This is a genomic window from Exiguobacterium sp. s21 (genome assembly GCF_018617975.1).
GTDB classification, from domain to species: Bacteria; Bacillota; Bacilli; order Exiguobacteriales; family Exiguobacteriaceae; genus Exiguobacterium; species Exiguobacterium mexicanum_A.
Genome location: NZ_JACSLF010000007.1, coordinates 1 through 53,306 on the forward strand (window position 1 = coordinate 1; position 53,306 = coordinate 53,306).

69 protein-coding genes and 1 tRNA gene (1 of these 70 running past the window's edge) are annotated in these 53,306 nt (G+C 52.8%); 20 read left to right on the forward strand and 50 right to left on the reverse strand.

Going from position 1 to position 53,306, the window contains the following annotated elements; genetic code table 11:
- The 3 genes from KNP06_RS09210 to KNP06_RS09220 form a co-directional block, all read left to right on the forward strand.
- On the forward strand, window positions 1–399 hold a 399-nt coding region (locus KNP06_RS09210), incomplete at its 5' end, for an IS3 family transposase (protein WP_214788505.1).
- Between the two features lie 184 nt (window positions 400–583).
- Complete coding sequence (locus KNP06_RS15325; protein ID WP_214720043.1) at window positions 584–751, forward strand: hypothetical protein; 168 nt, start codon at window positions 584–586, stop codon at window positions 749–751.
- A gap of 236 nt (window positions 752–987) precedes the next feature.
- Window positions 988–1,314, forward strand: a complete 327-nt coding sequence (locus tag KNP06_RS09220; RefSeq protein ID WP_214788512.1) for a hypothetical protein — start codon at window positions 988–990, stop codon at window positions 1,312–1,314.
- Here KNP06_RS09220 and KNP06_RS09225 read toward each other — a convergent pair.
- Together KNP06_RS09225 and KNP06_RS09230 are read right to left on the reverse strand one after the other, a co-directional pair.
- Window positions 1,311–1,937, reverse strand: coding sequence for a hypothetical protein (locus KNP06_RS09225; RefSeq protein ID WP_214788515.1), 627 nt, complete (start codon window positions 1,935–1,937; stop codon window positions 1,311–1,313). The two genes, KNP06_RS09220 and KNP06_RS09225, sit on opposite strands and share 4 nt — an antisense overlap.
- A 105-nt stretch (window positions 1,938–2,042) precedes the next feature.
- On the reverse strand, window positions 2,043–2,252 hold the full coding sequence (locus tag KNP06_RS09230) for a hypothetical protein (protein WP_034777570.1): 210 nt from the start codon (window positions 2,250–2,252) through the stop codon (window positions 2,043–2,045).
- A 125-nt stretch (window positions 2,253–2,377) separates the two neighbouring features.
- Here KNP06_RS09230 and KNP06_RS09235 point away from each other — a divergent pair, with 125 nt between their 5' ends.
- The 4 genes from KNP06_RS09235 to KNP06_RS09250 all read left to right on the forward strand — a co-directional run bounded on the left by KNP06_RS09235 (window position 2,378) and on the right by KNP06_RS09250 (window position 6,001).
- Window positions 2,378–2,827: a hypothetical protein gene (locus tag KNP06_RS09235; protein WP_214788517.1), complete on the forward strand. Its 450-nt coding sequence runs from the start codon at window positions 2,378–2,380 to the stop codon at window positions 2,825–2,827.
- A gap of 322 nt (window positions 2,828–3,149) precedes the next feature.
- The gene (locus tag KNP06_RS09240) at window positions 3,150–3,551 is read left to right on the forward strand and encodes a group-specific protein (protein ID WP_214788520.1); all 402 of its coding nucleotides are present in this window, start codon (window positions 3,150–3,152) and stop codon (window positions 3,549–3,551) included.
- Between the two features lie 205 nt (window positions 3,552–3,756).
- Window positions 3,757–4,980 (forward strand): MFS transporter, encoded by a 1,224-nt coding sequence (locus tag KNP06_RS09245; protein WP_214788523.1) that lies wholly within the window; start codon window positions 3,757–3,759, stop codon window positions 4,978–4,980.
- Window positions 4,981–5,293: 313 nt separating this feature from the next.
- On the forward strand, window positions 5,294–6,001 hold the full coding sequence (locus KNP06_RS09250; RefSeq protein ID WP_214788526.1) for a class I SAM-dependent methyltransferase: 708 nt from the start codon (window positions 5,294–5,296) through the stop codon (window positions 5,999–6,001).
- A gap of 82 nt (window positions 6,002–6,083) precedes the next feature.
- Here the strand turns inward: KNP06_RS09250 and KNP06_RS09255 are convergent, their stop codons facing one another.
- Window positions 6,084–6,995 carry an alpha/beta fold hydrolase gene (locus KNP06_RS09255; protein ID WP_214788529.1) on the reverse strand — a complete coding sequence of 304 codons (912 nt, stop codon included), beginning with the start codon at window positions 6,993–6,995 and terminating at the stop codon, window positions 6,084–6,086.
- A 134-nt stretch (window positions 6,996–7,129) separates the two neighbouring features.
- Here KNP06_RS09255 and pyrH point away from each other — a divergent pair, with 134 nt between their 5' ends.
- A complete protein-coding gene (pyrH, locus tag KNP06_RS09260; protein WP_138859445.1) occupies window positions 7,130–7,867 on the forward strand; it encodes a UMP kinase in 738 nt (245 codons plus the stop codon).
- 211 nt (window positions 7,868–8,078) lie between these two features.
- Entirely contained in the window at window positions 8,079–8,915 is an 837-nt protein-coding gene (locus KNP06_RS09265; RefSeq protein WP_214788532.1) for a GGDEF domain-containing protein, read from the forward strand.
- A 324-nt stretch (window positions 8,916–9,239) separates the two neighbouring features.
- On the opposite strand, the gene KNP06_RS09270 is transcribed toward KNP06_RS09265, so the two are convergent.
- Entirely contained in the window at window positions 9,240–9,758 is a 519-nt protein-coding gene (locus KNP06_RS09270) for a Rossmann-fold NAD(P)-binding domain-containing protein (RefSeq protein WP_214788535.1), read from the reverse strand.
- A 93-nt stretch (window positions 9,759–9,851) separates the two neighbouring features.
- Between KNP06_RS09270 and KNP06_RS09275 the strand changes: the two genes are divergently transcribed.
- Both KNP06_RS09275 and arr read left to right on the forward strand, forming a co-directional pair.
- Window positions 9,852–10,298: a GNAT family N-acetyltransferase gene (locus tag KNP06_RS09275; RefSeq protein WP_029595529.1), complete on the forward strand. Its 447-nt coding sequence runs from the start codon at window positions 9,852–9,854 to the stop codon at window positions 10,296–10,298.
- 140 nt (window positions 10,299–10,438) lie between these two features.
- The gene (gene arr / locus KNP06_RS09280) at window positions 10,439–10,855 is read left to right on the forward strand and encodes an NAD(+)--rifampin ADP-ribosyltransferase (RefSeq protein WP_029595530.1); all 417 of its coding nucleotides are present in this window, start codon (window positions 10,439–10,441) and stop codon (window positions 10,853–10,855) included.
- Between the two features lie 149 nt (window positions 10,856–11,004).
- Here arr and KNP06_RS09285 read toward each other — a convergent pair whose 3' ends face one another.
- From KNP06_RS09285 to KNP06_RS09300, 4 genes are all read right to left on the reverse strand, one after another.
- Window positions 11,005–11,247, reverse strand: coding sequence for a hypothetical protein (locus KNP06_RS09285; RefSeq protein WP_214788539.1), 243 nt, complete (start codon window positions 11,245–11,247; stop codon window positions 11,005–11,007).
- Window positions 11,248–11,302: 55 nt separating this feature from the next.
- Window positions 11,303–12,358 carry an ABC transporter permease gene (locus KNP06_RS09290; RefSeq protein WP_214788541.1) on the reverse strand — a complete coding sequence of 352 codons (1,056 nt, stop codon included), beginning with the start codon at window positions 12,356–12,358 and terminating at the stop codon, window positions 11,303–11,305.
- Window positions 12,358–13,218, reverse strand: a complete 861-nt coding sequence (locus tag KNP06_RS09295; protein ID WP_214788544.1) for an ABC transporter permease subunit — start codon at window positions 13,216–13,218, stop codon at window positions 12,358–12,360. The genes KNP06_RS09290 and KNP06_RS09295 overlap by 1 nt, the downstream gene beginning before the upstream one ends.
- 307 nt (window positions 13,219–13,525) lie before the next feature.
- Window positions 13,526–13,939 (reverse strand): hypothetical protein, encoded by a 414-nt coding sequence (locus KNP06_RS09300; RefSeq protein WP_214788548.1) that lies wholly within the window; start codon window positions 13,937–13,939, stop codon window positions 13,526–13,528.
- A gap of 75 nt (window positions 13,940–14,014) precedes the next feature.
- Between KNP06_RS09300 and KNP06_RS09305 the strand changes: the two genes are divergently transcribed.
- The gene (locus KNP06_RS09305) at window positions 14,015–14,422 is read left to right on the forward strand and encodes a hypothetical protein (RefSeq protein ID WP_214788551.1); all 408 of its coding nucleotides are present in this window, start codon (window positions 14,015–14,017) and stop codon (window positions 14,420–14,422) included.
- A gap of 41 nt (window positions 14,423–14,463) precedes the next feature.
- Here KNP06_RS09305 and KNP06_RS09310 read toward each other — a convergent pair whose 3' ends face one another.
- From KNP06_RS09310 to KNP06_RS09320, 3 genes are all read right to left on the reverse strand, one after another.
- Window positions 14,464–15,222: a DUF817 domain-containing protein gene (locus tag KNP06_RS09310; protein ID WP_214788553.1), complete on the reverse strand. Its 759-nt coding sequence runs from the start codon at window positions 15,220–15,222 to the stop codon at window positions 14,464–14,466.
- 9 nt (window positions 15,223–15,231) lie between these two features.
- Window positions 15,232–16,092, reverse strand: coding sequence for a metal-dependent hydrolase (locus KNP06_RS09315; RefSeq protein WP_214711048.1), 861 nt, complete (start codon window positions 16,090–16,092; stop codon window positions 15,232–15,234).
- A 219-nt stretch (window positions 16,093–16,311) separates the two neighbouring features.
- A complete protein-coding gene (locus KNP06_RS09320) occupies window positions 16,312–17,307 on the reverse strand; it encodes a helix-turn-helix transcriptional regulator (RefSeq protein ID WP_034777546.1) in 996 nt (331 codons plus the stop codon).
- Between the two features lie 115 nt (window positions 17,308–17,422).
- Here KNP06_RS09320 and KNP06_RS09325 point away from each other — a divergent pair, with 115 nt between their 5' ends.
- Window positions 17,423–18,268, forward strand: a complete 846-nt coding sequence (locus tag KNP06_RS09325) for an alpha/beta fold hydrolase (RefSeq protein WP_138859452.1) — start codon at window positions 17,423–17,425, stop codon at window positions 18,266–18,268.
- 22 nt (window positions 18,269–18,290) lie between these two features.
- Here KNP06_RS09325 and KNP06_RS09330 read toward each other — a convergent pair whose 3' ends face one another.
- The 9 genes from KNP06_RS09330 to KNP06_RS09370 all read right to left on the reverse strand — a co-directional run bounded on the left by KNP06_RS09330 (window position 18,291) and on the right by KNP06_RS09370 (window position 26,059).
- Window positions 18,291–18,710: a YhfM domain-containing protein gene (locus KNP06_RS09330; protein ID WP_138859453.1), complete on the reverse strand. Its 420-nt coding sequence runs from the start codon at window positions 18,708–18,710 to the stop codon at window positions 18,291–18,293.
- A gap of 73 nt (window positions 18,711–18,783) precedes the next feature.
- Window positions 18,784–19,200: a YhfM domain-containing protein gene (locus KNP06_RS09335; RefSeq protein WP_138859454.1), complete on the reverse strand. Its 417-nt coding sequence runs from the start codon at window positions 19,198–19,200 to the stop codon at window positions 18,784–18,786.
- A gap of 81 nt (window positions 19,201–19,281) precedes the next feature.
- Complete coding sequence (locus tag KNP06_RS09340) at window positions 19,282–19,569, reverse strand: hypothetical protein (protein ID WP_214711047.1); 288 nt, start codon at window positions 19,567–19,569, stop codon at window positions 19,282–19,284.
- A gap of 107 nt (window positions 19,570–19,676) precedes the next feature.
- Window positions 19,677–21,095 (reverse strand): sucrose-6-phosphate hydrolase, encoded by a 1,419-nt coding sequence (locus tag KNP06_RS09345; RefSeq protein WP_214711046.1) that lies wholly within the window; start codon window positions 21,093–21,095, stop codon window positions 19,677–19,679.
- Between the two features lie 18 nt (window positions 21,096–21,113).
- Window positions 21,114–22,544, reverse strand: coding sequence for a sucrose-specific PTS transporter subunit IIBC (locus tag KNP06_RS09350; protein ID WP_214788555.1), 1,431 nt, complete (start codon window positions 22,542–22,544; stop codon window positions 21,114–21,116).
- Entirely contained in the window at window positions 22,541–23,485 is a 945-nt protein-coding gene (locus KNP06_RS09355; protein WP_138859458.1) for a carbohydrate kinase family protein, read from the reverse strand. Before KNP06_RS09355 ends, KNP06_RS09350 begins: the two co-directional genes overlap by 4 nt.
- A 110-nt stretch (window positions 23,486–23,595) precedes the next feature.
- On the reverse strand, window positions 23,596–24,585 hold the full coding sequence (locus KNP06_RS09360) for a LacI family DNA-binding transcriptional regulator (RefSeq protein WP_214711045.1): 990 nt from the start codon (window positions 24,583–24,585) through the stop codon (window positions 23,596–23,598).
- A gap of 47 nt (window positions 24,586–24,632) precedes the next feature.
- The gene (locus KNP06_RS09365) at window positions 24,633–25,109 is read right to left on the reverse strand and encodes a GNAT family N-acetyltransferase (RefSeq protein ID WP_138859460.1); all 477 of its coding nucleotides are present in this window, start codon (window positions 25,107–25,109) and stop codon (window positions 24,633–24,635) included.
- 86 nt (window positions 25,110–25,195) lie between these two features.
- On the reverse strand, window positions 25,196–26,059 hold the full coding sequence (locus KNP06_RS09370) for a cation diffusion facilitator family transporter (RefSeq protein ID WP_214788558.1): 864 nt from the start codon (window positions 26,057–26,059) through the stop codon (window positions 25,196–25,198).
- Window positions 26,060–26,240: 181 nt separating this feature from the next.
- Here KNP06_RS09370 and KNP06_RS09375 point away from each other — a divergent pair, with 181 nt between their 5' ends.
- From KNP06_RS09375 to KNP06_RS09390, 4 genes are all read left to right on the forward strand, one after another.
- Complete coding sequence (locus KNP06_RS09375; protein ID WP_021067357.1) at window positions 26,241–26,552, forward strand: hypothetical protein; 312 nt, start codon at window positions 26,241–26,243, stop codon at window positions 26,550–26,552.
- Between the two features lie 38 nt (window positions 26,553–26,590).
- A complete protein-coding gene (locus KNP06_RS09380) occupies window positions 26,591–27,376 on the forward strand; it encodes a class I SAM-dependent methyltransferase (RefSeq protein ID WP_214711043.1) in 786 nt (261 codons plus the stop codon).
- 144 nt (window positions 27,377–27,520) lie between these two features.
- Complete coding sequence (locus KNP06_RS09385; RefSeq protein WP_214711042.1) at window positions 27,521–29,899, forward strand: immune inhibitor A domain-containing protein; 2,379 nt, start codon at window positions 27,521–27,523, stop codon at window positions 29,897–29,899.
- A gap of 110 nt (window positions 29,900–30,009) precedes the next feature.
- A tRNA-Thr gene (locus KNP06_RS09390) sits at window positions 30,010–30,080 on the forward strand.
- A 128-nt stretch (window positions 30,081–30,208) separates the two neighbouring features.
- On the opposite strand, the gene KNP06_RS09395 is transcribed toward KNP06_RS09390, so the two are convergent.
- The gene (locus KNP06_RS09395) at window positions 30,209–31,378 is read right to left on the reverse strand and encodes a tyrosine-type recombinase/integrase (protein WP_214788561.1); all 1,170 of its coding nucleotides are present in this window, start codon (window positions 31,376–31,378) and stop codon (window positions 30,209–30,211) included.
- Window positions 31,379–31,573: 195 nt separating this feature from the next.
- Here KNP06_RS09395 and KNP06_RS09400 point away from each other — a divergent pair, with 195 nt between their 5' ends.
- From KNP06_RS09400 to KNP06_RS09410, 3 genes are read left to right on the forward strand one after another with little or no spacing between them, the layout of a single operon-like run.
- Window positions 31,574–31,732 (forward strand): hypothetical protein, encoded by a 159-nt coding sequence (locus tag KNP06_RS09400; protein WP_214788564.1) that lies wholly within the window; start codon window positions 31,574–31,576, stop codon window positions 31,730–31,732.
- 44 nt (window positions 31,733–31,776) lie between these two features.
- The gene (locus tag KNP06_RS09405; protein ID WP_214788567.1) at window positions 31,777–32,052 is read left to right on the forward strand and encodes a hypothetical protein; all 276 of its coding nucleotides are present in this window, start codon (window positions 31,777–31,779) and stop codon (window positions 32,050–32,052) included.
- On the forward strand, window positions 32,049–32,273 hold the full coding sequence (locus KNP06_RS09410; RefSeq protein WP_214788570.1) for a hypothetical protein: 225 nt from the start codon (window positions 32,049–32,051) through the stop codon (window positions 32,271–32,273). The genes KNP06_RS09405 and KNP06_RS09410 overlap by 4 nt, the downstream gene beginning before the upstream one ends.
- A 37-nt stretch (window positions 32,274–32,310) precedes the next feature.
- Here KNP06_RS09410 and KNP06_RS09415 read toward each other — a convergent pair whose 3' ends face one another.
- The 29 genes from KNP06_RS09415 to KNP06_RS09555 all read right to left on the reverse strand — a co-directional run.
- Window positions 32,311–32,943: a M23 family metallopeptidase gene (locus KNP06_RS09415; protein ID WP_214788573.1), complete on the reverse strand. Its 633-nt coding sequence runs from the start codon at window positions 32,941–32,943 to the stop codon at window positions 32,311–32,313.
- Window positions 32,940–33,470 carry a phage holin family protein gene (locus KNP06_RS09420; RefSeq protein ID WP_214788575.1) on the reverse strand — a complete coding sequence of 177 codons (531 nt, stop codon included), beginning with the start codon at window positions 33,468–33,470 and terminating at the stop codon, window positions 32,940–32,942. Before KNP06_RS09420 ends, KNP06_RS09415 begins: the two co-directional genes overlap by 4 nt.
- A gap of 332 nt (window positions 33,471–33,802) precedes the next feature.
- Window positions 33,803–35,497, reverse strand: coding sequence for a glycoside hydrolase family 55 protein (locus KNP06_RS09425; RefSeq protein ID WP_214788578.1), 1,695 nt, complete (start codon window positions 35,495–35,497; stop codon window positions 33,803–33,805).
- Entirely contained in the window at window positions 35,494–35,799 is a 306-nt protein-coding gene (locus KNP06_RS09430) for a hypothetical protein (RefSeq protein WP_214788581.1), read from the reverse strand. Before KNP06_RS09430 ends, KNP06_RS09425 begins: the two co-directional genes overlap by 4 nt.
- A 1-nt stretch (window position 35,800) precedes the next feature.
- Entirely contained in the window at window positions 35,801–36,382 is a 582-nt protein-coding gene (locus KNP06_RS09435; protein ID WP_214788585.1) for a putative phage tail protein, read from the reverse strand.
- Window positions 36,379–37,494, reverse strand: coding sequence for a baseplate J/gp47 family protein (locus KNP06_RS09440; RefSeq protein WP_214788588.1), 1,116 nt, complete (start codon window positions 37,492–37,494; stop codon window positions 36,379–36,381). The genes KNP06_RS09435 and KNP06_RS09440 overlap by 4 nt, the downstream gene beginning before the upstream one ends.
- On the reverse strand, window positions 37,472–37,936 hold the full coding sequence (locus tag KNP06_RS09445; protein ID WP_214788591.1) for a hypothetical protein: 465 nt from the start codon (window positions 37,934–37,936) through the stop codon (window positions 37,472–37,474). The genes KNP06_RS09440 and KNP06_RS09445 overlap by 23 nt, the downstream gene beginning before the upstream one ends.
- Before the next feature lie 11 nt (window positions 37,937–37,947).
- Entirely contained in the window at window positions 37,948–39,969 is a 2,022-nt protein-coding gene (locus KNP06_RS09450) for a M23 family metallopeptidase (RefSeq protein WP_214788593.1), read from the reverse strand.
- Entirely contained in the window at window positions 39,966–40,220 is a 255-nt protein-coding gene (locus KNP06_RS09455) for a hypothetical protein (protein ID WP_214788596.1), read from the reverse strand. Before KNP06_RS09455 ends, KNP06_RS09450 begins: the two co-directional genes overlap by 4 nt.
- An 11-nt stretch (window positions 40,221–40,231) precedes the next feature.
- The gene (locus KNP06_RS09460; protein ID WP_214788599.1) at window positions 40,232–40,780 is read right to left on the reverse strand and encodes a hypothetical protein; all 549 of its coding nucleotides are present in this window, start codon (window positions 40,778–40,780) and stop codon (window positions 40,232–40,234) included.
- 4 nt (window positions 40,781–40,784) lie between these two features.
- Window positions 40,785–42,377: a hypothetical protein gene (locus KNP06_RS09465; RefSeq protein WP_214788602.1), complete on the reverse strand. Its 1,593-nt coding sequence runs from the start codon at window positions 42,375–42,377 to the stop codon at window positions 40,785–40,787.
- Window positions 42,378–42,587 (reverse strand): hypothetical protein, encoded by a 210-nt coding sequence (locus KNP06_RS09470; RefSeq protein ID WP_214788605.1) that lies wholly within the window; start codon window positions 42,585–42,587, stop codon window positions 42,378–42,380.
- Window positions 42,587–42,967, reverse strand: a complete 381-nt coding sequence (locus tag KNP06_RS09475; RefSeq protein ID WP_214788608.1) for a phage tail assembly chaperone — start codon at window positions 42,965–42,967, stop codon at window positions 42,587–42,589. The genes KNP06_RS09470 and KNP06_RS09475 overlap by 1 nt, the downstream gene beginning before the upstream one ends.
- 46 nt (window positions 42,968–43,013) lie before the next feature.
- Complete coding sequence (locus KNP06_RS09480) at window positions 43,014–43,442, reverse strand: phage tail tube protein (protein ID WP_214788611.1); 429 nt, start codon at window positions 43,440–43,442, stop codon at window positions 43,014–43,016.
- Entirely contained in the window at window positions 43,442–44,506 is a 1,065-nt protein-coding gene (locus KNP06_RS09485) for a phage tail sheath subtilisin-like domain-containing protein (RefSeq protein WP_214788627.1), read from the reverse strand. Before KNP06_RS09485 ends, KNP06_RS09480 begins: the two co-directional genes overlap by 1 nt.
- A gap of 13 nt (window positions 44,507–44,519) precedes the next feature.
- Complete coding sequence (locus tag KNP06_RS09490; RefSeq protein ID WP_214788630.1) at window positions 44,520–44,993, reverse strand: hypothetical protein; 474 nt, start codon at window positions 44,991–44,993, stop codon at window positions 44,520–44,522.
- Window positions 44,993–45,397 carry an HK97 gp10 family phage protein gene (locus KNP06_RS09495; protein ID WP_214788633.1) on the reverse strand — a complete coding sequence of 135 codons (405 nt, stop codon included), beginning with the start codon at window positions 45,395–45,397 and terminating at the stop codon, window positions 44,993–44,995. Before KNP06_RS09495 ends, KNP06_RS09490 begins: the two co-directional genes overlap by 1 nt.
- The gene (locus tag KNP06_RS09500) at window positions 45,394–45,732 is read right to left on the reverse strand and encodes a DUF3599 family protein (protein ID WP_214788636.1); all 339 of its coding nucleotides are present in this window, start codon (window positions 45,730–45,732) and stop codon (window positions 45,394–45,396) included. Before KNP06_RS09500 ends, KNP06_RS09495 begins: the two co-directional genes overlap by 4 nt.
- Window positions 45,732–46,112 (reverse strand): protein YqbG, encoded by a 381-nt coding sequence (yqbG, locus tag KNP06_RS09505; RefSeq protein WP_214788639.1) that lies wholly within the window; start codon window positions 46,110–46,112, stop codon window positions 45,732–45,734. The genes KNP06_RS09500 and yqbG overlap by 1 nt, the downstream gene beginning before the upstream one ends.
- 1 nt (window position 46,113) lies before the next feature.
- Complete coding sequence (locus KNP06_RS09510) at window positions 46,114–46,227, reverse strand: Rho termination factor N-terminal domain-containing protein (RefSeq protein WP_214788642.1); 114 nt, start codon at window positions 46,225–46,227, stop codon at window positions 46,114–46,116.
- A gap of 64 nt (window positions 46,228–46,291) precedes the next feature.
- Window positions 46,292–47,203, reverse strand: a complete 912-nt coding sequence (locus KNP06_RS09515; RefSeq protein ID WP_214788645.1) for a phage major capsid family protein — start codon at window positions 47,201–47,203, stop codon at window positions 46,292–46,294.
- Window positions 47,204–47,222: 19 nt separating this feature from the next.
- Window positions 47,223–48,125, reverse strand: coding sequence for an XkdF-like putative serine protease domain-containing protein (locus tag KNP06_RS09520; RefSeq protein WP_214788648.1), 903 nt, complete (start codon window positions 48,123–48,125; stop codon window positions 47,223–47,225).
- Window positions 48,126–48,136: 11 nt separating this feature from the next.
- Complete coding sequence (locus KNP06_RS09525) at window positions 48,137–49,018, reverse strand: phage minor head protein (RefSeq protein WP_214788651.1); 882 nt, start codon at window positions 49,016–49,018, stop codon at window positions 48,137–48,139.
- Window positions 49,005–50,474, reverse strand: coding sequence for a phage portal protein (locus tag KNP06_RS09530; protein ID WP_214788653.1), 1,470 nt, complete (start codon window positions 50,472–50,474; stop codon window positions 49,005–49,007). The genes KNP06_RS09525 and KNP06_RS09530 overlap by 14 nt, the downstream gene beginning before the upstream one ends.
- Window positions 50,475–50,486: 12 nt before the next feature.
- Window positions 50,487–51,761 carry a PBSX family phage terminase large subunit gene (locus KNP06_RS09535; protein WP_214788656.1) on the reverse strand — a complete coding sequence of 425 codons (1,275 nt, stop codon included), beginning with the start codon at window positions 51,759–51,761 and terminating at the stop codon, window positions 50,487–50,489.
- Entirely contained in the window at window positions 51,745–52,110 is a 366-nt protein-coding gene (locus KNP06_RS09540; protein WP_214788659.1) for a terminase small subunit, read from the reverse strand. The genes KNP06_RS09535 and KNP06_RS09540 overlap by 17 nt, the downstream gene beginning before the upstream one ends.
- 611 nt (window positions 52,111–52,721) lie before the next feature.
- On the reverse strand, window positions 52,722–52,892 hold the full coding sequence (locus tag KNP06_RS09545; RefSeq protein ID WP_214788662.1) for a hypothetical protein: 171 nt from the start codon (window positions 52,890–52,892) through the stop codon (window positions 52,722–52,724).
- Complete coding sequence (locus tag KNP06_RS09550; protein ID WP_214788665.1) at window positions 52,889–53,095, reverse strand: hypothetical protein; 207 nt, start codon at window positions 53,093–53,095, stop codon at window positions 52,889–52,891. Before KNP06_RS09550 ends, KNP06_RS09545 begins: the two co-directional genes overlap by 4 nt.
- Before the next feature lie 2 nt (window positions 53,096–53,097).
- A protein-coding gene (locus KNP06_RS09555) for a dUTP diphosphatase (protein WP_214788668.1) crosses the window boundary here: on the reverse strand, window positions 53,098–53,306 show its 3' end. The gene runs 328 nt beyond the window's last position; only the last 209 of its 537 coding nucleotides appear in the window; its start codon lies beyond the right edge, outside the window — the gene reads right to left on this strand; its stop codon occupies window positions 53,098–53,100.

The window sequence follows — 53,306 nt, forward strand, 5'->3', positions numbered from 1 at the left end:
CGGGAAATCATCGGACATAGCGTCGGCGAACGCAAGGATGCGGACCTGGTGGCCCGGGCGATCGCAACAATTCCAGCTGACCTCCGTCGGGTGGGCATGTTTCACACCGACCGTGGGAGCGAGTTCAACAACAAACTCGTGAGCGACACGTTGCGTAGCTTCGGGATCCGTCGTTCGCTCAGTGACAAGGGGTGTCCTTACGACAACGCAGTGTCAGAGGCGACGTACAAGGTTCTCAAAATCGAGTTCGTCAAGAAGCAGACTTTCCCGAATCTGACGGTTCTCGACCGTGAATTACGTGATTACATACATTGGTTCAATAACATCAGAATCCATAGGACATTAGGTTACCTGACACCGAAAGAATACAAAAAAAGAGACCTCTTAAAAAATGTCTAGTTAAGTGTTGACAATCCAACCATCGTTCCACCGTCGTGTAAAGTAATCCGTATTCACGCGCTACATCTGAGATCGTCCTACCGTGGCAACGTTCTGCGATGCCTTTCCGGAAAACCTCGGTGGAAGTGCGGACGAGCCCGAGACCGTAGTCATACACGAACGTCAAATCACAAGAGGTGCATCTTTGACGTGGGACATCCAGTTCGATCCAGAGTACACCGACGTTCCACGCATGACCGTGTCGAAAGCGACGCCGCTTTTTCGAATGCAGGATGGTCTTTCTCTGGCACAGCGGACAAGGGATGTCATGTCGACCCGGGATGACCGGAAAAACGTTTGGTTCTTCGTCTGACGACATTTGGATCTGAAAAAGGTCTGGAAGTGGAAGAAGTAATTTGATAAACTGTTGGGACAAAGCGAAAACTCCAATCGTGGTTTGTCTAAGCAACAATTACGATACCGGGGTTTTCGCTTTTTTTCTATGTTCAATTCAAAATCTGATGGATTTTATGCGTCAACCACACCTTATGGTGATGAGCCTAATCATTTCAATCAATATCCAATTTATAACAAGAAGGAGAATGTAATTTGCGCATTCATCTGCTAGGCATTTTATCGTTTGTGGCATGGATTTATATCCTCATTCGTCAGTATTTGTATATAGAGACTGTCCTGATCGATCAAGACCATTTCATCGTTGCGCTCATCGACCTCGAGACTTTCATGTATTTGCCCTTCCTCATGATGTTCTCCGTGATTCCACTCACTAGCGTAATCATTTCAGAATACACGATTCGCTATTTCAAGAATCGTGACAACCCGCGCCTATTCGGTTTACTCGCTGTCCTTTATACACTTGCGACGATTCATATGATGTGTGTGGTTTGGACGTTTTTTACGACTCCAACTTACTAAAGCTCATCAATCTTCCTTTCAAGTTGCAAGACCCATTCATCCAGATCCGATTCATCATGTAAGTAACCGCTGTCTACGTCGGGTAAATCGATCCCGTTTAACCAGACAAGTGAATCAGTCGTCATGCCCACAATGAGGTCGTCATCTGACTGCTGAAGCACACGTCCGGCCCAATCGGATACGTCTTCCCGCGTCACTAAGCCCTCCTTCACATACAAAACCCATTTGATCATCTCTTCGAACGTCGGGGTATAACGTTTTCGAGGAAGTTCTTGTTCAGACAACTCTCCGCGCTTTAAACGTTGCGTCAAGAGCAATAGTCGCTCTGTCGTCGGGGCCCAGTTCATAACCGTTTCAATCGGTGTGCGAATCACATCACTCGGTCTGTATTCGTCGTTACAAAAAAATAGCTCCCCGTTGCCTAAATCGATAGTTAGCCAATTCCCATCGCTATCGTAACCAACGCGGATGAACCGCAAATCGGTTTCTTGTAAAGCACGAAGTTGTGCAGCGTCGGCCCTCGTTAACAGCGTTGCTTTTTTTGAAGCACCGACTATCGTGAACATCTGAAGTTCCATTTCCTCCTCACCTAAGGATGAAATGATGACTTGTTGCTCAAACAATGGCTCGCCCACCTTACCGTAACCAATCCTTGACGGAAGTCGACAACATCTCATCCACTTCGAACGTCTCATGACTGACGATGATGACGTAATTCGACTCGATGTTCACACAAATGGGGTCCCTAAAAAGTCCCCATACCCGATGATATAAAGCCCGTCCGGCCATGGCTCCTCGTCGTCCTGATACTCCTCCTGTACTTCCTCGAAACGTTCACGCTCGTTAACGAATGCGAAGCGCGGCAATCCTTCCACATCTTCGAGTTTGATTTCGACCTCTTCTATCGGCAATAGTGCTTTCAATTCCTCTTTTGTCATTGTTGTTCCACCTTTCTTTTTTTAGTCTAACTCCACCTGTTCATCTTGACACACTCTCCCTTTAGTGTAAAATTACACTTGTAAGTAAATGTAAATATAACCCTCATCAAGAAAGGGGTTCAGAAATGGCTAATTCAAAGAAATGCCTCGTCGTCTTGTCATCGGTCTATATACTCGCGTTCATCGTGAACCTAATTCCATCCTTCATGTTTCCTGATGCAGAGATTCACCCAATTCATGCTTTCGCATCCGGCTTACTGCTCGTTTGCATGCTTGGGACGTGTTTACTTCGAAACCGTGCCGCAAAACTGTTCATCATGGCTATTTTGTTCGCAAGTGTCACTGTCTTCACATTAAATAGCTTCGAAACATATATGTATGACATCGTGGTGTTGGACGCCTTGTTTGCGATTCAGTATCCGCTCTATATCATATTCGTGACGCCACTGTTCGGGCTCAATTACTTCCTGAACGTCAATCCGGAATACGTCGCATTGCTCATCTTTTTCATCGCGATTTTGTTGCTTATCGTTCATGAAGTAGCGGTGACACGATTCGATCGAGTCAAACAATGAACGGAAGTCATGTGACGCGTCGTTTTCAAGCGGTGATGATTAGCGGCAGGAGCCTTTTCATATCCATCGTTTACGTTTTGTTCTCCCCAAATTGGATTGGGCCAGGATTCGTGTGGATACTTGGAACGATGAAATTGTTGATAACCTCTTCAATCGGATTAACAGTGCATCTTTCCAAATATCGAGGATGGCATCGATCCAAGTCCATTTTCGTAGGCGTCGGCATACTCTTGATGCTTGGACTCATTTCCCTGTATATCTTGTGGTAAGTTATTGCCATCAACATGAATCACTCGACATGACATATGCTAGGAGGACTCATATGAACTTCTATATCGGCTCACGCTTCGCAAACATCGAACGAGTAAGGGAGCTGCGTGATACTCTTCTCTCGCAAGGTCACACGCATACATACGACTGGACGACGAACGATCGCGCCACGACACTTGAAAACTTGCGAGCCATCGGCACGAGTGAGTTCGAGACCATCAAGGCTTCGGACTTCGTCATCATTTTACTGCCGGCCGGCAACAGCAGCCATATCGAGCTCGGGATTGCCCTCGGTGCTGGTGTTCCCGTGTTCGTCCATGACGCCACGAATCGCTTCGACGATGTCGAGACGACGAGCACGTTCTATCATCTAAATCATGTCGTCCAATTGACAGGACCGCTCGAGGATGTGCCTAAGGCCATCACAGTCTACTTCGCTGGTACAGCGCGTTAAGTCACCTGCTCGGCTTGCAACAATCATTTCGAGAGCCATCTGGCTCTGTCAAAAAGTATATCGCAGCCTCTTTGTCCAATCTATGGAAAGCGAGCAAGCCGGATAATCAAATTCATAAAAAATTGAAGTGGATTGGATTTATCTGGTATATCAATCATTTTTGTGACATACTGTTCAAAATCTACTTTGAACGGGGACGATTGCGATGAATACTTGGAAACACACTTTACTCTTACTAACTGGCGTCGGCATCTCGAACCTCGGCGCCTGGGTGTATTTCATCGCCCTCAACTTGATTGTTCTCGAGATGACGCAATCGCCGTTCACCGTCTCGGTCCTCTACATTCTGGTCCCGCTCGCGGCCCTATGCGCGAACGTTTGGTCAGGCTCGGTCATCGACCGTACCGATACACGCCGCTTGATGATGTGGCTTGATGCGCTCCGCGCCGTCGTCGTCTTCAGTCTCGCTTTCATCGACTCACTCGCGCTCATCTACTTGCTCGTGTTTCTATTGAACATCGCGAGTTCCGTCTTCGAATCGGCCTCCCTCGTCTACATGACCAAGCTCGTCCCAAGCGGTGACCGTCAACGGTTCAACGCCATGAAAAATTTCGTCCAATCGGCCGGATTCATCTTAGGCCCGGCCATCGCGGGATTGTTGTTCATGATCGGTACACCCGCGCTCGCGATACAATTGAACGCGCTGGCGTTGCTCGTGTCTGTCGGAATCCTCTCCCTACTACCGAAGTTGTTCACGGCCCGCGACGAAGTCGAAGTGTTCAACCTGCGCATGATTCTCGATGATTGGAAAACGGTCGTCCGATTCGCATCGACCATGCGTTACGTGACACTCGTCTATGGCCTATTCTGCGTCATGACGATTTTCATGTCGGGGCTCGACTCGCTCGAGGCGTCGTTCGCGACGCAAGTGCTCAACTTCTCTGAGAGTCGCTACGGTTTTCTCGTCAGTGTTGCCGGAGCCGGGATTATCGCTGGTTCCATCATCAACGCGACGTTCAGTGCCCGGCTGACGTTACCGTTCCTAATCAGTTTCGGTGCCATCCTAACACCTGTCGGCTATCTCGTCTTCGCCTTCTCCGAGTCATTCGTGGTCGCAGCGGTCGGATTCTTCCTGCTCACGTTCGCCTTGTCGTTCGCGAACACCGGCTTCTTGTCGTTCTATCAAAACAATGTCCCGACCGACCTGATGGGCCGCTTCTCCGGGGTGATCAACGTAGCGGAGTCCGTCTTGATTATCGGGTTGACGTTCGGCATCGGTCTCCTCGCTGAATATGTCGGGATTCGCTCGACGTATGTCGCCTTCTCACTCGCTTTCTTGCTCGTCGGCTTGGTCACGGTTCGGATTGTGCTCGAACGTTCAAAACGAGGGATGTATGAGGCGGTCGTCGTTGAAGAGAATGTCTCGTAATTCTAAACTGCCTCATTTGTAACATAATTATAATAGTTGTAATAAATAGGAATTATTGCTATCGGATCATTCACCTCACACTCTCAAAAACCTTTATTTAATCGATTGTGAATAAACTGCAATGGAGGACATGGAAATTGAGTTCACGAGCTATACTCCCTTCGCTGAGGCCTTTACACACTATTTTCCGGTCCATCTACTACCTTCAAATCCGAGATGAATTAACCTGAATGTCATGTACCTGACATCCTCACATTTGGAAAAAATCGTATAATTAAGGAGTGTTCAAGAAACTATAAAAGCGGGGGATACCATGAAAGAGACGATTCGAACTGAAGAAGATTTATTGAATATGTTGGACTCTCTGTTGAGGGAACCGAGTGAGTTTTGGGACTCGTTTTACGCAGATCGAGACAAGCGCATCCCCTTCTTTGTGAACAAGCCTGATGAAAACTTGGTCAGCTATTTTGAGCGGGATATCCTAGCACCGTGTCACGTGTTGGAGTTAGGGAGCGGTCCTGGACGCAACGCCATCTATTTTGCGGAGAACGGATGTACGGTCGATGCCATCGATTTGTCCATCACATCGATTGAATGGGCCAAAGAACGCGCCATTGAGAATCAAGTGGAAGTGAACTTCATGCATGACAATCTGTATGATGTGAAACTAGAAGAGTCCGCATACGACGTCATCTATGATTCAGGTTGTTTTCACCATATCGCGCCGCATCGAAGAAAACAGTATATCGATTTAGTCTGGAAAACGCTAAAACCAGACGGTCACTTTGCAATCACATGCTTCGTGGAAGGTGGCGAGCTCGGCGGCTCGGACATCACGGACTGGGAAGTGTATCGCCGAAGAAACCTGAACGGCGGGCTCGGCTTCACGCCTGAAAAACTTCGGTCCATCTTCCATTCGTTCGAGGAAGTCGAGATTCGCAAGATGCGACAGGCCGACCGTTCTGAAGACGTCTTTGGGGTCTCGGCACTCTGGACGGCGCTGTTCAAAAAAACGGACTGAATTCTTATGCTCGACACAGAAAGAGCCGATTGAGACCATTCTCTCAATCGGCTCTTTCTTAGTTGTTGTGGCGACATTCGGCTTATTGTATCGCTTGAGTCATCTGATCAATGTGTTCTTCTACCACAGCAATAATAACATCCGGACGATCTAAATGAATGGCATGCGATGCCTGTTCCGCAATCACCAGCTTGCTAGTCGTTGAGAGCATCGTTTGTTCACGAATGAGTTGATGCCACGTTGCTTCTAATAACCTTAACTCAGATTCAGGAAAACCGTTTAACATGCCTTGTTCGACTTCATGGTCGGCGTCGCGTCCAATCACATATAACGGCATCACACCGAGGTTTCCTAACTGTTTTATGAACCGGGCATCCGCATACCAGTTCTTGACTTCATCAATCATCGTTTTATACAGATTCGGTCTTTGGAAAAATTGAATCAATTCTGCTTGAACATCACTCGGAAGCTTCAGCTGATTGGGTGTCAATACGATTTGGATACGTCGCGTTAACGCTGATTCGGTTTGCTCTGCATACGCCTCACATTGTTTCAGCCATTCCTCATCCGACGCTCCCTCATTCATGATTGGCAAGTCTAGCGTATCAAGCCTCTCCAAGTCATGTGATGTGGAGTCAACGAGCACGAGTGCAGCCACATCAGATGGATAACGCTTCGCGAAATGCTGGGCGCAAAGTCCTCCGTAGGAATGTCCTAACAAGATGACGGGCTCGTCAATACGCAGAATGTGTAATAGTTCTTTTAAATCGCGTACTGTTGCTTCGGTGTTGCGCTCACGTTGACTCTGCTCACTTCTGCCAATCCCCGGCCGGTGATACAGGATGACCCGATTCATTGCACTTAGCTTCTCTGTCACCTCATGCCACTCCTCGAATGAACAACCCATTCCAGTCATGATGACGATCGGTGTACCATGCTCTCTTTTAAGATTCACTTCAAGTTCTGTCTCAAACACTTTCACAAAATGCTTCATGTATATGTCCCCCCATTCCTCTCCCGTTTCCAACAATCTCACTTTCCATTATAACTGACACCTTAAAATCATTGCTAATTAATTGAAAAACCTATATAATTTTGGAGATTTGGAATCGTAAAGGGAGTGTAACAATGAACAACTATCAAAACGTGCTCATCAAGTTGAGCGGGGCGGCCATCGCCGGCGAGGACAACTCAAATTTCGATGCATACAATCTCGATCAAATTGCGGCTGAAATCCTGTCATTGATCGACATGGGCATCAACGTCTCCCTGATGATCGGCGGAGGGAACATCTTCCGAGGCAACATGGCCGACGCATGGGGCATCGATCGCGTCGAGGCCGACAACATCGGCACGCTCGGCACCGTCATCAACAGCTTGATGCTACGCGGTGTGCTGAAAAGCAAGACCGACCGCGAAGTTCGGGTCATGACGGCCATGCCGATTCCAAGTATGGCCGAGCCGTACATCCGACTGAAGGCACTCACCCATCTGAATAAAGGGTACGTCCTCATCTTCGCAGGCGGTAACGGTCAGCCGTTCGTCTCGACCGATTATCCGGCGGTTCAACGCGCGGTCGAGATGCACTGCGACGCCCTGTTCGTCGCCAAGAACGGAATCTCCGGCGTCTATACGGACGACCCGAATCGTTCGAGCACGGCAAGACAATATACGTCGCTCCACTATAACGATGTGTTGCGCCACGACTTGAAGGTGATGGATCAATCGGCACTGCTGCTCGCGCGGGACAATCAGCTCCCGGTCCATGTGTTCGACTTTGAAGAGACGGGCGCGATGAAGCGTATCTGTTCGGGCGAATCAATCGGCACGTTGATTCACGATGGCCAGACCACCCTTGCTACATAACTGACGACACCACCGGCATCTGTGTCGGTGGTGTCGTTTACTTAATCCCGAAGAACGCACTCGCTCCGATTCGAAAAACGATCTCGTCGTTCCAGTCTAATGTTTTATAATGAAGGTGACGGACATCTTTGATTGGTTATTCCGCATATATAGCGGGTAATTGAAGAGGTGGCTCATCGTGAGCCGATTCAAGACAGATGGAGGGGTGAACATGAAGCAATGGACTAATGAATCGATTTATTTGTTCGGTCTCATCGCTTGTATGATTGTCGGTACGATGGCTTATACCGTCCTTTTGTCTGAAAGTAACACCGGTCTTCTCGGCTACTTGATTTTACCCACCATCATACTCTCTTCTCTCATCTTCGGGATGCGAGCTGGGCTGACTCTGTCTGTCACGCTTCTCCTCTTTTTATTCATCTATTTCCGATGGTTCGCGTCCATTTACGAAACAGGAAACGTTCAGTTTTTTAACGCCAGAGGCATCAGTTTTACGATTCTGCTTCTCGTCATGTCCATTCTGTCTGGTCTCGTTCATCAACTCGTGAACACCGTTCAACTGTCCCGGCACGAGTTAGAGGAACAAGCGCGACAATTGATTGCGGTCGATCCAGAGACGTGGCTTGATAATACCGAGCGATTTCGGATGGACTTGAGTGCGGAACGAGACCGTCTCATTCGCCACGGTGGCTCATTCTCAGTCTCGTTCATTCACTTGAATGACTTCGCTCGTTTCAAGGAACATTACGGACGAACTGAATATGAATGGTTCTTGAATTATTTCAGTGACGAGCTCCATATGGCAACAAGACGAACCGATCACAAGTATCGGATCGCAGTCGATACGTTCGCCATCATCTTCCCCTACACGTCACAAAAAGCCGCACAAGTCGTCCATGACCGGATTCGTCCGCTACTAGAACAGTATGAGCTTCAAAGCGGTAAACACGTGTCATTGACGTATGAGGATACGTTTTATGAGGTGAATCAAGAAAATTGTAACACGGTCGTTGATAAAATCGTTGCGAAGGCATCGTCGACTAGTTGAGAAATACCTGATAATAAAACCTTGAATGATCGACACTTAATAAAAGTGCGCATTCAAGGTTTTTTGTGTCATCATATCGATTTTACCCCACATTTAGCCGTTTCGATTCTCCATCACGACTGCTGTCTGTAACGTCTATCCAAGCCCATTATACGCAAACTCAGAATTTCCATTTGGATACAGCATCAAGTCCTTCACAGAGTTAACCCAATTCAATTTCTTATCTAAATCGCTCTAGATGATACTCTATCTAGGTTGCCCGAAGAGCATTTTCATATGTATCGTTCGACCTTTTATCACTTCAGTTTATTATTGTTAATCGTTTCATCTCGTTACATTTCCGACTAAATGGAGAGGTTCCTTCCCTTGAATCGCCTCGATCACGCCTCCGGCAATCTCTTTATGCGTCAACCAGCGGCTCTCCCCCTTCACGACTTGAAAACCGAGTTGCACTTGGTGATAACGGACGTCTTCAGTGATCGTCAGCCCGTTTCTCACACCGCTCGAGTTGGCGCGACTACCGAGAACATGGAACACGTCCGTTCCCCCTCGTAGTGCTGACAACACACACGTTAAGGCGTCAGCTGCGTCCGAATGAATCCAGGCAACGACCAAGTCGAAATCTCCGTGATCCGCAATCGAACTTCGCAGCGCTTCCTTGAGACGCAAGTCGTCCCGATAGTCGACCAATACGGCAGACAGTCGGTCGGGTGTTTGTTCGGTCAATCGGCTCATTTTCTCGGCATCCCGTCCGATGATGGACACGTGATAGCCAACCTCTTCCAACCAAAGGACCGTCCCCGCCAGCATCCCGCTGCCGCCGATCACTAACGCATGTTTCACGATATATCTGTCCCTTCTGTCCGTTTATAAGTAAGGAAAGGAATCCTGACTTACGAAAGCGAAATCTACATATAACACCCCCCTCAAGGAGGCATGATTCCCATTCCATCGACCATCTATTCCATCAAACCAATCGAGTCGCCACACGAACTCGATGAATCGTTCCCAGTCATGAATCAACTGCGCACCGACTTGACGCTCGACGCCTATCGCGATCTCGTCGCCGCCATGCGACCACAAGGGTATGAACTATATGCGTTATACGCCGACGATGTCATCGTCTCGCTTGCGGGGATTGAGCTCCGCGTCAATCTATATCTCGAGAAACACGTCTTCATTTACGACCTCGTGACGTGCGTGAACCATCGCTCAAAGGGATATGGCGAGATGTTGCTTCACTTCATTCATGAATACGCACGCGACAGTGGTGCCAAATATGTCGCCCTCGAGTCCGGACTGGCAAGGACCGAGGCGCATCGCTTTTATAAAGACAAGATGGACTACGCCATCACGAGCTATTCGTTCCGAAAACAGCTTTGAATTCTATGTAACAAAAAAGGAAGAGCCGAACGCTCTTCCCGTCTTTATTATATCGCGATTCTCGAACCAAAAACAGACTGTGTTCTCCTAAATCCATCCACTATACTGTGAAGACAGCCTGACTGAAGGAGAGATAAAGCATGACCGATGACATGAAACCGCTCGACCCCGGCCCGTTTTTCCACGGAACGAAAGCCGAACTGAAACTTGGAGACTTGCTTGAACCGAAGCGACGCTCGAACTATCAAGACAAGCAGTCGAACTACATCTATTTCACGGCCACTCTCGACGCCGCCAAGTGGGGAGCCGAACTGGCGAGCGGAAATGCGCGTGAACGAATCTACGTCGTCGAACCGACGGGCGACTTCGAGAACGATCCGAACTTGACGGACAAGCGCTTCCCCGGAAATCCGACCCGGTCGTACCGGTCGAACGCCCCGCTCAAAGTCGTAGCCGAACTCGGGGCTTGGGAACGCCACCTTGACGATGTGATCGCGCATATGCGCGACTCACTTGAGAAACTGCGACACGCTGGAGAAGATATGATTGAAGACTGACACGAAGTAGATACACCTTGAATAAATCGTACAGGAAGCGCTGATATTCTGGAGAAATCGATTATAACAAGCTTAATGCATGGATTAATCGAGTCAAATCACAATCTGAAGATTAATTTATCATAGGTTTCTCATAATATTGAGCGAATTCAATCACTATGACTGGCTATCCGTCTTGATGAAAAGAAAGTAAAAATCCCACTCGCGATGGCTGAGAACACAATTTTAAAAAGAGAGTTGTGAGTAAAACCATCAATCACATATCCCTTCAGCTTTTGCAATAAAGCGGCTTCCGGAATCCAATCAATCACATAACCGATTCCTAAGATTGAAGGAAGACTCATTAACAAGTACACCGAGACAAAAAAGAGCATAAACGACTTCGTGTTCACCATCTTTACCTCCTTAGTTTTACGATAATCAAGTACTAAAAGAAAGCGGATGACATCAGTGTGTGATGCCGTCCGCTTTCTTTTGATTCATCTTTTGAAATGAGCCATCCGCATTCACAAGTGTGAACGGATCCGCGAGCGACGCGGCCGTCTCCGTTTGAGACATCGTCTCTTCCGTGACGACCGCCTCTTGGCGTCGTAATCGGAACGCCCGCTCGAGGCGGCTCGTCAGCAAGTTGCTGAGGAAGACGAGCAGTGACAGGCCGAGAGCCGGAACGAGGAACATATGGTTCGTCATCCATGTCGTCGCTGTGAACTGCGTGAAATAAAAACCGAACATCGACGACCATTCAAACAGCGTCGGTCGGACCCCTTCAAACAGGAAGACGGTGCCTCCGAAAAAGACGCCGAACAACGACAGATGAATGAGCAACATGAGTGTTTGCACGAACTGTTGCATGAAGACGATGACCAACGTCGGAACGAGGTGCGGCCATAAGTGTCTCCTTGTCCGGTGCCACACACTGCCGCCCAACGTCTCGGCGACAATCATAAACTCTTGTTTGAGCAATTGCCGGACCTCTGTAATGAGATAAAGCGTGACCGCAGGCAAGCCGAGCGCCACGAACACCGTCAACTGCAGCGTCACGCGGTCCAGCAGCGGCGGCACCATGGTCGAATCCGCGAAGAAAAAGGACGGGAATAGCATCATCATAGCCAATAAAGAAATCGGTAGAATCAAAAACCCGTCTAACACCATTTTGAAGATTCGGTTCACGCGCGCCCCGCGAAACGCGAGTGGAATCCCAATCAATAGGCCGAACGCCATCCGTCCGAGCGCAACGGTCGCACAAATACCGACCGTCCACTTAAAGCCTTCAATCATCATCTGGAACAAGTCGTTGCCGGCCCGGTCGGTACCGAGCCATTGATCTTTCGACGGTTCAAGCGGTGGAATGCCAATCAACCGACCTTCGTCGGAGTAACGGTTCAAAAATTGGTCGACTTGGCCATCGCGGAATACGGTATTCCCGATACTTAGTAACAGCAAGCTGGCAAAAATGACGAACCCGATGATGAAAATCGGGTCCCGCAGTAACGTGCGTCGCATCAAATCCCTCCTTTCCAGGCGTTCGGGATGAGCCATTCTGCTACCAAATCCAATATGAAAATCGGGATATAGACGACCAACAAGATTACGAGCAGGATTGGCATGACCGGATTATAGACGGCGAACCGGAAAATCCCTTGCACGTTGAACAAATACTCGATAATCAACAGACTCGAGAGCACCGTGATCAAGTTCGAGCGGAAAAAGAGGTAGAAGCGGTACACCAAATTCGGCAGCAAGTGTCTCCAGAACAGGGCGGCCGGTCTGACGCCTTTGGCCCGGGCCAGTTCGAGAAACAACGACACCTCCTCCTCGAGGATATGTTTCGTCAACCACTTGAGGAAGAAGAACAGAATCGTGAGCGTCAACGTCACAATCGGCAAAAAGCGTATGTATTCGGCGAACCCACCTGCGACTTCAATTCGATCGAACCCTGTCTTCTTATAAATCGTGATGGCAAGAAATTGCGAGAAGATGAGCCAAAACAAATCTGGAATCATCTCGAGCGTCAGGCTCGTTTGCTGGAGCACCGTGCGCACGCGCTTCCCGCTCCGATAAAAGAAATAGGCGTACAGAAGGGCGAACCCGACCGAGACGATGAGTGACGTCATAAAGATGATGACCGTCTCTTTCATGAGCGGGGCGAGGTCTGGCAATAACGGTAACTCGCGTTGTGCGGTTACGTTGTAGTATGTAATCTCGTCGAGTTTCGCCAACTGACTGAATTGTTGTTGAATCCCGTTCCAGTAATTTGATGGCACGAACTCGAGTTCCACGACGAGTGACGGCAAGGCACTGATTGCAATCAATATAAATAGCGTGATGAAAAACTGAGCCGATTTTTGAGCAATCCAATTCATCCGATTCTCTCCTTTTGTGACATGAGTTTCTATTCTCTCAATGATTAGCCGCCTAAAACACAGTCAAAAAGAACTCTCTCCAAAATAAAACATTTTCTCGATACAAAAGTAAAATAAAACCATATGTGTGTTTTTTGATTCTATCACAGTAATATTGTAAATAATAACAATATTCAAAAAATAAAGAGCTGAATTATGCTATCTTTAAATTACGCACATACTCTGAGACAACTTTAAATGTGCTAGCTACATTGAACATCCCAATCAATAAGCAAATAAAAAAGTATTCCTTCATGAAAGGAACACCTTAGTATGTTGAAAATAGAACGTCACCATCTTCAGACCGTAACTCATAGTCGACGAGCGTCTTCAACTCCTGCGTGAGCGTGATTGTGCATTCATATTCAATACCAGGACCGAACGGGATATCGGGACGATTGCGCGTTTCGTGCGGTACGCCATTCAAATATACATCGATATCACGGGCTTTAGCACCGTTATCGATTACATAGCACATTCCCGTCTCTGTCTTGTAGCGACTATGAATCCGATCATATGTATCTGGAACCGTCACGAGCAACACTAGAATGAATAGCACGAGCGATCCAATAGACGCAAACAACTTTCCTAACTTTCGTCCTCTCCACCATTGGACGAAATACATGATCGTCGCACCCATAAGTGCGAGCGCAATACACCAAAACCCAATTATATCAATCAAACTTATCACCTCATCTTTTTATACGGGTGCTGCCAGACAAAGTTTCATCACCATTTCATTTTCAAGGAGACCTTCATGACACACTTTCTCAAAGTACAAAACCTCTCCATCTTGCTCGCACTCTGCCTACTTTTAAACATTCAACTACTCGCCAACAGCGGACGGATTCATTTGTTAACGGGTGATGCTTATATTCCAGCCATCACTATAATCGGCCTTATTTCACTCTTCGTGTTCACGCGGCTCATCGTTAAACGAATCAGGCAACTCGCCCCTTCACCATGGAACCTCTCCCTATACGTGTTATGGCTCCCCTATTTGGCGCTGTTCACCTATGTCTGGACACGCATCATCCCCGCCCCTAGTGAAGCGGCATGGCCGAGTCGGGTCGTCGGGCTATTGATCATCGCGCTCACATTCACGTTCCCGCTCTATGTGTTCATCGTCCATATGGTCGCCCGCTCCAAACAACCAACGATGTAACCTAAAAACGTGTGCGACCCGAAGCGGGTGCACACGTTTTTTCATGAGAGTTCCTGTCTCCGCTTCTGCCACGCCACCAACAAAATACTGATGATGACGAGCAGGAACCACGACGACAGCTTGCCGAGGTCAACGAGCGCCCAACCGCTCAACTGGTTCGGATATGTCCAACCGTTGTAGAACGTGACGATATTTTCCGCGAACCAGATGAAGCAGGCAATCAAAAAGAAGGCGACGACGACGGGCATCGTGAAACGGCGGTCGTCGAGCCGGTACGTGACGATGGCACGGCCGAAGACGAGAAAGACGAGACCAATCAACACCCAGCGCAAATCGAGCCAAATGTGATGCCAAAAGAAGTTGAAATAGATGGCGATTCCCAGGCCGAACGCGATGAGCGGTGGAGGCATCTTGAGAAACTCCAAATCAAGGCGGCGCCACGACTGGACGACGTAGCTGCCGACGCTCGCATACATGAACCCCGCATAGAGCGGGACGCCCCAAACTTTCGTCAACGCCTCGTCGGGATAGCTCCATGACCCCATCTGGACTTTGAACAGCTCGAGGCCGAGCCCGATAACGTGGAACCAACTGATGACCTTCACTTCTTCCATCGTCTCGAGCCCGGTCTTGACGAGCACGACTTGGACGAATAGGCACCAAATGAGGAGGACGTCGTAACGCGGAATCGGAAAGTCGAACCATTTCGTCAACGCGAGCGCCCCGAAGATGGCGACCGGGAAGATGCAACTGAGTGCCTGTTCGTAACCGAAGATGAACAAATAACGGATGCTCCGCATCGTAATCACCTACAATTCGATGTATTCGTAAAGGAATGACGACTCACCGTCAAAGAAGCGCGGATCGTAGAGGCCGAGCCGCTCATCATCCTCGACGACGACAACGAACGGGGACCACTGTTTGAGCGTGATCGCTTCTTTATTTTCAGCGAAGAGCGGATTCAAATCGGCATCGTCCGCACTCGTCAACTCGTATTGGACCTCGGGTTCTTGATAAACCGAGTCACTGTAAATCGACACCGACTCATCGGTCTTTGTGACGACCGTGAACTGGGTCGGGATGAACGAGGCCGACAGCGCCACTTCATCGTGATCGGCGGCATACGACTGATACAAGTACGCCCCTTGCGCACTTTGAATCAAGACGTGCACGACGATCGCTGCCCAGGCGTAGCGATACACCGTATGACTGATGTCAGTTCGCCATGCGATCAGCCAGGCGACGAGGAAAATGCCCCAATAGACGAAATCAACGATCGGGATGACACCGAACGTGACCCGGACATCCGATAACGGTTCGAAGTAACCCGTCCCCCAGGCGTTGAACAAGTCTGCCGTGTTATGGATGAACACGGACAAGAGCGCCCACCAGAAGTAACGGATATCGGTCACCTTGAACAAGAGGCGCACGAGTATGTAAATGAGTAGCGCGAACAACGGGACGAGGAAAATCGAATGAGTGATGCCGCGGTGCCACATCTGATACATCCCTTCCGTGTCCCATAACCGCGAGATGACGTCACTATCTGGGATTTGGCTCCCGACGAGCGTCGTGACGAACAAAGCACGTTTTTCGTTTTTCTGAAGCTCTCGCTTGTCGGCCGCCCCGTAGAGCGTCAGACCGAAGAGCGTATGTGTGATGGTGTCCACCGGTCTCCTCCTTTTGGACGGAAAAGACATCCCCCTCATGACGAGAAGGATGTCCGTCCTAGCTTATTTCTCTTGGTCCATTTTCATGGCGCGTCTTGCGACGACAGCGACAAAAATGACAGCGACAATCGGAATGATTAATGGCATCCAATCTAACATCCGCCTGTCCCCCTTCTACAAGTGTCGCAAGCAGTATATCATACCTTCATTTCAATCGTTTCAGTGAATGCTCGCCTTCGCATATCGTTCGGCCATCGCCTCGATCGTCTCGCGCAAATGGTCGCGGAGCGTGATCGGTTCGAGCACCTCGACTTGCGTGCCGAGCGACAAGAGCCAGAAGACGAACCCGTCGGATACGGCCGCATCGAAGCGGATGAGGAAGCGTTCTCCGTCTTGAGTAATCGAGACGTCTTCGCCGAGCTTGTCGAAGATGACCGGGAGGACGCGCTCGTCGACGGCAAGGACGATTTCCTCGTCGAGCCCGTTGTACATATTGAACGACTTTTGGAAGTAGTCATCCGGCAAATGATGTTTCATGCGCGGCGTATCATCCTCGACAATCTCTGAGTTGACGATGCGGTCGACGCGATAGTTTCGGATTTCCCCGATCGACTCATCGATGCCAATCAAATAATATTGCTCATGGTTCCAGTGCAAGTCAATCGGATTGACGACATAACGCTCGCCGTCACGGCGAAGCGGGAACGTTCGCTTCGTGGCGTCAAAGCCGACGACGTCCGTATATTGGAACGAGATTGCCTTTTGTTCTTGGATCGCGCGCTGGATGCGATCGATATGGTAAGGAATCTGTCCGTGTTTCTTCTTCGGTGTCTTGATGATCGACTGGAGCGTTTCCGCTTCCGGAATACTCGTCAGTTTTTGAAGTTTTTCGACGATCCGCTCTGTCACGTCCTCCGAGATGAACTTCGCCGCGACGATGGCGTCGACCATCATCCGGAGCTCATGGATTTCAAACAAACGGGCCGAATGCCAATATTTTTTGGCGAGGCCGTTCTTCTCGAGCTCATCCTGCACCTCGAACCCCGAATCGGTCAATGCTTGGATGTCGTCTTTCACTGATTTTTTTGCTAACTTAGAAGTATCTCCGATCGTAGATAAATATTCGAGCAAGTCTTCTAACGTCTTTGGATGATTATCATCTGTGTGGCGTTCGAAAAACCGTCTCACCTCGAGTAACCTTTCTCGGTTGTTCACGGTTTAATCCCCTTTCACTTCTCTATGTAAAATATGTATAAACAGACAGTAGCATGTTATTTCCATGAAATAAAGGTATTTTCCATTACAAATCGTTTAAGGAGGCCCTTCCGCAGTGAAACATTACGCGCACGTCAACGGCACGAAAATCGAATATATGGACCGCGGTCACGGTCCGGTCATCGTTCTGATTCATGGGACCCAATCATCGAGCCTCGAACCGTACCATGTGGACCGGCTCGTCGTGTCCGGTTTTCGGGTCATAGTCCCATCCCGTCCCGGCTACGGTGAGACTCCGTACTCATTTTCGGCTTCACCGCAAGCGTTCGCCACCAACCTACGTCGTTTGATGGAAATCATGGCAATCGATCGGTATCACGTGTACGGCATTTCGGCCGGTGGCCCGACGGCAATCGAGCTCGCATCGCAGAACGACCACGCGCTCAGCCTGACGCTCGCTGCCGCTGTGACGAGCGTCGTCGACTTCCCCTATCGGCAATACATCAGCCGTAACGTCGCCCAGCCTGCGTTCATCGCGCTGCAATTTGCGATGAAACAGTTCGTCGCCCGCGCCATTCAAAAACAACCTTTCGAGGCGACGGCCCGCATGATTCAATCGACGAGCCTGCTCGCACTCGATGTCATCCGCGACGAAGTGACCCCGTACGATATCTTCCTATTGAAACGAGTCGCTAGCCAAATGGCGTTCGGTCTCGGTGCCCAGTTCGACCTGCGGCAACAAGTGACCGATGAAGCGCTGCTCGGGGTGACGTGCCCGACGTATATCGTCCACTCCAAAAATGACAAGGCCGTGCCGGTCCGCCACGCGCATCACGCGAAACGGCTCATCCCGCACGCCCAGCTCACCATCTTGAACAGCCCCGGCCATTTGATTTGGATTGGTCGTCAAGCACGGAAGAGCGAGCAACAGATTGAACGCTTTATCCGCTTCAACTCATAAGACGCCATTCTAGGCGTCTTTTTTAGTCGCCTGGTTCGAGCAGATTGATCAATTTTTCCGTCACGTCAGCCGGAAGGCGGTAGCCGATATTTGTGTCGTCCGCGTCATAAAGACTGCTTACCGACTTCGCATCATCGTTGAGCCAAAGGTAATAGCGGTCCGTCTCCCCGTCCTCGAAGCGGATTTCGATATCGTATTCCGGCCCAACCACATTGGCGACACCTGGAATTTCGTCTGCCTCACGCAGCATGTCTTCGAACACTCGAATCGATTCCGGTTCGTCGAACGTGACGATATCGCGCTCTTGAAAACTGCTGAATCCGTCCGATTCCGAGACGCGGACTTCTTCAATCCCATCCGTCCGAAAATCGTTCGAGCCACAACCGGTCAACGTAAGGGCTAACGTGAAAAGAGCAAAGACTGACATATGTCTTCGTTTCATAAAAGGGGCTCCTTTAACTGTGTTTGGTAGCTATACGTAATTCAAAAAAAGTTACACATCACACGTCAATCACTTACTCGTCCACCCCGAGCACTTGAATCAACTGATTCGTCATATCTCTCGACACGCGATAGATGAGATGCGGATGCGTCACATCCATCAAAAAGCTCGGTTGATGTTTCTGTCCGAGCCAAAGATGATACTGTGCCATCATCCCGCCCTTCCAATGAAGCTCCAAGTCAAAGTCCGGTTCCCCGTGAATGGAATCTTCGAGCGCATCATCTGCATTACGCAGCATGTCCGCGAACGATCTCACTTTTTCGATTCCATTGAACATGATGAAATCTGTCTCATTGAACGAACCAATTCCTGACGACTCAGCAACTCTCGCTTGAATCATCTCTTCTCTATTCAACTCATTCTCCTCTGAGTTCATAAATGCTTTGAACATCGCCGAAGCCCCTGTGAAGATTGCCCGATCTAGTTTCATGTCCATCACCCCATTCATGTTGATCGTTATCTTTTACGAAAATCCGGATGAAAGGTTTCACAAATTTTGACATCGGATCATTCAGGCCTGTTTTCGCATTCGCTCCAAGAAAATCGGCAATATGTTCAATAGAATCGAGATGCTCGTTAAGACCCACCACGCTCGTCCCATACCTGGTATGACATCCGCCAACGCACTCCAATCCTCCGCTTCGACCCAGACTGATAAATAGCTGTAATCTGCACACACCGTCAATGCGGTCAAGGACAACGCAATCGCCATCGGTAGCTTATAGTCTTTCCCGATGCTGAACGTATACAAATTGAACAGTGTCGCCCCAATCGCGAGCAATCCTAAAACCATCCACACGTAAATCATCCCCTATGCTATATGTAATTTATTCCCTATTTCTAGAATAGCATATAGAGTTCATTCTGTAGGTAAACAAAAAAGCCAAGCCGAAGCTCAGCTCTTCCTTATTGATACGTCCAACCGGTCAGGCTCGCAGTTGCGCCTTCATAGCGCAACTGTTTCTCGAGCTCGCTCGGGAAGACGCGGAGCGTGGCGACCGCCTCACCGTCATTGACGAAGCATTCGACACTTGACGAGTCGACGAACACGTGAAGCGACGTCACATGAATCGCTTTCGTCCGTGTCGTGCCAAACTCGGTCGCGAACGGCTCTCCGGCATTCGTCCGGTCGATCGTCAATTCGCCTGCCGTCGCGTCGTAACGGATGACGAGTGACTCATTCTCGACCTGAAGCAGGTCGAGCGTGAAGTCTGACCCATCCGTTTTCACCTCAAGCTCATACCGGTCCGGTGTCGCGACGCTGATTGATGTGCCGGACGCGTCGAGGAATGTGTCTTTGCGAAGCGTTGTCATCTCCGCCACCGGACGCTGCTTGAGCATCCCTTCCTCAATTGTGAGCACACGCGGTAACGTCAAGGCGTGGGCCCAACCGAAGCGGTCCGTCGGATACTCGATTTCAGGGAGTCCCATCCAACCGACGAGAACGCGTCGTCCGTCCTGTTCTGTCGTCTGTGGGGCGTAAAAATCAAACCCGAAGTCGAGCTCCTCGAACGCTCCGTGGGTGAATGTTAACGTCTCAACGTCGAGCTTGCCGATCAAGAACCCAGACTGATAGATGTTGTGATAGCGATGCCCGTCCGGTTCAATCCCTTGCGGCGAGAAGACGAGGACGTGCTGCCCATTCAGTTCGAACACGTCGGGACATTCCCACATGTAGCCGAACGAATCGAGTCCCGTCTTGATTTCACCGAGGAACGTCCAGTCATCCAAGTCGACCGAGTGATACAAGACGACGCAACCCGTCTCGTCCGTACGTTGTGCGCCGACGACGGCGTAATAGGCGCCGTCCTCGAGCCACACTTTCGGGTCACGGAAATGTTCCGTGTACCCGGCCGGCACGTCCGGAATCGCGACATTGCGACGTTCGATCTTGCCATCCCGCAACACGCCGAGCACTTGCGAGGCGTGACGCGTCCAGTCATCCGTCCGGTGATTGCCCGTGTACATGACGTGGAGTTCCCCGTCTTTCACGAACCCGCTGCCTGAATAGGCACCGTGTGAATCTTCGGTCGTCTCCGGGACTAACGCCACCCCGCGGTCCGTCCACGTGACGAGGTCGGGTGATGTGACATGATACCAGTGTTTGAGACCGTGTACCGGTCCGAGCGGGAACCACTGATAGAACATGTGATATTCCCCGTTGTAATACGTGAATCCGTTCGGGTCGTTCAGGAGTCCCGTCGGCGGTTGGATATGATATCCGAACCGCCACGGGGAAGCTGCCGTCTTCGTGCGGAGCGTCTCCATCTCGAGGGCACTCACGTCACGTAACGAGCGGTAACGCTCTGCCTTCGTCCAACTCATAACATCACTTCCTTTTCATTATGCTGCTTGTTTGACTGCTTCTTTTTTCGCTTGGCGTTTCGCGAGCACGAACGTCAATCCGAAGGCAACCGCGAAGGCGATAGCCATACCGATGATATACGAGACGATTGACGCTGGTGCGATTGAGATGATCCCTGGAAGACCTGCCGCACCGAGGGCAACGGCGAGGACTTCACGTCCGACGATGAACGCCGAGGCGACGCCTGAACCGATGATGGCCGCGATGAACGGATAACGAAGTTTCAAGTTGACCCCGAACATTGCCGGTTCCGTGATGCCGAGGAGTGCCGAGATCCCAGATGCTGAAGCGACACCTTTCATCTTTTGGTCACGTGTCAAGAAGAAGACAGCGAGTGTGGCCGCACCTTGCGCGACGTTCGACATGGCTGCGATTGGGAAGATGAATGATCCACCCGTACGTGCGATATCGGCAAGAAGCTGTGTCTCGATGGCGATGAAACTGTGGTGCATCCCTGTGATGACGATCGGTGCGTACAAGAGACCCATGACGAGACCGCCGAAGAAGCCGAGTGAGTCGTACGTCCAAACGAGACCGTCGATGATCAAGTTACCCGCTTCGCGTGTGATCGGTCCGACGAAGGCGAACGTGACGAACGCCGTAATGAGGAGCGAGAGGAGCGGTGTGAGCAAGATATCGAGTGATGCTGGCATGAATTTGCGAATATTGATTTCAAGTTTCGACAAGATATAAGCGGATACGAGGACCGGTAACACTTGTCCTTGGTAACCGAGTTTCTCGATTTCAAAGCCGAGAATGTTCCAAACCGGAATATCACCGACCGTTGCTTGCGCATAGGCGTTGACGAGATCCGGGTGAACCATGATCATCCCGAGCGCGGCGCCGAGGTACGGATTACCCCCAAACCGCTTGGCGGCGGAGAACCCGATCAAGACGGGCAGGATGACGAAGGCGGCGTTCGCGAACGTGTTGATCATCGCGGCGAGATCGGCGATGCCTGGGTACTGATCGATGAGTGAGCTTCCTTCGAAGAACAAATCAGGTGCCGTGAGCAAGTTGTTGATCCCCATCAAGAGACCGCCGGCGACGATGGCCGGGATGATTGGGACGAAGATATCAGACAACATTTTGACGAACTGTTGGAGCGGGTTGCCTTTCTTCGCGCCGGCCGACTTGACGTCGCTTGTCGACATATCGCCGAGGCCTGTCAATTCAGCGAACTCAGCGTACACCTTGTTAACCGTACCTGCACCGATGATGATTTGATACTGGCCACCGGTCGAGAACGTTCCTTTGACGACGTCGAGGGCGTCAAGTTTCTTCTCGTCGACTTTCGATTCGTCGTTCAAGACGAGGCGGAGCCGGGTCGCACAGTGGGCCGCGGCGGCGACGTTGTCTTTCCCGCCGAGAGCCTCTAAAATCGCTTCTGCTTCTTGTCTGTAGTTCATGCTGGTTTCCCTCCTAGCGTTTCAAGTACGCGTTGTTGTGTTGGTATGGCTGGAATCGCGCCGTATGCCGTGCACGTCAATGCGCCGGTCACGTTCGCGTATTCAATATCCTTTAGTAAACGGTCGTCATCGATGCCTAGAGTCGCTAAGCGATACAAGTAGGCGCCGACAAAGGCATCACCCGCTCCCGTCGAATCGACGCTTTCAATTTTCACTGAAGCGATGACGTCTTTGACGTCTTTCGTCGCAATCAGCGTCCCGCGCGAGCCGAGTGTGATGGCGATTCGTTTCGCACCCGTTTCGAGAAGCGACGCGATCGCTTCGTCTAAATCGTCAAGCCCGGTCAATAAATGCGCTTCCTCCTCGCTCAACTTGACGAAGTCTGCTTCGGCGATGAAGTGGAGCGAATCTTGTTTGAACGCCTCGAGGTCGGTCACAAGCGCGTCACGGTAGTTCGGATCGAACGAGACGAACAGGCCGTCACGCTTGGCGAACTGGAGCAGTTTGAAATAAGCGTTCTTTAACTCACCGTCGAGGAGTGCCGTCGCCGATCCGAAATGGACGATGTCCCCAGGCTTGAAGGCCGACAAATCAATCGACTCGAACGCATAATCGCCGTCGCTACCGCGGCGGAACGTGAAGTCCCGTTCCCCGTCTTCTTGAATCGACACGAACGCGAACGTCGTGTCACCTTCCTCAACTAGATTCTCGACGCCGACGCCGTTGTCGACGAGCGTCTGTTTTAAAAATCGTCCGAACGGGTCTGCCCCGACTTGACCGAGGAAACTCGAATTTCCTCCGTGTTTACTGACGACTGCCGCGACGTTTGCCGGTGCGCCCCCTGCTTTCTTTACGAATGTCGTCCCGTTGACGAGGTCGCTCGATGCGTCCTCGCAAACCCAATCAATCAATAGTTCACCAATGCAATGTACGGTGTTCATCCGTCCACCTCCATGTCTGAATGTCGTGCTTCGTATCACTTATCGAACCGGTTCCAAAAATGAATAAAAAAATGTTGCGGAACCGGTTCCGCAACACAAATGTAATCGATTTAATTTAAAATGTCAACGCTTTCTCGCAGTTTTAATTCAAAAGTTGTGAACGTTTTCATTGGGATGGTTTCGCCTGTTAACAATTGGAGAATCATGTCAGCCGCACGAGACCCTGTCCGACGGTATGGAAGATGCACCGTCGTGATCGCTGGATGGAGCACTTCGGTGAAATCATAGCCGCCGAATCCGCTCACCGAGATATCCACCGGCACCGATTTTCCACCATTGGCGAGCCCTTTCAAGACACCGAAGGCGATGTTGTCGGTCGCACAGACGATGAGCGTCGCGTCATCGGTCGCCTCGGCAATCCGTTCCCCAATCGGGATCGCGTCGTCAATTTTGAACGTCGTCGTATACGTCGTTACGTTCGCGCCTGCTTCTTTGAACGCATGCAGAAAACCGTCACGCCGCGCCTGTCCGACGGCGATGTCGTATGGACCGACACCGACATATAGGACGTCACGGTGACCCCATTCCATGAACTGCTTACCGAGGGCGAACGCCGCATCGTAGTCGGGATAGACGAGGCTATGGACCTGTTCATGCTCTTGACCGATCAATAGGACCGGAATTTGGATATCGTTGATCGCCTTCAAGTGCCGCGGCGTCACGGTCGTCCCGAGCCAGATGATGCCGGCCACTTTCTGTTTTGCCAAGTTATATAATTGCTCGATCTCGCGTTCGGTCTGTTGGGCCGTGTTGACGACGAGCATTTGATAACCGCGCTCGGTCAACCGCTCGTCGATGCCCATCATCGTACGCGAAGCCGCATAGGAATCAAGACGAGGGACGATGACACCAATCATTTTCGTCTGTTTCGACTTTAAGCTTTGCGCAAACTGGTTCGGTTCATAGTTCGTCTCTTGAATGACCCGCTCGATTTTCTCGCGTGTCGCTTGTCCGACCGACCCCCCGTTCAAATAACGAGAGACGGTACTTTTGGCGACCCCGGCCAGTTTGGCGATGTCGTTGATTGTCACTTGTTTCATCGGTAAAACCTCCATACGAAAAAACTGACGCGTCAGACGCCGTCAGTTCAGTGGTTGATTACATATCGCTTTTTAAAGTTTAAATAGTAAAGGCCGTTCCGTTTCTCGAAGCCGTTCTTCTCAAGGACACGGCGTACCGCTTCCTGATGTGGACTCGTCGGCGGGATGCCGGCGCGGACGGTATGTCCTTCTCTTAAGTCGGATTGTTCGAGCGCGAGGCGCAAGCCTTCTGTCGCATAGCCATTGCCCTTGAAGGCGTCGAACACCATCAAATCGAGCTGATAGACGCGAGCGAGTTTCAAGAGCAACACTTTTCCGACGATTTGCCCGTCAACGAGGAGATCATAATAGAAGTCCTCCCCATAACTATGCTCATCGGCCGAGTATACCTGCTCTGCCCCCATCTCGACAAAGATGCCTTTTAACTCTTCGGCTGAGATGCCGTAAGAACTTTGACCATATTTTTTAAAATGCTCATATTCGATCTCATCAATCTGACGAATAGGTTGACGCACGATTTCCATCCCGTGCCCTCCTTAACAGTTATCTCATAGTCTTTCCAAACTCATTATATACGAACGGCGGCGTGAAGCGCAAAAGATAACCGAAATCAGACCGGTTCAATGTGAATATGGACCGAATCGACAGCATGATGTTCGTCGAGCTCCCGTTCGATGTCATCACACAAATCGTGCGCCTCCTCGACGGTGAGACTTCCTTCAACGGCAATCGTCACATCGAGCATGACATGGTTACCGAGGTGACGTCCTTTGATTTCACGCACTTCCTTGACGGCATCGAAATGCTGAATCGTCTCTTCGTAGGAATCGACGAGATCCGGCGGGAATCCGTCAGAGAGCTGATGTGTCGCATCGAGAAAGATTTGAATCGCGGTCCGAATGATCATTCCCGCAATCAAGACGGCGAGAACCGTATCCATCCAAGGCAATTTAAAGTAAGCGAAGAGAACGCCGAGCGTAGCCCCGATCGAGATCATGGCATCGGCCAAATTATCTTTCGCGGCCGCTTTCAAGGCGAGCGACCGGGTTTTCTTGGCCAAGTTCGAATTGTACACATACACGCCGAACATGACAAGTGCACTTAAGAACGCGACGACAGCAGCAAGCGGGTTCGGTTCGACGTATTCACCACCGATTAGAGTGGCGATGCTGTTCAATAGAACGAACACCCCGACGGCGACCATGATCAGCGATGCGACGAGCGCGGCGAGTGTCTCCATTTTGGCGTGACCGTATTTATGTTCGGCGTCTCGGGGCAGTGCGGCGATGCGAATGCCGATATAGACGGCGATTGATGCGATGATGTCGGTCGTATTATTGAATCCGTCGGCGAGGACGGCCTCCGAATTGTACACCAAACCGAAGACGACTTTTAATACAGATAAGACCAAATACATCGTGATCGATAAAATGGCGCCTTTAAGCGCTTTTGGTGGATGAGTTGTCGACTGCATCCGACCACCTCCTTTTTAGCTAAGTCAGTATACCAGTTGAGATTCATGTGGGCATAGAGAAACAGTGTTTCCCACAGCCAATAAAAATGGAATATATTCCCGGTGGTTTCGTTGTTCGAAAATTATGGTAAAGTAAATGGGAAGAGACAACAGGGTTATCCCCATAAAAGAGGTGAAACAAATGTTTACGGAACGTGATGGAATCAAGCTTCGGTTGGAACAAATTGACAGATTGCTCGCTGATTTGAACCGAGAAGCAAAACAATTGATGGCTCGTCTACGCGAACTCGACGCAAGCGGTGAAAACCCGCATGAGGTCACCCTCAAGCCGGAAGATCGTGACACGCTCAAATCGTCAATCGACGAAACGCTCGAGGCGCTCCAGAGCCGCTCGAAACGCCCGATTAACCCGAACGACGAGAAGAAGAAAGAACTTGCCTCCCACAAGGCACTCATCGACGAGTTATCGGATTTACTCAGCAAGAAAAAATGAGACGCTTCTGCGTCTCATTTTTTCAGTAAGGAGAAACTATGACTTATATCGTTACAACTTGTTTACGCCCGACTGAGGCAACCATCGAACGGGCCGAGGCCCATGCGGCGACTTATGGCGCCCATTTCGTCACCCGTCGCAAACATTCCATCGACACGTTAAAACAACGTCACCATGCCGGCGTGCTCGTATTTGATAAACGTCGCGTCGAATACACCCCTCTCGCCGGAGATGAACCGTTCTTTTTCCACCCATCGAGCTCGGTGTTCCGTGTGAAGCAGCTTGCGCGTGGCGGGAACGATCCGCTCGTCGATGCCGCCGCAATCAAACCGGGTGACCGGGTCCTCGACTGTACGCTCGGGCTCGGCTCCGACAGTATCGTCCTCAGTCATGCCGTCGGTCCGTCGGGTCGCGCCGTCGGGATCGAGAGCGAATTTGTCACAGCGATGCTCGTCAAGGAAGGGCTAACCGTTTGGGAAGAAAAAGAGCCCGCCGTCAATGAGGCGATGCGTCGGCTCGAGGTCGTTTGGACGGATGCCCTCACCTATTTGAAGACATGCCCGGACGATTCATTCGATGTCGTCTACTTCGACCCAATGTTCGAAAAGACGATTTCAGAATCGGTTCACTTGAACCCATTACGATCCCTCGCCAACACGAATCCGCTGTCTCTTGAACTCATGATGGAGGCCCGTCGTGTTGCATCCAGACGAATTGTCCTAAAGGCTCACTTTGAGAGTGCGACGTTTGAAACGTTTGGTTTTAAAAAGATTGTTCGTAAAACATCCAAATTTCATTACGGCATCATCGATGTAGAGACTTGACCCCTTAGGTCTTTAGGACCATTCGGGACGAAAGTCTCTTTTTTAAATTATTATTTTCTGAATATTGACATTAATCAGACACAAGTTTAACGTTGGATTCAAGCTCACACAATATCCCATTATTTTCACAGGAGGTTAGTACAAATGAAAAAACGTTCCATCCGTCGTACGACGCTCGCCGTCGCATTGACATCGGTCATGAGCGTCAGTGCGATCCCGGCCGTCGGTGCCGCTCCACTCGCCGCCTCACCGTTGCCAACCCCAAGCTCGACCGCTCCATTCGATCACAACATCATCGATGAGGATCGGCTCGCTAAAGCGCTCGAGAAACGAGGCGTCATCAAAAAAGGGCTTTCGGCCACCGAGCGCCAAAAAGCCGTCGATGCCTATATCGAGAAGAAACAAGGCGGTGCGAAAGACGTCCATAAGCACGACGATAAGTTAGACAAAAAAGCAGCCAAAGCAAAAGAGAAGATACATAACCAATTCGAGAAAGAATCGAAACGTCTCCTCGACAAAGCGAAAAAAGGACAAGCGAACTATCGCAAAGGCAAGCCGAACGGTCAAGTCAAAGTCGACCCGGCCAAACAGGCAGGCTATAACGGCGCCGTCCGTGAAGACAAAGTCCTCGTTCTTCTCGTCGAGTACAGCGACTTCAAACATAACAACGTCGTTCAAGAAGAAGGTTATCTCTATAGCGACAACTTTAGTAAAGAACACTACGAGCAATACATGTTCGGCGACGAATCGTTCGAACTGTTCAACGGTGAGAAAGTCCAAACGTTCAAACAGTACTATGAGGAACAGTCGGGCGGCAGTTACACCGTCGACGGCACTGTCTCAGACTGGTTGACCGTCCCGGGCACAGCGAAAGATTACGGCGGTGACAATCCGGCCGGCGGGAATGACAACATCGGGCCAGGTCCGCGTCAACTCGTTAAAGACACGTTGAACGCGGCAGTCGCGTCAGGATTAAACCTTGCAGATTACGATGAATACGATCTCTATGACCTCGATGGTGACGGCGACTTCAATGAGCCGGACGGCTTGGTCGACCACTTGATGATCATCCATGCTGGTACTGGCCAAGAAGCTGGGGGCGGTGTCCTCGGTGATGACGCAGTCTGGTCACACCGTTGGGTCGTCGGCAACAGTCCTTACCGCGTAGCCGGAACGACAGCAGACGTCCCGTACTGGGGCGGTCAAATGGCGGCATTCGATTACACGATTCAACCGGAAGACGGCGCAGTCGGCGTCTTCGCTCACGAATACGGTCACGACCTCGGTCTTCCAGATGAGTACGATACACAGTACACAGGTCAAGGCGAACCGGTCCAATCATGGTCAATCATGAGCGGCGGCAGCTGGGCTGGTAAAGTGGCGGGTACAGAGCCAACGAGCTTTTCGCCACAAAACAAAGAGTACTTCCAAAAATTGATGGGCGGCAACTGGGCGAACATCACGGAAGTCGACCTTGAAGACATCACGCAACAAGGTTTTGTTTCGAAACTCGATCAATCGGTGACGAAATCAACCAACCCTGGATTGTTGAAAGTGAACCTTCCAGACAAGAAAGTAAAAGGCATCGAACCAGAATACGGCGAGTATTACTACTACTCGACAAAAGGCGATAACTTGCATACTGAACTCTCGACACCGACGGTCAAACTTGGAGCGGACGGTACACTTGCTTTCGATACACGTTACCAAGTCGAGACTGACTACGATTACCTCTATGTCAAAGCACTTAGCGGCGGCAAAGAAGTCGTCCTTGACGTCTACGGCGATGACAACACTGGAAACGGTGCGGAATCGACGAACGGCGCTTGGGTGAACAAATCGTACGACTTGTCACAGTTCGCTGGTCAAGACGTACAAATCGTCTTCGAATACGTGACGGACGGTGGTCTTGCCCTTGAAGGGTTCGCCCTCGACAACTTGTCGATTACGTCAAGCGGACAATCGCTCCTCGCTGACGATGCGGAAGGCGCAGAGAAAGTCACGCTCGACGGCTTCGTCAAGTCGGACGGCTATGACACGAAACCGCACTACTACTACCTCGAATGGCGCAACCATGAAGGGGCTGACACTGGTCTCTTGAACGGCCGTGGCGTCAAGTACAACACAGGTCTCGTTGTCTGGTATGCGGATGATTCGTTCTCAGATAACTGGGTCGGCATCCATCCGGGTGAAGGTTTCCTCGGTGTCGTCGACTCGCACCCTGAGGCACTTATCGGCAATTTGAACGGTCAAGACACAGTCGCTGGCAGCACGCGTTACCAGATCGCAGACGCGGCGTTCAGCTTAGACAAGACGCTCCCTTGGTACATCGATTCACCGAGCCGTGGCATCTATGACTACAAAGCTCAACCAGGCGTGAAACAGTTCAACGACGCCAACACGTACATCAACTCGCTCATCCCAGATGCGGGCCGTAAACTTCCACAATACGGTCTCGTCGTCGACGTCGTCGGCGAAGCGAAAGACAACTCGGCTGGAGCAGTTTGGGTCCGGACGAAGTAAGCTTGATTCAACGCACCCCCGCCCTTCTCACAATGAGGAGGACGGGGGTCTTATTATTCTAAAAAAGCTTGAAATTTCATGACAGACTGTGTAACATACTAGATGTAACCGCCTCTGTAGGTTAGTGGCAGACCTCAGCAATGGTAATGCTGCAGCACGAGTTCGATTCTCGTCGGAGGCATCAATAATACCGCTCAACTAAGCGGTTCATAGCACTTCCTGTTTATAACAGGAGGTGCTTTTCTTTTGCCCGTGCACAGTTTGTGCACAGTAGCCAATTGTCGAATGATTTTTTGTTTGTCGAACGGTTCATGCGTCTCTAGTGGAATGTTCATCCATTAGCGCACCGAACTGATCGGCCGTCTGCTTCTGGAGCGTCATCGTGACGTGCGTATACATGTCCATCGTGACACTAATATCTTTATGGCCCAAACGTTCCTGAACGACCTTCGGATGCTCCCCGAGCTCGAGCAACAGCGTCGCGTGGGTATGACGTAAGTCGTGGATGCGGAACGACTCGGACATCCCTTTGCGGCGCAGGACGCGCTTGTGCCAATGTCGCAGATATGAGCGGTGACGCGGCTTCCCTTCGACCGTCAAGAAGATGAGGTCCTTGAACTGCTCCTCAGGCTCGTTGCGGAGTTGCTTCATGAGGAACATCCACTGCATCTTGTACCATTTGAGTGTCTGGATGAGGTCGCTCGAGATGGTCACGTGGCGGACGCGGTTGTTCTTCGTCCCGCCGAGCGTGTAGCATTTCTCCCTTGTATTGTAGGAAAGTGACCTCCCGACCCGGATGACGCCCTTGTCGAAGTCGATGTCAGCCCATCGGAGCGCCAGAACCTCACTGATCCGCATACCCGTGAAGGCCGCGACCTTGAGTGACGTGTAGTTACCGTAGTTGTGGTCTTCATCCGACAGGGACTTGCATCCTTCCAGATACGAAGACAGCTGCAGCGCGTTGAGTGTTTGAATCTCTTTTTTCTCGGCCCGTACCTGTTTGATGATGCTGACCGGATTCTCCGCAACATACTTGTTTCGGACGGCGTACGAGAACAGCGACGACAGAATACTGCGGTACGTGTTGACTGTCTCTGGTGTCAATCCTTCATCCTGTAGCCCGTTCAAAAAGAGACGTACGTCGCGGGTGTTAATCTCACGGACGACTCTCGAGGCGAACGATTGTAGGATGCGATTCATCCTTGACGTATAACTGTTACGCGTGTTCACGGCGAGCTCGGCCACATGCTCAGAAAGCCATTCCTCAGCGACCATGGAGAACAACATCTCTCTTTCCGACGTCACCTCTTCTTCGAAGTTGCCATCTTTAAAGTTGTTGATCCAGCGCCCGATTTCCGTTTGCAGGTCCCGTTTCGTCTTCGCGGACACCTTCTTTTGAATACGTTTGCCCTGATTGTTATACCCGAGCGTGATGCGCGTCCAATATTTTTTTCGTTTCTCATCATAATGAATGTTCATCATCATCCCCCTACTCTGCCTGTGCATGAGAGTAAGCGATTCAATCCTACCTCACTCACGTCTCCTCTACAATCTTACACCATTTTACAGAACGTTTGTTCCTATTTATTGGCGATTCAAGAAAGGTTTTCCTTCTATATAATGCGGGAATAAAAGTATATGGCGGTCGTCTAGTCAACTAGATAGGAGGGAGTCATGAAGATCGCGGTCATCGGTGGGACCCAAGTGGCGATTCAAGGCACGGCGAAGGAAGTCGAGGAGTTATTGCGCAAGCTGCACGCGGTGACGGTGGAGCAAACGGGCTCGGTCACCAAGTACGTGACGCAGGATAAACGGATACGTGTGGCGAAATAGGCTCTCGACAGAGGGCTTTTTATTATGTACATGGGGGATTTATTATGTGGACCATCATCGACAAACAAATCGTGCCAGCCTCGCTCTGGGGCGAGTATCGGGCAACGCGACAACTGTACGTCTCGTTCGGCAAGACCGACGTCTTCTTAGGAGGACCTGACCACCCATTGGTCGTCATGACGCCACTTGACGAGCATACATACCAATTGACGGCCGTCGACTTCGACCCGGCTCACTTCGACGACATGTGGCATTTGGACCGTGGTAAACAGAAAGGCTCGCTTCGACAATTCCTCGAGGCGAACGGAGTGCTCGGATGACGCGATACAAGAAACCAATGCGTCGGGCGACTGAGAAAGAACTGGCGTGGGTCCGTGACCTTTTGGCAAGCGGACTTGAAACAAACGATTTTATGTTCAGTATTGAGAAGATGTTGAAATGGCGCATCCTGCTACACGTCAAATGCGAAGGTGAAGTCGTCGGCGTGTATCTGAACTTCGTGACGGGGCGGTTTTCGAGACCGTTTGAATTGGAGCAATAAAAAAAGCCCCACTCGATTGAGTGGGGTTTCGTCGTGCTCAGACGCCTTTTGACTTGATGACCTTACCGTCGAGCCCGAGCGTCGTCTTGTCGTCCGGCTGTACCCAAGCGCCCGAGGCCTTGGCATGGCTGAACGTTTGCTTATATCCGCGCTGACCCGTCGCGTCGACCTTGAAGACGTCCATCGGGTTCACGGTGGAATCCGTGCCGGCCTTCCAGATGTTCGACGAGCGGGCCAATGTCGGTGAATACACGGCGTAGTTGATGTCCGTGTCGAGCTCGATGTGCAAGTGAGGAGAACCACCATACTTGCCAGTGGCTCCGTAGTCGGCAATCTTCGCATCTTCCGGCGCAATGACGTCACCCACCTTTACATACATTTTAGCCAAGTGTGCCATGCGGACCACAAGGCGACGGGCGCCTTTCTTCGGTCCGTAATGAACGTCAATCGGGTTCTCGCTGATGGCGATGATGGTGCCGCCCATGAGCGTATCGTTTCCGACGGCGACAATCTTCATCTTAAACGGGGCGTAAACGGCGAGATCTTTGCGTTTCAAGTCGGCCATATCGGTACCGAAATGCTTGAAGCCCATGGCCTTGTGATAGCTGGCGTTCTTGTAACCCGCAGTGATGCGGGCGTTGTTGAGTGGCAGGATGGCTTTCTCGGTCATTTGTCTTCCTCCTTCGTGGCGATGACTTCCTTCTCGGCGAGCTCACTGTCGATGGGAATCTCTCGGCTGACGGGCTTCACCTGTTCATCGAGCGGGGCGACGTCCAGTGCGATACGGTCAATCGTCGGCTCGGGCTTGTCACCTTGCAATTGCGCGAGCACCTCGACCAACTTCTCGGGCATCGGGACGCCGATCAAGGCGCTGTTCTCGGTGACCGACAATGCTTCACGGGCGATGTAGTAATAGATGACGAGCGTGCGGAGTACTGGGTTCGAGTTGTTGAGCATCTCGTCGGCGAGCACGGCGATGATGATGACGCCGAAGACGACACCCTTGCGGATACCGCCCCAGAACATGACGTCCGAGTTGAGGCGCTTGTGCTTCAGCGCGGCTAGGAATCCGGACACGTAGTCGATGACCATGAGGGTGACGAGGAGCTTAAGCGCCACGTCCCATCCCCCGAGCAACGCCGTGACGCTCGTGGCGACGATAGCGACGGCTCCTTCTAATGCTTGTTGTGTACGCATATGCGACCTCCTTGTGTGATGGGGTCACGGGCTGTGTCGTGTGCATAAGTGTGACCCTCCTTGTGTGGGGTGACGGACAACGAAAAAGCGCCCCGAGGGACGCTTCCGGTTATTTCATTTCATCGTTTAATCATCCAATCGTGACGTAGATTAGACGTTAATCCAAGTGGTTCTTTGACAGCCTAACCAAAGTTTCTAAAGCATCCTCGATGTAAGAGTTTACCTCTGAATCTGATTTTGTTGCTTCGTGCCACGTCTCCAGTTTTTCGATTAACTCTACCATCTCTTTTGCTAATGGTTCTCTTTCCACTACTCTAACCTCCGATAGCAAATCAGATTAACGCCTTTACTTTCCCTTGCGTTTCATAGCCCATATTCGAAAACGTGAGGTCGAACGCAACGCTCACATTTGTCGTCCCGTGGGCATGCACAAGGTTGACCGTCCACTTCCCGTTAGTCGTGTCACGGACGATTTGATAGGTTGGCGCCGTCGTGAACGTCCCGTACAATGCAGCCGTGGAAGTTCCGAGGATCTGGAAGTTGTCACGCAAGGTACCTGCAGTATCTCGGATGAAGCTGAACAAGACTTTTTGCGTGACCGCGCCTGAGTCTCCTTCCCCGTCTCGTAAAAAGAGCGTCATCTCGATGCCGATCGTCCGATAGTTCACTTCGGGGTCGACTTCGAACAGCGGTTGTGGGTTTGTGATGGTGTTGGTCACTTTATCTCCCACGACTTTCCGAACCGCGCTCGAGTTGATGCTCATCGCGCTAGGAATTTGTTTGTCAAATCCGGACGCGGTCTTTTTGAGTGGGAAACCGTCATTGTTTTCGAGCACATATGCGCCGTCGCTATACGAAACAGATTCGTTGCCTCCGGTCGGGGGTGTCGTTTCATTGAAAATGATTTTGCCGCCTGTATCGCAAATCATGTTGAACGTTGTTCCTGGATTCGTCATGGCTGCCAATTCGCACGCGTTAAAGATTAACTTTCCGCCCGTCCGGGATCTTAAGTACGCTGTTTCACCAGTCGTCGAACCTGTGATTGCCACGCTTCTGAATCCGTTGACGACGACGCGCGCTGCCCAGACATCGATGACCTCTTTCGAGTTTTCCGTCCCGCATCCATTCATCGTGATATCGGCTCGTTCAATTTTATAGGACTTCCCACTAATGTAATCGGCCCCGCAATTGCTGAAAGATGAATAATATAGGCCGTAGATGTCATACCCGTTCCCGTCCATATAGCTCATGAATGTGTTTTGCATGTCGAGCGTCGTGCCTGTCAGTAGGTTTGAACCATCATTCTTAAAGACGATTCCGTTGACGCCGAAACGCCCGACGACCCTGTTTAATTTCGCTAACCATGAGTCGTGTGTGAAAAAGACGTGTTTGGTGTGATAAACGTGAACGTTGCTTAGTTTCAACAGGCCGGTGCGCGGGGCGTAAATCCCGTAGTCGACCCGGTTCGCTTGTTCGCCTTCAAGATAGAAGTTTTCGAGTTCGACACCCATCGCGTAACTTCCGTTTTCGTGGTCGATCATAAGGATGGCATCCTTATTGTAGTCGTCCGTCCGACTCCCTGCCCGTGCCGTCCGTGTGAACGGGGTTACCGGGAGGGCATTCCCAACTTTGCGGATTGTCGTGCTCTGTTCGGGCGCTTGCCATTGGGCAGACTTGCCTGTGAGTTTATGACCGCTCGAAAGTACGAGGGGACGCGAGATGATATAAACACCTACCGGGAAATACAATGACATATGGTTGTTTAAAGCGTTTTGAATCGCTTCGGTGTCATCCGTCACCCCGTCACCTTGAACCCCTAGTGTTTTGACGTTTATAGCCAGGTCCGTCAATTGTGTTGAAATTCCGTTAAAAAGTTGACGGTCAATCGGCGTACCGAGCTGTACGATTTCACTCGGATTCTCTTGCCACGTCGGAATCAGGTCGAATTGATCTGTCGTCCCAACAACCGGAACCCGTTTGAAACGATATGGGTGTTGGACAACATGATCGTAAAATTCTTGGGTCATAGACTCATCTCCTTCGTATCAATTTCAATTCTGGCATAAGTCGGTCGTCCCGGGCGTTGGACGATGACGGTCGGGCGGTTCAATACCCTTACATTATTCACGTCATAAAACCGGAGTTGGGTGATTCCTGTCGTATTCGCGGGGATATTCACCCATAGGTTCAATTTCGTGCCTGTCACATCGTTTTTGGTGATATCCGCGTTGTATTCATTCCCGTCGATGACATAAGCCGCGCGATGCACTCGTCCGCTCACATAAAGCGCGACGTCTTGCAATAAGGTTGGTTCAAACATGCTTGGCATCTTACAGCCCTCCTGGCGTCGTCTGCATACGGACGGTATTGAGTAATGGTGCGCGTACCTCGTTGAGAATCAAGACGTGCTCGAAGACGAGATCGACCTTGATTTTGACGCGATACAATAGGTCGAGGAACGCCGGAATGATTTCGCGGAACGTCTTGTACAGAAGCCCCTCGTCAATCGGTTTGTCCTCGCCGATGATATCGACTTCCAAAACGAACCCGTCCGCGTTTCGGATAAGTTCAACCTTTAAACCCAAGGCCGCCGCCACGCTATGCAATCGGGACTCGTTCGCAAAATTGTCTTTCCGTTTCGCCGCGAGGATTTGGGCACGCCGATCATCAAGCGAATAAGCTGGTTCAACCCGAAGTCCGTACTGCGTCTCCATGATGTGCAGCCCCCACTCGGTCGCGGACTCGACGAGGCGCTCGTTAATCAAATAGTCGTCCACCATCATCTCGACACCCGTGATGAGCGAGGCGTAAGACGAGAAGATGGCGACCATGTCTCTGTTGTCGCGCCAGTAAGGAGCGGAGATGTCTAGGTACGTCTCCAACCGGTCTAAACTTGTTGCGTCGAGACTCATAACGTCACCGTCCCGAGAATGGCTGCTTGTTTCTCGCCGAGCACGACGTTACCCGTTGCCCCGTTGACGAGAAAGCTCGTCACGTCAATGACGCCTTCGATGTCAAGGAGTAGTTTCAATAGCTCCGTATACCGCACCGGGTTCCCGCTGAACGTGACACTGTTGAGGTAGTCCGTGACGCCCTCTTCATACAACGCTTGAATCACCACTGGGTCATAGCCTTCCATGACCGTGAGCGTCCCGCTGATATTGATGGCTAACGTGGACGGTGCGAGCACGACGTTGTTCGCGATCAGCGAGGCGCGTTCGTTCAGTTTGTCGCGTACCTCGTCGAGCAGTTCGACCGACGGCGTTCCTTCTTTCGTCCAGACGAGCGCAGTCACGCTCCCAGGTGACGGGTCAGCCGCGAATACCTTGACTGCTGACACCTGTTCCACTTCGAGCGCCCAATTCTCATAATCTTTCCGATTGCCGCCGCCCGATGTGTTGCGGATGCGCAGGAAATAGCGTTGTTTCAATTCCTCGTCCGTCTCCGCGTCGTACCCGCCTGTGACTGCCCCGTCTTGAATGACGGTCACCAAACCTTCGAAAGCACGATCGATGAAGCGAATTGAGAACGGAGGGGCGTTGTATTCGGCACCCTCTGCCTCCGCGACGATATTGACCGTCACGAGTCCCGGTTGCGGGTTGTCCGGGTCTTCCTGCTCCGTTGGTGGACTTACCGTCACCGCCTCGGTCGTGAGGTAGCGCAAGCCCGCCTCCGTCAAGAGGACGGTACCTTCCGGGACGTCGAGCAAGCTGAACGCCTCGAAAGTGACGGCACCTTCTGCCGCCCCGCCGCCTTTCCGCTCGATGTCCGCCTCTTTCACGAGCTCGTCGAGATAAACGCCCCAACTGGTCGCGGGAATGGTCGCGAGCACCCCGTCGACGATACGTTGTTGGATGTCCTGTAATTCTTGTGCGCCCGGTCGGGTCGCGTCCCATGCCGGACTGCCGAGTTGGACGTCTGTGTCCGGGTCAACCTCTTGGATGACCTCGAGCATGCGACTGTGGATCGTTTCGACGTCCTCGACATCAATCGGGACGAAATCACTCGGTAACATCGATGTCATTTGCCGTCAGCTCCTCTCCGTTGTCGGTGACGACGCGAATGGTCGTGTAGACCCGGTCGCCGTCAATCCGTGTATTCTCGGCCACGACACGCTCGATGCCGTCGAGTTTGGCCGGTAGTTCGTCGCAGATGGCTTGGAACGCGCTCTGCGCCTCTTCGTTGCTCACAAACGTCTCGCCGTACAGTGTCCAGATGAGTGATCCGTAGCCCTCATCGAAGAAGCCACCCGCCTGCGGGTAGACTTCGACCTGTCCGCGAGGCGTGAGCAGATACTTCACGACGCGTTCGAGTGGCGTCCGCTCCGGTTGCGCCTTATACAGACGTCCGTTCGACCAGTCGACGCCCCAAACGCGAGGCCCGTAACCGGTCGTGATGTCCGCCCTTTCCTCGACCTCGTCGGTGATGCCGTCCAGTATCTCGTCGAATACATCCGTTTCTAACATGTCGTCACCTCCTAGAAGTAGTTGCGCGGGTTGACCGTGTTCGCCGGCTGGGAACCGGAATAGACGTATGCCCCGCGATGGATCTCAAAATGTAAGTGCGAACCGGTCGAGTTGCCCGTCGAGCCCATCTTGCCGATGGTCTGCCCTTGCGTCACCGTCTGCCCGACCTTGACGCCGATGCTCGACAAGTGGGCGTAGTTCGTGTGCCACGTCTGCCCGTTGATGCTGTGTTGGAGCATGATGCGATTGCCATAGGCGCCCGTTGAGCGCGTGAGCACGACTTTGCCGGACGCGGCCGCCTTGATCGGTGTGCCAACTGGTGCCGCGATGTCGATGCCGTTATGGAACGTATAGCCATACGCCCCGCTTGCCGCCCCGTAGCCTTGGGAGACGCGACCGAGTGCCGGTTGAATGAATGTCTTCGCGTCCGGTTTTGGTTTGACCGTCTCGGCCAACTCTTTTGGCGGCACGTATTCCGGTTCCGGCGTCTCGTCGTACAGCGACAACGTCAGCGTCATGATGTGCCCGCTCGCGCTAAGTTGATGCGAGTCGTCACGGATGTACCAGGTGCCATTGGTGACGGTGTTCCGGTTAAACTGGACTTTACGCCCGGCCACGCCAACCGAATGACCGACGAGCGAGACGACCGCGCTACGGTCTTCTCTGATGGACGCTTGGAGCGCCTTGACCTGTCGCTTAAAGTCCGCCTCATCCGTGTAGTTCACGGTGACGGTCTTGGTCATCAAGCCGACCTTGCTGACGAGCGCGGGATTGCTGACCGTGTCGCCGCGTTGGTACGTGTACGTCTGCTTCGTTTCCGGCTGTTCTTTCGCGCTCCCCGAACCCGAGGTGTCCGTGAAGAGTTTGTCGGGGTCACCCCCAAATCCGGCGTAGATGGTCCGTACCGTGCTGCCATACGGTCCGTCTCCCTCGCCGTGCGACACAGGCCATCCGTTCCAGAAATGCGCCATGTTGACGACGGACGGTTTGCGTCCAAGGCGTTTCGCGACCGCTTGTTTCGGCCCGAGTAAAATCTCAGCGAACATCTCGAGGTTATACTTCGGATCGCGGAGGCGTGCTGGGTTGACATAGATGCCGACGTTGCCCGGTGTGATCTGCGTGAGTCCAAGACTGCCGGCCCCGTCACTTGAAATGGCGTCCGGGTTCCCGCTCGACTCGAGCATGACGATAATCTTCATGAGCAGCGGGTCAACTTTCTTCGCGTTGGCCACCTCGGTGATGAGGCTGTCCCAACGGTCACAGTTCTTGAGTCGGGCACGGAAACCGCTTTGGTACTCCGTCCCGTCGACCCCGTCATAGTTGGCCGAGTTGATGCCCCGCGCGTTCGTCGGTGCCTTGTCCTCGCTCATAATCTCGCGTGTCTCGGTGCCTTGAATCCGGAGCGAGGTATATAAGTCCTCCGCGTTTCGGGTCGCTCTCAGACTAAACGTCGTGTCCGTGTCGATGATGACGCCGCTCAGCGCCCCGCGTTCGCGGAGTTCCAAAGACTCGCCGACGGCCCGGATGTAGTAGCTGCGCCCCGTCGCCCGTCGTTCCATCCCGATGAGCGTCTGCAAGATTGTCTGGATGTCCTGTCCGAAAAATTGGACGTCTTTGAAGATGTGCTTCGTCTTGGCCACATAGCCGTATTTGATACGCTTCTTGCGACATAAGTCGGTAAAAATGCGGGCTAGTGTCGCGCTTTGGTTCGCCTTGTCGACGTTGTTGCGCGTGTAACTCACCTGCGCCATGTTTTTGAGCAAGTAATACGCGTTGTCGTGACAGGTTAGCGTGACCCCGCGATCCGTGTCCTCGACGCGAAACACGCGCCCGTCGAACAGGAGGCGTTGGTCCGAGAAGACCCGAACCCGCTCCCCTGTATCGTATGGGACGCTCTGCTTGTCCGCGATGACGATGGAGGCGCTCCGGTAGTAGCGGTCCACCGAACCTGTGATGTCAACGCGTGTGACGACAGGTGTCAACTCATAGCGCATCTTTTTCTTGCGATGATAGTAGTAGACGCTCGCACTCATGACGACAACCTCGCAATCACATAGACGCGTTGGGTCGTCAAATCATGCAGGGCGAGCACCCGGTCACCCGTCGAGGCGTCATCGGCCACAGTGTGGCTCCACGAGGCATCTACCGCGCCCCCTTCGCCGTTCGACGGACGAAACCGGAGCGGAGAGACGCCACTGACAGACCCTTCGATGAGGCGGATGGTCTCTTGTGCCCCAATCTCACGGATGACCTCTACGAGGTCGTCTTGCCATTGTCTGCCCATACGTTCCCTCCTCACTTGATTTTGGTCGTCTTGACGGACGGCAGCCCGCGCTCGGTGAACGTCATGCTGTACGGCAGGTCGCCCGTGCCGGCCTCCGTCTTGTATGTGAACTGTTGTAAATGGTAATAGCCCCGAATCCCGAGGCCTGTGATTTTGACTTGTATCGGGTACGCCGTTCCTTTTAGGCGGTCGTCGAACCACTTTGCAATCTCGTACGGTTGATATAGCTTGTCCGTCTGGGTGAAGCCGTACTGCCGCGACGACGTGAAGAAGCTGTTGAGTCGAATCTCACGAGGACGGAGTGCCCCCGGCTTCGTATACGTCCGTAGGGCGAGCGTCTCAGAGTTCGTAATCGAGCGTTCCCAGCTCACGTCAATCTCTTCCGGCGTGACCGGGAGGATGCGCGAGAACTGCGTCATGACCTGTTTGGTGACGGTGCGGTACTCGTAGCGGGTCACGTAGCGTCCGTTCACTTTGCGCCGCACAGGGACCTTCTGGCGTACCTTCTTCGGCACGTTCTTGTAATAGCTGATTTCAACGTTGATCGGGCTTTTTGCCATATCCTCACATCCTTAACTGCAATTGGCGCACGATTTCCTGGCCGACCGCGTGAATATCCTTTTCGGAGCGGACGTGCATCTGTGCAATCTGTATCGAGACATCGGTCGGGCGGCTGTTGTACTGCCGATTCTCCGACGCGTTGAGCACGCGCTCGCCTTGATGCAACTCCGCCGTGTAGCCGTCGTAAGGGACGTGACCGAGACCGGCGCGGTGTGAACCGTCGACCGAGCGACGTGTGGACCAGTCACCTTCCGTCAAACCGTCATACGCCCACCCGACAAGCCCTTTTCGTTGTCCATTCTCGCTCGGGTTGCCCCCGAGGAAGTCGGTGATGCCGTTCATCGCCTTGTTAAATCCCGAGTCTTCCATCCAGGTGAACATATCACGTAATTCTTGATTAAATGTTCCAACTTTGTCCGCCATTGTACCGATTGAATCCGCGAAGTTGTTCATGACCTCGACAGGCGACCCGCCTTTGCCTCCGCTCATCGCATCCATGAACACGAGGCCCGTCTCGCCGATTTCACGAAGCAAGCGACCGCTTGAGGTCAACCCGCTCTCGATGTCGCTCCACGCGATAGTGGACGCGCCGTCTGCGAGTGATTTGAACAGCCCACCGACCTTGTCCGTCATCGTGTTGACGAAGTTGTTCGCGTTCGGGGAACCGAAGAAGCCGTTGACCCGCTCGAAGAACGGTTTCATCGCCTCGACGGCGTCCATGCCCATCTGCCCGAGGAAGTCTTTCGACTTGTTGCGGAACTCGGTGATCTGTGCCATGCCGGTACTCTCGTAGACCCCGACCGCGTCATCCGTCATGCCCATCTGTTCGAGCGTCTTCTGGACGGCGCCGAGGTTGGTCAAGTAGTCACCACTGGAATCGAACCCGTTGTCACGGAGGAATGACTTCGGCAACTCGAACCGCTCCGAGAGGGACATGATGTCCCCGCTCATCGCTTCTTTCAAAGCGAACGACGCTCCTTCGAACCCTTGCACCGGGTCGAGCAAGGCGAGTTTTTTCGTCACGTCGAGCATACTAGCGAGTTGCCCCTGGTCTTTCGAGAAGCCAAGGTAGGACCGTGTTGCCTGCGTGTAGTCCGACGTCGAGAACGTCGAGTTTTGCGCCTCGTTCTTGAGCATGGCGTAGATGGCATCGCCGACGCCCGCGCTACCTGAGAGGCCGCGTAGTTGCGTCTGTGCCATCTCTTGCTGTAGCGCCCCACCGATGACCGCGTCACCGAGCTTCCAGGCACCAAACGCCGCCCCTGCCCCTGCGATAAGGGACGGGAGGCTCGTCAGCATGCCTGCCAAACGCCCGATGTTGCCGAGGAGTCCGCGTGTTGCCGAGACCCCCTTGTCACCGAGCGAGCGGATATGACGCTCTGCCCGTTGTGCCGAGTGGCTCATGCGGTCGATGGCGGTCGTCTGTTGCTTCGTCGATCGTGTCATCCGGTCTTGGGCGCGGTCCGCTTGTTCCGTCGCCTTTAAAAAGCGTCCTTTTGCATCACGGGCGCGGTCCGTCGACTTCGCAATCTTGTCCATCGCCGGACTGACGCGGTCTTTCGCGTCGAATATCGCCGTATAGCGTTTTTCTGCCACTTATATCACCCCTATCCCGGCCGAGAGCCGTCTATGTTCTTCTTCTAACTGCAAGCCAATCGAGACGTAGGCGACTCGCTTCCAGCCCGGCTCCCACTGTTCCACCTCGTGCGGCGGGATGCCCTGTAAGCGGAATAGGTGGTGCATGTAAAACAAATCATCGGGCGCCTCGTCCTTGAGCGGTGCCCCGTCCGCGAGACGGCCCGACATTAGTTTTTTAGCGCTTCAACCTCTTCTTCCGGATTGCCGTAGCCCATGAGCTCAGCGAAAGCCTCAAGGATGCGGTCTTGTTCCCCGACACGGAACAACTTGTCGACGAGTACGCCGTCGTCCATGATGCCGAGTTCTTCTTTCAATGCGAGGTTGATGAGACGCTCGCCGTCGATGTGGACCGCTTCTGCGATATTCAACTTTTGGAACAATTCGCTGTCGAACTTGTCGTCTTTCTTGGCAAGTTGACGAAGTTCAGCAAGGCGATCCGGTTCGATGCCGTGTACGTCCACCTCACCGATGCCCTTGAGTTTGAGCGATGTTTTCGCTTGTTCGTTGCTTCGTTTCAGCAACCGTTCTCGAATCGATACCTTTGACATGTGTGGTCCTCCTTATAAGTAAAAAGACGGGCGCAGGGCCCGTCCGTTAGCGTGGTGTCTGGAAGCCGCTGAGCGAGACGCTCGTTGCGACGAAAGGTTGTTCAATCTTGACTTGTTCCCCGACGCGCCAGTTGGCGAGGTCGGCCGAGTTGAAGATGACGCCACTAGCGACGACTGAACCCTCTTCTTTCGTGTCCGTGTTGCGGAGACGCCCGACGATCGTCAAGTTGAACTCCTCGCCGCGCAGGTGGGCAAGGGCTGCGTTTTGCAGGTACTTGTTCCATAGGAAACCGCCGATGCTTCCGGATGCCCGAGCGACGCCGTGCTTGTAGTGCATCATTTTGACGCGGGGAATCTGTACCTCTTTCAAGTCGTACTCGACCCGTAGCGTCAAGCTGTCCGCATAGCCGGCGAGTGAGCCGTTACAATAGATGGCCATCTCGTCGCCCGTGTAAGTCTCTCTACCGTTGCGCATTATGCCACACCTCCATTCGCGACGAACTCAATGAAGAATTTCTCCGCCGCGTCGATAAAGTCGCCCGTCGTCATGAGGTAGATACTGTCCCCAGACGGCGGATAATCTGGATGGATGACGGTCGTCGTGTCGGCCGAGAGGACTCCCTCGCCGATTAAACGGTTGTTGAACTCGTTGACCGCAGCCAAGAGGACCGCGCGCCCGTCCGAGTCGTTGTTGATTTGTCCGACGAACCCGTTTTCGATGGCGTAGTTCATCGACTCCTGATACACGGCCGCGTTGTAGGCAATCCGTAGCTTACCCTTCGCGAATGTCGCCGGGTCGCTCGTGATGGCCGCTTCGAGCACGACCTCATATCCGTTGTGGATCGGGACCATGATGCCCGCTTGATACATGGCTTCACGTTGCGACTTCGACAGGCGACGCTCAGCATCGACCGCGAACGGGATGACGTGCCGTGTGAGTGACCCATCGGCCATACCGCGTGCCGCTTGAGCACCGGCCAGATACGCCGCGACTTCCCCGCCTGAGTAGCTGACGCCGCCTTCTGCGAGCACGCCGAACCCGACGTGTCCGATGTCGCCATGTTTGGCACCCGTGAAGACCGCCTGTGTGGCCGCGTCGTCAGCGAGTCCTTTGGCTGCACCGATGATGCCGACGAAGTGACGGCCATCTACAGCCATCGACTCACGCCATGACTTGACGGCAAGCGCATCTGTGTTCGTCGCGTCGAAACCGAGCGCGAACGTGTCGAAGTAGTATGGTGACAGCTTCTCAAGTGCGTCTGCGAGCAGTTCCGCATCTTCTCGCACATAGACGAGGAGTTGCTGCACACCCGCTTCTAGCGCGAACTGTGCGTGTGACTTGTTTGTGCCGAGCGTATCGGCGATCTGTTGCACCGTCGTCAACTCGTGAATCGCCCCGCGTTTGCCGACAATCGAGCTATCGGCGACCATCGCGACGATACCGCGGTCGGACGCGTTGATGACACGGCGGGCAATCCGCTCGAGCACGAGGTATAACCCCGGCAAGATTGGTTCTTGTGTTTTATCCCATGTGGCCATTGAGTGACCTCCTTTATTCTGCTAATTCGTTTGTAACGGATTGGAGGAGCGGACCGCGAACGCGTTGAATGTCCGTCCATTCGTGCCACGTGAGCGTGAGGGTGGCGGCCTTGACGTTCGTCGGGCCTCCCTCGACGACTCGCAAGGCTGCGTCTTGCAATTTCAGTAGGCTGTCCGTTTTCGTGCTGCCCTCGTAATGCGGGACGACGAATCCGTTCAGGGACAGGGCATCTAGGACGCACGAGGCGTCCCAATGCGCCTGTTTGCGCTTCTCGCGGTATAAGACGATGGCGCACACGGCCATTCGTGCCGACTGTCCCGATGACCCGGGCATCCGATTGTACTGGATGGGCGTCACGTAGATGGACGGGGTCACGAACGTCGCGGGCACCTCGTCGTCATACACCGTCGTGTAGTCCGGTTCACCCGCTCGGGCGTTCAGCGTGTCCCGCACGAAGCGGACGATGGAGCTTTGTCGTGGGTTCATCAACTAAACCCCTTTCGGATGGATTGTTCAAACTTCTTCTGTAGATCCGCGTCTAAGATGTTTTCCGTGATGAGGTACGCGATGTCGAAATAATGCGTCGGGTCCACGAACGAGGCATTGTTGCGCGTCCAGTGGCCGTCGTTGACGTACTGGGCGTACTCGACGCTTGTGCCAACTTCGAGCGCGGTCCGGTTCGCACGGGAGCGGGTCCATACGTTGTCAGCGGCTCCTTTTTGGAACGAGTTGACGAGTAGACGGGTATCGACGAGCTGTTGCCGGAGAATCTCCGTCCGCACTTCGCCGAGGAAGGTATAGCCCATCGCGTCCTTGTACTCTTCCAAATCCGTCTTGAAGTGCCGAAGTACCTGGTCCATGTCCTTTGCGAAGTCGTCGAAACCATTCATAGCGCCACATCCCGCATACACGGCACGTCAAGGTGGTGGTTGCGTACCCGTTCGGGATAGCCTGCCTCCAAGACGATGCCGTCAATACGGATGCGGTCCGTCTCCTTCACGTCCACCGACGGCAAAAACACGACGTCCCACCGCTCCTTGAGCGTTTGATAGCTCGGGGATTGGATGAGGTCGTGATTACTGCGCGTCATCTTGCATGGGACGTCCGAGGCGATCACGCCCCAAGTGGTCGGGGTCGTCACGTTGCCATAGCCGTCATCGACAGGCTCGAGTGGAATCAACCGCTCAATCGTCGCGCGGTCGGTCAATAGCTTGCGTAGGCTCATCAGAGGATGCGGAGACGTACACCGCCGCCGCTCCCTCCCTTCACGTAGGCGCGAAGGAGATTCGCAATCTCGGGCTTCCCTGCAAGCGTCGCGTTGTCGCCTTTCGTATAGCTGTAGTCTTTCAGCTTCTCGGACTTGAAGCCCTTGACAAGCGACTCATCGCCCCGAACGAGCGCGTAATGCTCGCTGAGGAGGAGGAGCGCCGAACGGACAGGCGCCGGAAGTGATGGATACTCCCCGAGCGGGAACTCATGCCCGACAAAGGCGAATACGTCCGCCTCGGCCTGCATGATGTCCACCTCGAGTTGAGTGTCCGCTCGTTCCTTGACCTCATCGAACGTCGAGTAGGCTTTCACCTGTGCGGGTGTGATGAGCGGCATCTTAGACACCTCCCTGTGCGTCGAGGATGGCATCGACCAGTTGCGCCTTCGTCATTGACGAGCGTCCGGCGATGTCCATATCCGTCGCGATGGCATAGAGCTCATCCTTCGTCATGGCTTCGAGTTCCTCTCGCGTGTACGTTGGCTCACTAGGCGCTGACGCCATCATCATGAGCGGTTCAGGGTGTGACAGGCCCGAGGTATGCGACCGCCTGTGGTGTACGGATAACGAAGTCGACGCCAGAGAGCAAGAAGTACATGATCGCTTGCTTGATTGTCGGCTCGACGCCTTCCGCGACGCGGTTGAGACCCACTTGGCGACCAAGCACCGTTACGAGGTTCTCGAGCGGTGTGAAGATGACTTCTGACGAAGTGATATGGTCAACCACTTCGAAGCCGAATCCGTGAGCGGCAGTCAATGTGCCGTTGATGAGCGCAGCGTCACCGGCAGCCGACGTTCGGTTCGCCACTTCAGCTTGGAGTTTGAGGTACGACGCGCGGCCGAGGATGAACTTGTAGTCACCGACCGCGATTTGGTCCGCAGGGATTGAACCGACGAGCTCAGCGAGTTTCGCCATCGTCACTTCCCCTTCGACGTTACGCGCGCCAGTCGCCGCGGCCGCTGCCAACTTGAGGAAACCGTCGTTCATGGCGATGAAGCCAGTACCCGCCTCGTCACCGTTGAAGGCGAGGTCTTGCACGTCTGCCGCGAAGCGTTGTTGGAGCATTTGCGCGACCGCTTGGTCGATGTCCTGTCCGCGTGATTGTGCAGTGTAGTAGATCGTGTCGCGTTCGAGCCACAAGTCGAGGTAGAGGTTACGCACGACGAACTCGACGGCACGTGACGTCACCTTGTCTGCGATGTCGACGGCTGTCGCGAGTCCTTGGTGCAACTTCGTCTGACGTGGCGCGATGTTGAGGGCGTCGATTTGACCGACGTCCGATTTAGCGAAGTGCTTGCCGAGTTTCGGGAGCGTCGAGGCGCGTGACACCATGTCGCTCATGAATTGGCGCGCGTCGTCCGCTGGTAGTGCGATGTTTTGGTTCTTCGTGATGGCGTCCATCTGTTTGAGTAATGTTTGGTTTTCCATTCAGTTCATCTCCTTTTGATTAAACGAATTTGCAATAGTTCGGTTTGTCGCTTGCCTTCGTGACCTCTTCGGCCCCACTAGAAAAAGCGACCGGGCGGGCATCGACTTGTTTTTCAAGTTCGGCGATCCGCTCGAGCGCTTTGGCGAGTTCGGTCTGTTCAGTTGGTTGTTCCGGCTCGGCCTGCGGTGCTTCTGGCTCCGCTTCGGGCGCGACTTCCGGCTCTACTTGAGGTGATGCCGGTTCTTTCGGATCTTCCTCCTTGGCGAGCGCTTTCGCGACTGCCTCAGCGACCGTCTCGGTCACGAGTGTTTGGAGTTCGTCTTTCGTCATTGTCATCACCTCCTCTCCCTGTTCTTTTTGCACTTGCTCATGTTCGAGCAGCGGTGCGAAGAATTTCTTCAGCTTGGTGAAGAAGGTGCTCTCTTCTTTCGTGAGCGGTGCCTCGACGGGTTCCGCCTTCTCCACGTTTCCGTAGCCCGCCAGTGAGAAGCCTGTGAACAAACCATCCTGCGCGGCTTGCCACGTTTCGTCATCCACTTTTACCGCCATGACCCACGTCCCTTTAGTCACAAGTTCGTCGCCCATCGTAAAATCAACGGGCGAAATATACGATTCGATGACCTCACCGACTTGTGACACGAAATCGTGTTGCTTGTCGATTTGTCGATAGTCTTTCAGGAACATATGAGCGGCCTTCTCAATGTCGTCCGCTGTCATATAGTCGTCGTGAGCGTCCTTGACGAGCGGTTCATATACGACACCGTATAGAATCTGTTCAGCGGCGTCTGATTTGACCACACGGACAGTCTGCTCGACGTTTGGTTGTTGGTCGTCACTCTTCATCAGCAAGAACTTGCGACGGTTCGCCGCCTTGTCGACGATGGAGACGTGTGTGACTTGTAAGTCGGTAATGCGTCCCATAGAATCACTCCTTATTCAAAGTTGCTTAGTACGTTGTCTCGAATCGCTTGCCGTTCATCTTCGTCCAATCCAATGATCCGCTCATCGACGACCGGAATCCGCGTACAGTGACAGTTGATGCGTTCCTTCGCCGGGAGCACCGGGTCACGCGGGTACATCGCCGGATAGCCGTTCACGTCGAACGGTTCACCGATGGCGCGGTACTGCCCGCTCATGGCGACGTGTGCCTCACGTGGCTTATTCTTCCGTGCGCCCGTATGTTGCCACCGTGTGCCGATGACGCTCGGGCTTTGGCGATACGCCTCGTCCTCCCCGACCGAGTAGGCGGTGAGCGTCTCCGTGATGGCGATTCTCCGCGCTCTGGCCCGACTGAATACGTCATGCTCTTTCAGTTCGCGCGTGAGCTCGTCGATGGACTTTCCTGCCTGTACGCCCCGAGTGAGCACGTCCAGTACCTTGTCGGCGCTGTTCTGCCCGATGTAGCCAGATAGCGTCTCCGAGTAGGATTCTAGGAAACGGACCGTCTGTGGGTTGAGGTAGCTGAACGCCACCGTCTTGTCGATGCGGCTCATGATGAGCTCGGCCATCTCTGCCGACACCTTCGGAAAGAAGGCTTTCATGTCAGCGAGGAGCCGCTCACTGGCAAGTATCGCCGCGAGCTGTCCCTGCAGCCCGATGTTCCACGCGATGTTGAACGCCCCGCCCACCTCGTCGTAAAACGTCGTGATGACCTTGATGTAGTCGCGTCCGAGGTTCCGGAGCAAGCGGGCGAGCGTCGCTTCAAGTCCATTGATCCGTGCGACGATGCGCTCCACCTCAGGATAGTCCCGAAGTAGTTGCTTCAACTCGTCGTCATCGGCTTTCAGCAGGAAGTCCCAATCAGTCCGGCACATGGTTCCACGCCCCTAGCGTGTCGTTCACTTCGTCTAGCGAATCCCGAACGTCCTTCATGACGCTTTCAAGAGACTTCGCAACGTCCGCACCCTGTACGTCCTGCAACGTGCCTTGTAACGCTTGAGCGGGCTGTGACGGCGCCTGTGGCAACTCGTGTTCCTCTCCTTCGAGTACCGGCAGTTCCATACCTAGCATCTTGCTCAATACGGCCCGTTTTTCGTTCGTCGAGAGTGATGCGCCTAGCTTGTCGAGCGCGTTGACCGTCAGCTCGTCATTTGAAAGCTCCGGCCCTTTGACCTCGACGTACACTTCATCGAGTTCGTACTCGGCTAATAGATGGCGGTTGAACAAATCTTCGAGTTCCGCCCGCTCCGCTTGGAACACTTGCTCCTCGGCGATGCGCTTGGCTTCCTCGACCGTCGAGCGGTTGTAGTCCTGCGACATCCCGACGTAGACCGGAGGCAAGCGGAAGGCGCTCAGCACCTTCTCACGCACCTTGTCGTCGTATTCCAAGAACAAGCCGTCGTTCTGCAGCATGTCGGCCATGGATTTCAGTTCGACCGCAAGTTTCGAGTCGTCCTTGTACTGGCTCGAATCGTTCGCCGTCTCGAACTCGAGGATGAGCATGCTGTGTTGCATCGACTCGTTCCCGACCGTCTGGGCGTATTCCCGGAAGGCCGCCTCGGAGTCTTTCGACAGTTGACCGTTTTGAATCAACAGTGCAGCAGGCGTGTGGCGTCCCTGTACGAAGTAGCGCCAGTTGAGGAGTTCCGCCTTGCGTGCACCGAGGATGGCGACGAGCGTACCGATCCAGCGGGGAACGCCCCAGTGGTCGTTGCCGATTTTCAGATGCAACAGCTCACGAGCGGCTTTCGACTCGTCTTGTGTCTCCTCGCCCGTCTGGTAGTCCATCATACGCGGGTCGCCGAACTGCTTGAAGATATACTTGTCGACCTTGTACTTGCGGAAGCGGCGATATACGTCCTTCTTCTGTCCCTTGTAGCGAATCGACGCGAGGATGGCCGTCGCTTCCGGCTTCGTCATCTGAACGAGCTCGGGTTTGACCCGCTCAAGTTGGATGACCTTGCCGTCCTTGCCACGAATGACCTCAAGGAAGGCGTTACCTGTCTCCTCGCGGTCACGGAGCACCTCTTCGAACAAATCCCCGAGCGACTTCTCGACCGATAGCCAGTCGAGCATCTCTTGGACCGTGTCCCACTCACTCGATTGCCCGCCGTCTTCAGCGGATTCGTCGAAATAGGCCGGGCTGATGCCATAACCGATGATATTGCTCGTGTACGCCTCGATGGACTGTCGCAAGATACTCGACTCCTCAACGATGACACGTAGGTTCTTCGGGTCGTAAGGTGGCAGCACCCAGCTCCCGTCCGTCTCCGTCGTGGAGCGGTTGACCGGCAGTTCCATGACCGCCCCTTTCACGATATGTTGTCTCATCCGCTCACCTCCTTAGAATAGTAATTGGCGGTTCTTCCGCTTCGTGTTCGTCGTCAGCGATTGACGGCGCCAAGCATCTGTCCCGTACCGGAGCGCGGCCATCGCATCATCGAAGAAGTTGACCGGCTCGTCCTTGTACGTGTTCGTCTTGTTGTCCTTGGCCCATTTCCACTGACTGATTTCCTTGTACGTGTTCTGGCACTCGGGATGGATGTAGATTTCCCGTTGCTTGAGCCAGTCGATTTGCGCCTTGACGCTGTCCGGCCCCTTCTTGACGCCCGTCGCCTTGTAGCCCGCCTTCTGCCACATGCTGATACGGTCCGGTTCGGCCGAGTCGCAGATCATGAGCAGGTTCTTCGGCCACTCCCCACGTTCGGCTAACTTGATGACGTCCTCGGTGTCTTTCTCGTGCTCATACAGCTCACGGAGCACGTAGATGTTGCCGTCCTTCATGCCGAGCAACAGAAGCGCGTTCGCGTGGTTGAACCCAAAGTCTTGCCCGCTGCCCACAGCGTCGAAACGGTCGAACGAGCGGTCGAACTCCTTGACCTCGTAATTCTTGAAGATGAGGCCGCCGAGCTCGCCCCATTCACCTAAGCCGTACACCATGTAACCCTCAGGGTCCTGCTCTTTCCGTCGCATCATGCGGCGATGGTACGCCTCGTCGATGAAACGGTTCTGTAAGTAGGTGGAGGAGCACGTCACGATATCGTCGTCCTGGTAGTCGAAGAACTTGCGCTTGATCCAGTGCGTCGCCGATACCGGGTTGAATGTCAACGTGATTTGGTAATAGAGATTCTCGTTGCCAAGTCGCCCCCGTAAGCGGTCATCCAAGATGTCGAGGTCGCTCTCCATGAGCTCGGTCGCTTCTTCGACCCAAATCCATGTGAGCTTTCCGCGTGCAAAGTTGATGGACTTGACCTTCTCCCGCTCGTTGGCGTCCTTCATACCTCGGAAGATGATGGCATTGCCCGTCACCTTGCTCTCGAGGTACAGCGACGGCGCGGAGCGGATGGCCCAATACATCGGCCAGTCCTCCCCGTAGACGCGGTGTATCGCCGCTTGGAGCTCGGCAAACGTCGAATCCTTGTTGGAGGCGTCAATCTTACGGACGACCAACAGGTTCGCGCCCTTATAGCGCATGTCGCTCAGTTTGAGGATGTAGTCCTGCGCGGTGTTGACCGACTTGCCCGAACCCGCTGACCCTTTGAGGACGCGATAGCGATGCTTCGAGCGGTTAATGTGCTTGAACGCCGGGTTGAACTGTAGCTTAATCGTCTTCACCATAGTCCACCTCGACTCGAATTCCGACTTCACCGGACAACTCTTTGCGGTCCAGGTAAGCACCGTATGTCTTGTTCAGCATATCCGCCGCCTTGAGTCGCTCTTTAGTCTCCTCGACGGGATTACGAAGCGTCTCGGTCAGAAACTCCTTCACTTCTTCGAGCGAGGCGATCGTGCTCTTCTTGATGGCTTGATTCAATTCATCAATATAGGCGGCAACTGTAGTATTTTGTAGTAACTTCGTCGTATTGCCTCGAGCGGAGTAACCAGCTTGCCTTGCTGCCTCTTCTGCGTTTCCGAGCTGAACATATAGTTCGGCGAAACGTTTCTGTTTCTCGTTTAACTCGGCCATACATTCACCTCTTCTCGTTTTATGTCTACAAGGCCGCGCGCGTTAAGGGGAGTCGGGGGGATGTCGACACGCGAGCGGTATTCTAGGCACAAAAAAGACGCCCGATGAGGGGCGTCGTGTGATGCGTCAGTCGCATCTGCTTGGCAAGTGCAACGGAGGCCAATCCATCCACTTGTTTGTAGCCTGCAAGCTCCGAGAACGTTCCACGAATGGCTGTCGTGAACGTCGGCGGTAGCCAACCCCTAGGACTTCCGGGGTTTTACAGATGATGCGAGAACTCGGAACGAGCCTATGTCGAAATGTCGGCTTCGGAGGTTGGTGGTTCGTCCGAGTCCTCTACTCTTTCAGTCTACTTCATCTAACGCGCTGATTTGTTCCCATTTTGTTCCCGTTTTGTCCTCAATCCTTCTGCCACCACGCTTTTCTAGACTTTCCTAGAACCGCCAAGCAGTCGCAGGAGTCGTTACGCGGTGGTTGGAAGCAGTTCGGGCAGTCCCCTCGTTCAATCGCATACTCACGTTGTCGCTCTTCCTGCGCTCGCTTCATGCGTTTGCGCTCTGCCGTTCTTCTGAGGATGCGCTGTTGAACGATTGCGCGTCGTCTTCGCTTCCTCACTCCCCGTCCCCTCCCAACTCGTCATAACACGCCTGGCAATAACCCTTGCTCCCTCCGAAGAGGTCCGTCTGCTCCACGGTCACCGCTCGTCCGCAGTCGCAGTTGTGCTCGTACCCCGCGATGCGTCGGTTCTGTTCAATCAGTTGCGTCAGCGTGATTTCGCTCATCGGATCACCTCGTAAGCCACAATCTCGTCCATTCTAATTGTCACATCTCTTTTTAAATTGTCTAACGTGATGAAATGCGCGTGAAGCATCATGTCTTCCATCGTTTCAAGCGCGCGTTCGTCATTCTTAAACGCTTCAAGCATATCTTCGTCATAATACATATCCATTAGTAAACCATTTTTCATATAGACTTTAATTTCCATAATCAGTACACCCCCGAGTCGCTTCGGTCGTGGTTCACGGCGTTCTTGCGGTTGTAAGTGTCGATGATGTCCTGCTCCGTAAATCCGTACCGCTCGGCAAGTGACAAGAGCATTGCGAGCGAGCGTTCGATGCCGTCCTCACGAATCACATCCGCCGCGATGTCCCATGCGGTCAAGTTCTCAACGCCGCAGATGTAATCTTGATACAGGT

Excerpts from the sequence above, each read along its gene's own strand:
- KNP06_RS09470 (WP_214788605.1), bottom strand. The coding sequence starts at position 42,587 with ATGTCGGGCCGTCTCGCGGACGGGGCACCGCTCAAGGACGAGGCGCCC.
- KNP06_RS09235 (WP_214788517.1), top strand. The coding sequence starts at position 2,378 with ATGGCTAATTCAAAGAAATGCCTCGTCGTCTTGTCATCGGTCTATATA.
- KNP06_RS09485 (WP_214788627.1), bottom strand. The coding sequence starts at position 44,506 with ATGGCCACATGGGATAAAACACAAGAACCAATCTTGCCGGGGTTATAC.
- KNP06_RS09335 (WP_138859454.1), bottom strand. The coding sequence starts at position 19,200 with ATGAAACTAGATCGGGCAATCTTCACAGGGGCTTCGGCGATGTTCAAA.
- KNP06_RS09365 (WP_138859460.1), bottom strand. The coding sequence starts at position 25,109 with ATGGAAATCGTGCGTCAACCTATTCGTCAGATTGATGAGATCGAATAT.
- KNP06_RS09370 (WP_214788558.1), bottom strand. The coding sequence starts at position 26,059 with ATGCAGTCGACAACTCATCCACCAAAAGCGCTTAAAGGCGCCATTTTA.
- KNP06_RS09400 (WP_214788564.1), top strand. The coding sequence starts at position 31,574 with ATGAAGATCGCGGTCATCGGTGGGACCCAAGTGGCGATTCAAGGCACG.
- KNP06_RS09495 (WP_214788633.1), bottom strand. The coding sequence starts at position 45,397 with ATGAATGGTTTCGACGACTTCGCAAAGGACATGGACCAGGTACTTCGG.
- KNP06_RS09295 (WP_214788544.1), bottom strand. The coding sequence starts at position 13,218 with ATGAATTGGATTGCTCAAAAATCGGCTCAGTTTTTCATCACGCTATTT.
- KNP06_RS09230 (WP_034777570.1), bottom strand. The coding sequence starts at position 2,252 with ATGACAAAAGAGGAATTGAAAGCACTATTGCCGATAGAAGAGGTCGAA.
- KNP06_RS09540 (WP_214788659.1), bottom strand. The coding sequence starts at position 52,110 with ATGGCCGAGTTAAACGAGAAACAGAAACGTTTCGCCGAACTATATGTT.
- KNP06_RS09245 (WP_214788523.1), top strand. The coding sequence starts at position 3,757 with ATGAATACTTGGAAACACACTTTACTCTTACTAACTGGCGTCGGCATC.
- KNP06_RS09240 (WP_214788520.1), top strand. The coding sequence starts at position 3,150 with ATGAACTTCTATATCGGCTCACGCTTCGCAAACATCGAACGAGTAAGG.
- KNP06_RS09265 (WP_214788532.1), top strand. The coding sequence starts at position 8,079 with ATGAAGCAATGGACTAATGAATCGATTTATTTGTTCGGTCTCATCGCT.
- KNP06_RS09250 (WP_214788526.1), top strand. The coding sequence starts at position 5,294 with ATGAAAGAGACGATTCGAACTGAAGAAGATTTATTGAATATGTTGGAC.
- KNP06_RS09425 (WP_214788578.1), bottom strand. The coding sequence starts at position 35,497 with ATGACCCAAGAATTTTACGATCATGTTGTCCAACACCCATATCGTTTC.
- KNP06_RS09460 (WP_214788599.1), bottom strand. The coding sequence starts at position 40,780 with ATGGCAAAAAGCCCGATCAACGTTGAAATCAGCTATTACAAGAACGTG.
- KNP06_RS09545 (WP_214788662.1), bottom strand. The coding sequence starts at position 52,892 with ATGAGCGAAATCACGCTGACGCAACTGATTGAACAGAACCGACGCATC.
- KNP06_RS09415 (WP_214788573.1), bottom strand. The coding sequence starts at position 32,943 with ATGACCGAGAAAGCCATCCTGCCACTCAACAACGCCCGCATCACTGCG.
- KNP06_RS09435 (WP_214788585.1), bottom strand. The coding sequence starts at position 36,382 with ATGAGTCTCGACGCAACAAGTTTAGACCGGTTGGAGACGTACCTAGAC.
- KNP06_RS09360 (WP_214711045.1), bottom strand. The coding sequence starts at position 24,585 with ATGAAACAAGTGACAATCAACGACATCGCCAAACTGGCCGGGGTCGCC.
- KNP06_RS09520 (WP_214788648.1), bottom strand. The coding sequence starts at position 48,125 with ATGGGACGCATTACCGACTTACAAGTCACACACGTCTCCATCGTCGAC.
- KNP06_RS09490 (WP_214788630.1), bottom strand. The coding sequence starts at position 44,993 with ATGAACCCACGACAAAGCTCCATCGTCCGCTTCGTGCGGGACACGCTG.
- KNP06_RS09440 (WP_214788588.1), bottom strand. The coding sequence starts at position 37,494 with ATGACATCGATGTTACCGAGTGATTTCGTCCCGATTGATGTCGAGGAC.
- KNP06_RS09305 (WP_214788551.1), top strand. The coding sequence starts at position 14,015 with ATGACACACTTTCTCAAAGTACAAAACCTCTCCATCTTGCTCGCACTC.
- KNP06_RS09430 (WP_214788581.1), bottom strand. The coding sequence starts at position 35,799 with ATGCCAAGCATGTTTGAACCAACCTTATTGCAAGACGTCGCGCTTTAT.
- KNP06_RS09450 (WP_214788593.1), bottom strand. The coding sequence starts at position 39,969 with ATGAGTGCGAGCGTCTACTACTATCATCGCAAGAAAAAGATGCGCTAT.
- KNP06_RS09500 (WP_214788636.1), bottom strand. The coding sequence starts at position 45,732 with ATGAGCCTACGCAAGCTATTGACCGACCGCGCGACGATTGAGCGGTTG.
- KNP06_RS09525 (WP_214788651.1), bottom strand. The coding sequence starts at position 49,018 with ATGTGCCGGACTGATTGGGACTTCCTGCTGAAAGCCGATGACGACGAG.
- KNP06_RS09345 (WP_214711046.1), bottom strand. The coding sequence starts at position 21,095 with ATGAGTTGGACGAAGGCAGAGCGTTACCGCTCGTTACGTGACGTGAGT.
- KNP06_RS09510 (WP_214788642.1), bottom strand. The coding sequence starts at position 46,227 with ATGACGAAGGATGAGCTCTATGCCATCGCGACGGATATGGACATCGCC.
- pyrH (WP_138859445.1), top strand. The coding sequence starts at position 7,130 with ATGAACAACTATCAAAACGTGCTCATCAAGTTGAGCGGGGCGGCCATC.
- KNP06_RS09310 (WP_214788553.1), bottom strand. The coding sequence starts at position 15,222 with ATGCGGAGCATCCGTTATTTGTTCATCTTCGGTTACGAACAGGCACTC.
- KNP06_RS09385 (WP_214711042.1), top strand. The coding sequence starts at position 27,521 with ATGAAAAAACGTTCCATCCGTCGTACGACGCTCGCCGTCGCATTGACA.
- KNP06_RS09475 (WP_214788608.1), bottom strand. The coding sequence starts at position 42,967 with ATGTCAAAGGTATCGATTCGAGAACGGTTGCTGAAACGAAGCAACGAA.
- KNP06_RS09350 (WP_214788555.1), bottom strand. The coding sequence starts at position 22,544 with ATGAACTACAGACAAGAAGCAGAAGCGATTTTAGAGGCTCTCGGCGGG.
- KNP06_RS09535 (WP_214788656.1), bottom strand. The coding sequence starts at position 51,761 with ATGGTGAAGACGATTAAGCTACAGTTCAACCCGGCGTTCAAGCACATT.
- KNP06_RS09330 (WP_138859453.1), bottom strand. The coding sequence starts at position 18,710 with ATGAAACGAAGACATATGTCAGTCTTTGCTCTTTTCACGTTAGCCCTT.
- KNP06_RS09550 (WP_214788665.1), bottom strand. The coding sequence starts at position 53,095 with ATGGAAATTAAAGTCTATATGAAAAATGGTTTACTAATGGATATGTAT.
- KNP06_RS09290 (WP_214788541.1), bottom strand. The coding sequence starts at position 12,358 with ATGCGACGCACGTTACTGCGGGACCCGATTTTCATCATCGGGTTCGTC.
- KNP06_RS09515 (WP_214788645.1), bottom strand. The coding sequence starts at position 47,203 with ATGGAAAACCAAACATTACTCAAACAGATGGACGCCATCACGAAGAAC.
- KNP06_RS09255 (WP_214788529.1), bottom strand. The coding sequence starts at position 6,995 with ATGAAGCATTTTGTGAAAGTGTTTGAGACAGAACTTGAAGTGAATCTT.
- KNP06_RS09380 (WP_214711043.1), top strand. The coding sequence starts at position 26,591 with ATGACTTATATCGTTACAACTTGTTTACGCCCGACTGAGGCAACCATC.
- yqbG (WP_214788639.1), bottom strand. The coding sequence starts at position 46,112 with ATGCCGCTCATCACACCCGCACAGGTGAAAGCCTACTCGACGTTCGAT.
- KNP06_RS09355 (WP_138859458.1), bottom strand. The coding sequence starts at position 23,485 with ATGAACACCGTACATTGCATTGGTGAACTATTGATTGATTGGGTTTGC.
- KNP06_RS09410 (WP_214788570.1), top strand. The coding sequence starts at position 32,049 with ATGACGCGATACAAGAAACCAATGCGTCGGGCGACTGAGAAAGAACTG.
- KNP06_RS09405 (WP_214788567.1), top strand. The coding sequence starts at position 31,777 with ATGTGGACCATCATCGACAAACAAATCGTGCCAGCCTCGCTCTGGGGC.
- KNP06_RS09530 (WP_214788653.1), bottom strand. The coding sequence starts at position 50,474 with ATGAGACAACATATCGTGAAAGGGGCGGTCATGGAACTGCCGGTCAAC.
- KNP06_RS09395 (WP_214788561.1), bottom strand. The coding sequence starts at position 31,378 with ATGAACATTCATTATGATGAGAAACGAAAAAAATATTGGACGCGCATC.
- arr (WP_029595530.1), top strand. The coding sequence starts at position 10,439 with ATGACCGATGACATGAAACCGCTCGACCCCGGCCCGTTTTTCCACGGA.
- KNP06_RS09420 (WP_214788575.1), bottom strand. The coding sequence starts at position 33,470 with ATGCGTACACAACAAGCATTAGAAGGAGCCGTCGCTATCGTCGCCACG.
- KNP06_RS09480 (WP_214788611.1), bottom strand. The coding sequence starts at position 43,442 with ATGCGCAACGGTAGAGAGACTTACACGGGCGACGAGATGGCCATCTAT.
- KNP06_RS09455 (WP_214788596.1), bottom strand. The coding sequence starts at position 40,220 with ATGGGCAGACAATGGCAAGACGACCTCGTAGAGGTCATCCGTGAGATT.
- KNP06_RS09445 (WP_214788591.1), bottom strand. The coding sequence starts at position 37,936 with ATGTTAGAAACGGATGTATTCGACGAGATACTGGACGGCATCACCGAC.
- KNP06_RS09375 (WP_021067357.1), top strand. The coding sequence starts at position 26,241 with ATGTTTACGGAACGTGATGGAATCAAGCTTCGGTTGGAACAAATTGAC.
- KNP06_RS09275 (WP_029595529.1), top strand. The coding sequence starts at position 9,852 with ATGATTCCCATTCCATCGACCATCTATTCCATCAAACCAATCGAGTCG.